This is a genomic window from Vreelandella rituensis (assembly GCF_003336665.1).
Classification (GTDB): domain Bacteria; phylum Pseudomonadota; class Gammaproteobacteria; order Pseudomonadales; family Halomonadaceae; genus Vreelandella; species Vreelandella rituensis.
Genome location: NZ_QPIJ01000011.1, coordinates 1 through 57,671, shown reverse-complemented (window position 1 = coordinate 57,671; position 57,671 = coordinate 1). Strand labels below are relative to the sequence as shown.

The 57,671-nt window shown below is 58.2% G+C and carries 48 protein-coding genes, 1 tRNA gene and 4 pseudogenes; 19 read left to right on the top strand and 34 right to left on the bottom strand.

Annotation, left to right across the window (positions count from 1 at the left end; genetic code table 11):
• Window positions 1-37: 37 nt before the first annotated feature.
• The 11 genes from nth to DU506_RS06950 form a co-directional block, all read right to left on the bottom strand.
• Entirely contained in the window at window positions 38-676 is a 639-nt protein-coding gene (gene nth, locus DU506_RS07000) for an endonuclease III (protein WP_114486224.1), read from the bottom strand.
• Between the two features lie 20 nt (window positions 677-696).
• Window positions 697-1,395 carry an electron transport complex subunit E gene (locus DU506_RS06995; RefSeq protein WP_114486223.1) on the bottom strand — a complete coding sequence of 233 codons (699 nt, stop codon included), beginning with the start codon at window positions 1,393-1,395 and terminating at the stop codon, window positions 697-699.
• Window positions 1,392-2,033 (bottom strand): electron transport complex subunit RsxG, encoded by a 642-nt coding sequence (rsxG, locus tag DU506_RS06990; protein WP_114486222.1) that lies wholly within the window; start codon window positions 2,031-2,033, stop codon window positions 1,392-1,394. Before rsxG ends, DU506_RS06995 begins: the two co-directional genes overlap by 4 nt.
• A complete protein-coding gene (locus tag DU506_RS06985) occupies window positions 2,030-3,100 on the bottom strand; it encodes an RnfABCDGE type electron transport complex subunit D (RefSeq protein WP_114486221.1) in 1,071 nt (356 codons plus the stop codon). The genes rsxG and DU506_RS06985 overlap by 4 nt, the downstream gene beginning before the upstream one ends.
• Complete coding sequence (gene rsxC, locus DU506_RS06980; protein WP_114486220.1) at window positions 3,097-4,770, bottom strand: electron transport complex subunit RsxC; 1,674 nt, start codon at window positions 4,768-4,770, stop codon at window positions 3,097-3,099. Before rsxC ends, DU506_RS06985 begins: the two co-directional genes overlap by 4 nt.
• Complete coding sequence (rsxB, locus tag DU506_RS06975; protein WP_114486219.1) at window positions 4,754-5,356, bottom strand: electron transport complex subunit RsxB; 603 nt, start codon at window positions 5,354-5,356, stop codon at window positions 4,754-4,756. The genes rsxC and rsxB overlap by 17 nt, the downstream gene beginning before the upstream one ends.
• A gap of 7 nt (window positions 5,357-5,363) precedes the next feature.
• Window positions 5,364-5,945 carry an electron transport complex subunit RsxA gene (gene rsxA, locus DU506_RS06970; protein ID WP_114486218.1) on the bottom strand — a complete coding sequence of 194 codons (582 nt, stop codon included), beginning with the start codon at window positions 5,943-5,945 and terminating at the stop codon, window positions 5,364-5,366.
• Between the two features lie 42 nt (window positions 5,946-5,987).
• The gene (gene metG / locus DU506_RS06965) at window positions 5,988-8,024 is read right to left on the bottom strand and encodes a methionine--tRNA ligase (RefSeq protein ID WP_114486217.1); all 2,037 of its coding nucleotides are present in this window, start codon (window positions 8,022-8,024) and stop codon (window positions 5,988-5,990) included.
• Between the two features lie 106 nt (window positions 8,025-8,130).
• A complete protein-coding gene (locus DU506_RS06960; protein WP_114486216.1) occupies window positions 8,131-8,415 on the bottom strand; it encodes a hypothetical protein in 285 nt (94 codons plus the stop codon).
• Window positions 8,416-8,535: 120 nt separating this feature from the next.
• Entirely contained in the window at window positions 8,536-9,717 is a 1,182-nt protein-coding gene (locus DU506_RS06955) for a 1-acyl-sn-glycerol-3-phosphate acyltransferase (RefSeq protein ID WP_114486215.1), read from the bottom strand.
• A 123-nt stretch (window positions 9,718-9,840) separates the two neighbouring features.
• Complete coding sequence (locus tag DU506_RS06950; RefSeq protein ID WP_114486214.1) at window positions 9,841-10,773, bottom strand: recombination-associated protein RdgC; 933 nt, start codon at window positions 10,771-10,773, stop codon at window positions 9,841-9,843.
• A 170-nt stretch (window positions 10,774-10,943) separates the two neighbouring features.
• On the opposite strand from DU506_RS06950, the gene DU506_RS06945 reads away from it, so the two are divergent.
• The 8 genes from DU506_RS06945 to DU506_RS06910 all read left to right on the top strand — a co-directional run bounded on the left by DU506_RS06945 (window position 10,944) and on the right by DU506_RS06910 (window position 22,184).
• Window positions 10,944-11,393, top strand: a complete 450-nt coding sequence (locus DU506_RS06945; RefSeq protein ID WP_114486213.1) for an acyl-CoA thioesterase — start codon at window positions 10,944-10,946, stop codon at window positions 11,391-11,393.
• Between the two features lie 161 nt (window positions 11,394-11,554).
• Window positions 11,555-14,308, top strand: coding sequence for a DNA gyrase subunit A (gene gyrA / locus DU506_RS06940; RefSeq protein ID WP_114486212.1), 2,754 nt, complete (start codon window positions 11,555-11,557; stop codon window positions 14,306-14,308).
• Window positions 14,292-15,395 carry a 3-phosphoserine/phosphohydroxythreonine transaminase gene (gene serC / locus DU506_RS06935; RefSeq protein ID WP_114486211.1) on the top strand — a complete coding sequence of 368 codons (1,104 nt, stop codon included), beginning with the start codon at window positions 14,292-14,294 and terminating at the stop codon, window positions 15,393-15,395. The genes gyrA and serC overlap by 17 nt, the downstream gene beginning before the upstream one ends.
• 5 nt (window positions 15,396-15,400) lie before the next feature.
• Window positions 15,401-16,525, top strand: a complete 1,125-nt coding sequence (pheA, locus tag DU506_RS06930; RefSeq protein ID WP_114486210.1) for a prephenate dehydratase — start codon at window positions 15,401-15,403, stop codon at window positions 16,523-16,525.
• Window positions 16,522-18,849 carry a bifunctional prephenate dehydrogenase/3-phosphoshikimate 1-carboxyvinyltransferase gene (locus DU506_RS06925; protein WP_235825468.1) on the top strand — a complete coding sequence of 776 codons (2,328 nt, stop codon included), beginning with the start codon at window positions 16,522-16,524 and terminating at the stop codon, window positions 18,847-18,849. The genes pheA and DU506_RS06925 overlap by 4 nt, the downstream gene beginning before the upstream one ends.
• Window positions 18,842-19,531 (top strand): (d)CMP kinase, encoded by a 690-nt coding sequence (gene cmk / locus DU506_RS06920; RefSeq protein ID WP_114486209.1) that lies wholly within the window; start codon window positions 18,842-18,844, stop codon window positions 19,529-19,531. The genes DU506_RS06925 and cmk overlap by 8 nt, the downstream gene beginning before the upstream one ends.
• Before the next feature lie 185 nt (window positions 19,532-19,716).
• A complete protein-coding gene (gene rpsA / locus DU506_RS06915) occupies window positions 19,717-21,393 on the top strand; it encodes a 30S ribosomal protein S1 (RefSeq protein WP_114486208.1) in 1,677 nt (558 codons plus the stop codon).
• Between the two features lie 413 nt (window positions 21,394-21,806).
• The gene (locus tag DU506_RS06910; protein ID WP_114486207.1) at window positions 21,807-22,184 is read left to right on the top strand and encodes a histone-like nucleoid-structuring protein, MvaT/MvaU family; all 378 of its coding nucleotides are present in this window, start codon (window positions 21,807-21,809) and stop codon (window positions 22,182-22,184) included.
• 136 nt (window positions 22,185-22,320) lie between these two features.
• Here the strand turns inward: DU506_RS06910 and DU506_RS06905 are convergent, their stop codons facing one another.
• A complete protein-coding gene (locus DU506_RS06905; protein WP_114486206.1) occupies window positions 22,321-23,223 on the bottom strand; it encodes a helix-turn-helix transcriptional regulator in 903 nt (300 codons plus the stop codon).
• A gap of 324 nt (window positions 23,224-23,547) precedes the next feature.
• Between DU506_RS06905 and DU506_RS06900 the strand changes: the two genes are divergently transcribed.
• Entirely contained in the window at window positions 23,548-23,868 is a 321-nt protein-coding gene (locus DU506_RS06900) for a hypothetical protein (protein ID WP_114486205.1), read from the top strand.
• 4 nt (window positions 23,869-23,872) lie between these two features.
• On the opposite strand, the gene DU506_RS06895 is transcribed toward DU506_RS06900, so the two are convergent.
• The 6 genes from DU506_RS06895 to pilB all read right to left on the bottom strand — a co-directional run bounded on the left by DU506_RS06895 (window position 23,873) and on the right by pilB (window position 29,623).
• On the bottom strand, window positions 23,873-24,757 hold the full coding sequence (locus DU506_RS06895; RefSeq protein ID WP_114486204.1) for a DNA replication terminus site-binding protein: 885 nt from the start codon (window positions 24,755-24,757) through the stop codon (window positions 23,873-23,875).
• A 29-nt stretch (window positions 24,758-24,786) separates the two neighbouring features.
• Window positions 24,787-25,020 carry a DNA gyrase inhibitor YacG gene (gene yacG / locus DU506_RS06890; protein ID WP_114486203.1) on the bottom strand — a complete coding sequence of 78 codons (234 nt, stop codon included), beginning with the start codon at window positions 25,018-25,020 and terminating at the stop codon, window positions 24,787-24,789.
• A 36-nt stretch (window positions 25,021-25,056) separates the two neighbouring features.
• Window positions 25,057-25,659 carry a dephospho-CoA kinase gene (gene coaE / locus DU506_RS06885; RefSeq protein WP_114486202.1) on the bottom strand — a complete coding sequence of 201 codons (603 nt, stop codon included), beginning with the start codon at window positions 25,657-25,659 and terminating at the stop codon, window positions 25,057-25,059.
• 79 nt (window positions 25,660-25,738) lie between these two features.
• A complete protein-coding gene (locus tag DU506_RS06880; RefSeq protein WP_114486201.1) occupies window positions 25,739-26,584 on the bottom strand; it encodes a prepilin peptidase in 846 nt (281 codons plus the stop codon).
• 54 nt (window positions 26,585-26,638) lie between these two features.
• Window positions 26,639-27,862 carry a type II secretion system F family protein gene (locus DU506_RS06875; RefSeq protein ID WP_114486200.1) on the bottom strand — a complete coding sequence of 408 codons (1,224 nt, stop codon included), beginning with the start codon at window positions 27,860-27,862 and terminating at the stop codon, window positions 26,639-26,641.
• Between the two features lie 3 nt (window positions 27,863-27,865).
• Window positions 27,866-29,623 carry a type IV-A pilus assembly ATPase PilB gene (gene pilB / locus DU506_RS06870; RefSeq protein ID WP_114486199.1) on the bottom strand — a complete coding sequence of 586 codons (1,758 nt, stop codon included), beginning with the start codon at window positions 29,621-29,623 and terminating at the stop codon, window positions 27,866-27,868.
• Window positions 29,624-29,878: 255 nt separating this feature from the next.
• Between pilB and DU506_RS22680 the strand changes: the two genes are divergently transcribed.
• Both DU506_RS22680 and DU506_RS06860 read left to right on the top strand, forming a co-directional pair.
• On the top strand, window positions 29,879-30,364 hold the full coding sequence (locus DU506_RS22680; RefSeq protein ID WP_114486198.1) for a pilin: 486 nt from the start codon (window positions 29,879-29,881) through the stop codon (window positions 30,362-30,364).
• Window positions 30,365-30,526: 162 nt separating this feature from the next.
• Window positions 30,527-31,024, top strand: a complete 498-nt coding sequence (locus tag DU506_RS06860; protein WP_220254310.1) for an anti-virulence regulator CigR family protein — start codon at window positions 30,527-30,529, stop codon at window positions 31,022-31,024.
• A 6-nt stretch (window positions 31,025-31,030) separates the two neighbouring features.
• On the opposite strand, the gene DU506_RS06855 is transcribed toward DU506_RS06860, so the two are convergent.
• Entirely contained in the window at window positions 31,031-31,807 is a 777-nt protein-coding gene (locus tag DU506_RS06855; RefSeq protein ID WP_114486197.1) for a dienelactone hydrolase family protein, read from the bottom strand.
• 209 nt (window positions 31,808-32,016) lie between these two features.
• Here DU506_RS06855 and DU506_RS06850 point away from each other — a divergent pair, with 209 nt between their 5' ends.
• Window positions 32,017-32,691 (top strand): TetR/AcrR family transcriptional regulator, encoded by a 675-nt coding sequence (locus tag DU506_RS06850; protein WP_114486196.1) that lies wholly within the window; start codon window positions 32,017-32,019, stop codon window positions 32,689-32,691.
• On the opposite strand, the gene arsJ is transcribed toward DU506_RS06850, so the two are convergent.
• Complete coding sequence (arsJ, locus tag DU506_RS06845) at window positions 32,639-33,877, bottom strand: organoarsenical effux MFS transporter ArsJ (RefSeq protein ID WP_114486195.1); 1,239 nt, start codon at window positions 33,875-33,877, stop codon at window positions 32,639-32,641. The genes DU506_RS06850 and arsJ overlap by 53 nt on opposite strands.
• 11 nt (window positions 33,878-33,888) lie before the next feature.
• Window positions 33,889-34,899 (bottom strand): ArsJ-associated glyceraldehyde-3-phosphate dehydrogenase, encoded by a 1,011-nt coding sequence (locus DU506_RS06840; RefSeq protein ID WP_114486194.1) that lies wholly within the window; start codon window positions 34,897-34,899, stop codon window positions 33,889-33,891.
• 82 nt (window positions 34,900-34,981) lie between these two features.
• On the opposite strand from DU506_RS06840, the gene hrpB reads away from it, so the two are divergent.
• Window positions 34,982-37,450 (top strand): ATP-dependent helicase HrpB, encoded by a 2,469-nt coding sequence (gene hrpB / locus DU506_RS06835; RefSeq protein ID WP_114486193.1) that lies wholly within the window; start codon window positions 34,982-34,984, stop codon window positions 37,448-37,450.
• On the opposite strand, the gene DU506_RS06830 is transcribed toward hrpB, so the two are convergent.
• From DU506_RS06830 to iscB, 6 genes are all read right to left on the bottom strand, one after another.
• The gene (locus DU506_RS06830) at window positions 37,445-40,282 is read right to left on the bottom strand and encodes an HAD-IC family P-type ATPase (RefSeq protein WP_114486192.1); all 2,838 of its coding nucleotides are present in this window, start codon (window positions 40,280-40,282) and stop codon (window positions 37,445-37,447) included. The two genes, hrpB and DU506_RS06830, sit on opposite strands and share 6 nt — an antisense overlap.
• A 134-nt stretch (window positions 40,283-40,416) precedes the next feature.
• Window positions 40,417-43,161 carry a cation-translocating P-type ATPase gene (locus DU506_RS06825; protein ID WP_114486191.1) on the bottom strand — a complete coding sequence of 915 codons (2,745 nt, stop codon included), beginning with the start codon at window positions 43,159-43,161 and terminating at the stop codon, window positions 40,417-40,419.
• A gap of 122 nt (window positions 43,162-43,283) precedes the next feature.
• Window positions 43,284-43,502: a hypothetical protein gene (locus DU506_RS06820; protein ID WP_235825467.1), complete on the bottom strand. Its 219-nt coding sequence runs from the start codon at window positions 43,500-43,502 to the stop codon at window positions 43,284-43,286.
• Window positions 43,503-43,573: 71 nt separating this feature from the next.
• Window positions 43,574-45,397 (bottom strand): ABC transporter ATP-binding protein, encoded by a 1,824-nt coding sequence (locus DU506_RS06815; protein WP_114486190.1) that lies wholly within the window; start codon window positions 45,395-45,397, stop codon window positions 43,574-43,576.
• 90 nt (window positions 45,398-45,487) lie between these two features.
• Complete coding sequence (locus DU506_RS22105) at window positions 45,488-45,916, bottom strand: hypothetical protein (RefSeq protein ID WP_235825466.1); 429 nt, start codon at window positions 45,914-45,916, stop codon at window positions 45,488-45,490.
• 23 nt (window positions 45,917-45,939) lie between these two features.
• Window positions 45,940-46,857 carry an RNA-guided endonuclease IscB gene (iscB, locus tag DU506_RS06810; RefSeq protein ID WP_235825465.1) on the bottom strand — a complete coding sequence of 306 codons (918 nt, stop codon included), beginning with the start codon at window positions 46,855-46,857 and terminating at the stop codon, window positions 45,940-45,942.
• Window positions 46,858-47,281: 424 nt separating this feature from the next.
• Between iscB and DU506_RS06805 the strand changes: the two genes are divergently transcribed.
• Window positions 47,282-48,100, top strand: a complete 819-nt coding sequence (locus DU506_RS06805) for an inositol monophosphatase family protein (RefSeq protein WP_114486189.1) — start codon at window positions 47,282-47,284, stop codon at window positions 48,098-48,100.
• A gap of 45 nt (window positions 48,101-48,145) precedes the next feature.
• Here the strand turns inward: DU506_RS06805 and DU506_RS06800 are convergent.
• Together DU506_RS06800 and DU506_RS06795 are read right to left on the bottom strand one after the other, a co-directional pair.
• Window positions 48,146-49,569, bottom strand: a pseudogene (locus tag DU506_RS06800) (BCCT family transporter).
• 220 nt (window positions 49,570-49,789) lie between these two features.
• Complete coding sequence (locus tag DU506_RS06795) at window positions 49,790-51,304, bottom strand: RNA-guided endonuclease InsQ/TnpB family protein (RefSeq protein WP_268877308.1); 1,515 nt, start codon at window positions 51,302-51,304, stop codon at window positions 49,790-49,792.
• Between the two features lie 68 nt (window positions 51,305-51,372).
• Between DU506_RS06795 and tnpA the strand changes: the two genes are divergently transcribed.
• The 4 genes and pseudogenes from tnpA (at window position 51,373) to nfsA (ending at window position 53,958) form a co-directional block, all read left to right on the top strand.
• Window positions 51,373-51,831, top strand: coding sequence for an IS200/IS605 family transposase (gene tnpA / locus DU506_RS06790; protein ID WP_114486187.1), 459 nt, complete (start codon window positions 51,373-51,375; stop codon window positions 51,829-51,831).
• A gap of 380 nt (window positions 51,832-52,211) precedes the next feature.
• A tRNA-Pro gene (locus tag DU506_RS06785) sits at window positions 52,212-52,288 on the top strand.
• 306 nt (window positions 52,289-52,594) lie between these two features.
• Window positions 52,595-53,196: pseudogene (locus tag DU506_RS22095) on the top strand (SOS response-associated peptidase).
• 30 nt (window positions 53,197-53,226) lie between these two features.
• Window positions 53,227-53,958, top strand: coding sequence for an oxygen-insensitive NADPH nitroreductase (gene nfsA, locus DU506_RS06775; protein ID WP_114486186.1), 732 nt, complete (start codon window positions 53,227-53,229; stop codon window positions 53,956-53,958).
• A gap of 609 nt (window positions 53,959-54,567) precedes the next feature.
• On the opposite strand, the gene DU506_RS06770 is transcribed toward nfsA, so the two are convergent.
• From DU506_RS06770 to DU506_RS06755, 4 genes are all read right to left on the bottom strand, one after another.
• Complete coding sequence (locus DU506_RS06770; protein WP_114486185.1) at window positions 54,568-55,020, bottom strand: hypothetical protein; 453 nt, start codon at window positions 55,018-55,020, stop codon at window positions 54,568-54,570.
• Window positions 55,021-55,319: 299 nt separating this feature from the next.
• Window positions 55,320-55,655 (bottom strand): type II toxin-antitoxin system HicB family antitoxin, encoded by a 336-nt coding sequence (locus DU506_RS06765; protein ID WP_114486184.1) that lies wholly within the window; start codon window positions 55,653-55,655, stop codon window positions 55,320-55,322.
• On the bottom strand, window positions 55,652-55,906 hold the full coding sequence (locus tag DU506_RS06760; protein ID WP_114486183.1) for a type II toxin-antitoxin system HicA family toxin: 255 nt from the start codon (window positions 55,904-55,906) through the stop codon (window positions 55,652-55,654). Before DU506_RS06760 ends, DU506_RS06765 begins: the two co-directional genes overlap by 4 nt.
• Window positions 55,907-55,995: 89 nt before the next feature.
• Entirely contained in the window at window positions 55,996-56,826 is an 831-nt protein-coding gene (locus tag DU506_RS06755; protein ID WP_114486182.1) for an ISAs1 family transposase, read from the bottom strand.
• Window positions 56,827-56,910: 84 nt separating this feature from the next.
• Here DU506_RS06755 and DU506_RS06750 point away from each other — a divergent pair.
• Window positions 56,911-57,330: pseudogene (locus DU506_RS06750) on the top strand (transposase); the annotation flags it as partial.
• 238 nt (window positions 57,331-57,568) lie between these two features.
• Here DU506_RS06750 and DU506_RS06745 read toward each other — a convergent pair.
• Window positions 57,569-57,671: pseudogene (locus tag DU506_RS06745) on the bottom strand (IS5/IS1182 family transposase); the annotation flags it as partial.

Genomic DNA, 57,671 nt, shown 5'->3' with positions numbered 1-57,671 from the left:
TTTCAGGATTTAAAAATAAGATTTCGGGGAGGGGCAATCAAGCCAGCTCGGTCTTTTCCGGGTACTCGCAGAGGTCTTCGATGATGCAGCTGCCGCAACGTGGTTTGCGTGCGACACAGGTATAACGGCCGTGCAGAATCAGCCAATGGTGAGCGTCGTGGAGAAATTTCCTGGGTACGTGACGCAACAGTTTCCGCTCCACTTCCGTCACGTTCTTGCCCTTGGCGATGCCGGTACGGTTGGCGACGCGAAAGATATGCGTATCCACCGCAATGGTGGGTTCACCGAAAGCGGTATTGAGAATCACATTGGCCGTCTTGCGGCCAACGCCGGGCAGGGCTTCGAGGTCCTCTCGGCGCCGGGGTACTTCGCCAGCGTGCTTTTCGAGCAGAAGATGGCAGGTTTTCATCAGGTTGTTGGCCTTGGTGTTGTAAAGGCCGATGGTCTTGATGTGCTCTTTCAGTCCGTCGAGGCCTAGATCGACAATGCCCTGGGGGGTATTGGCCACGGGAAACAACTTAACCATGGCCTTGTTGACGCCCACATCCGTGGCTTGCGCGGAAAGCAATACGGCGACCAGCAACTCGAACGGGCTTGTCCATTTTAGCTCGGTGGTCGGGTTGGGGTTTTCCGCTTTCAGGCGCGCGAAAATCTCGTAGCGTTTCTCGGCATTCATAGGCTGACTCTTTGTTGGCTCTATTTGATCGTGCCGGTGACCCGCACGCGACGATCGGAGCGTTTGCTGGGCACGGCTTGGCGTCGCTTACGACCACGCTCGTCCAGAAGGTTCTTCCCGGCAATCAAAAGGCCGGTGACGAAGAAGGCGCCTGGCGGCAGGACGAAAAACAGGAACTGATAATCGGCGATCAGGGTGAGCTCCCAGCCGGTGGCCATGGGGCCGAACAGTAACGGCATGCCGCTGAACAGGGTGCCCTGGCCGAGTACTTCGCGTAAGGCACCGAGCACGACCAATACCACAGCGAACCCCAGCCCCATCATCAGGCCGTCGGTGGCTGCGGGCAGTACTGGGTTACGTGAAGCAAATGCATCGGCGCGCCCGAGAATCGCGCAGTTGGTCACGATCAGCGGAATGAAGATGCCCAGGATCTGGTAAAGCGCGTAGGTGTACGCTGCCATCAGCAATTCGGCGCAGGTCACGAAGGCGGCGATGATCATCACGAAGGCGGGTAGCCGTACCGAGGCGGGAACCTGGTGGCGAATCAGGGAGACTGTGGTGCTGGCGCCCACCAGCACCAGAAGCGTGGCCAACCCCAGCCCCAGGGCATTGACCACGCTATTGGTGACCGCCAGCAACGGGCACAACCCCAGCAGTTGCACCAGCGCCGGGTTGTTTGACCACAAGCCATTGCGGGCCAGGTCATTGAACTGGCTCATGGCGAGCTCTCCTCAACTGTATCCAGCAACTGATGTTCCTCGACATAGAGCAGTGCCTGATGCACCGCTGACACCACCGCACGCGGGGTGATGGTGGCGCCACTGAAACTGTCGAAAGCGCCACCGTCCTTGTCCACCGCCCAGCCGGAAGGCGCCAGGCTTTCCAGAGACAATCCATCGAAGCGGGTAATCCAGTCGCTCTTGCGTCGCTCTATCTTGTCACCCAGGCCGGGCGTTTCCTTATGATATGTCACCCGCACCCCGCTGATACGAGCGTTTTGATCGAGTCCCACCAGCAGATGAATTGCTCCGCTGTAGCCTTGGCGACTCACCGCCGGCAAGATCAGCGCCTGGTGGTTGCCCTGATGAGCCCGCCAGCCTTCTACGGTCTCGGCTTCCTTATGGCCCAGGGAGCTAGCCTCCGGCAGCCGAAAAGCGCCATCGAGCAGGGTATGTCCTTCAAGCTGTGCCAAGGGTTCCGGCAGCACCTCACGCAGCTGTCGATGCTGGAACGCAAGCTGGTTGGCCTCGATACGTTCAGCGGTGAGGGCCCGGGTGAGGCCGACACTCCCGGCGGTAATCAAGGCAAAACAGCCGAGTGCCAGAGCGCCTCTGAGCATCGCTTGAGCGATTGTCATGAACGATCCTCCGGCGGTGGCTGATAACCGCGTACAGGTGCAGGGTGGCCCATAGGGCGAGGGTCGCTGTAGTAATCCAGCAAGGGGACCGCCAGGTTCATCAACAGCACTGAAAATGCCACGGCATCCGGATAGGCGCCGTAAGTCCGCAGCAGGATTACCAATAGCCCTATGGCCGCGCCGTATATCAGCTTGCCCTTGCGGCTGGTGGCGGCGGAAACTGGGTCGGTCGCGATAAAGAACGCCCCGAGCATGGCGCCGCTGGTAAGAAGATGAAACGAAGGTGAGCCGTGATGGCTGGGGTCGCCTGCATAAAGCAAGGTGGAAAGCGCCAGCATACTGCCGAGCATGGCCAATGGAATATGCCAGCTGATGATGCGCTTGTAGAGCAGCAGCATGCCCCCCGCCAGCCAGGCCAGGGCGACATGCTGCCAGGCAAGCAGCGTACCCGACGGCAACGGATTGGCCGCCCAGAATTCACTGGCCATGAGCGCTTCGCCCTTGTGCTTGAAGGCATCCAGGGGTGTCGCCCCGCTCAATGCATCCAGTTCGGCGGCTGACATCATTCCCATGAATTGTCGTAGGGCAGTGGAGAAGTCTTCCCCCATGCCGGTGGGAGGCGACCATAAGGTCATCTGGGTGGGAAAAGACACCAGCAGCAGGGCGTAGCCGACCATTGCCGGGTTGAAAGGGTTATGTCCCAGGCCCCCGTAAAGGTGCTTGGCAACCACGATGGCCGCGATCATACCCACGCCAATCAACCACCAGGGGCTGGCGGGAGGCAAGGAGACGCCCAGCAGCACGCCGCTCAGCAGGGCACTATGGTCGTTCAAGGTCGGGCGAATGCTGCGCTTTCTCAGGCGTAGCATCAACGCTTCAAGCCCCATGCCCAGCAAACCGGCAAGAAGGATGTTGGTCAGCACGCCGATACCGAAATGCAAGGTCATGACGCCAATGCCCGGTAGCATCGCCAGTAATACCCAGCGCATCAGCCGGGTGGTATCCGGCGGCGTGGTGCGGCTGGCAAGGCCGGTGTCGGCGTGAGATGAGGCATGCATCATGCTCATGAAGTGCCCTTGTCGGTCTGGGGGATATCTGGAGCGGTTTCGGCACGTGCCGACGCCAGACGGGCCTCGGCGGCTTCAAGATTTTCACGGGCGGTGGCGACCTGGGTTTCCAGATCGCTGAGATCCTGATGAGGGTCCTGTTGGGCGGTACGCATCAGGACTTTTTCGGCTTTCTTGACTGCTGCCTTGGCGGCCGCCTGGGCAATTCGCAAGCCCTGCAAGTCGGCTTGCCCGGCGCTTGTGGAAGACGCAGGCGTTGCGCGGCGACCGGTGTTGCGGCGCGCTTCGCGCCGGGCCTGCTTTTCGGCTTCCTCGCGGGCTAGTCGTGCCTGGCGGAATTCGAAGCGGTGGCGTGCATGTTCTGCCTTGGCCGTTTCGAGTTGCTGATAGCGGATGCGTTGCTTGGCGTTGCGGTAGTCTTCGACCAGCGGAATGTGACTGGGGCAGACGTAGCTGCAGGCACCACATTCAATGCAGTCGAATAGATGGTAGCGGGACAGGCGTTCGTCCTGTTCGGCTCGGGCGTACCAATGCAGCTGCTGGGGAAGCAGCGCTGCCGGGCAGACCTCTTCACAGGCACCGCAGCGGATGCAGGGCTGCTCGGGCGGCGATGGCGGAAGTTCTTCTTGAGTGGCGGCAATCAGGCAGTTGGTGGCCTTGGTGACCGGCAGTTCAAGGCTTTCCAGGGTTGTCCCCATCATCGGGCCACCCTGAATCAGGCGAAACAGGCGTTTTTCCTCCAGCCCGGCGGTCTGGAGCAATGCCCCAATCGAGGTGCCCAGCCGGGCGGTCACATTAGCCGGTCGCGCAAGCGCTTCTCCGGTCAAGGTCAGGATACGCGACACCAGAGGCGTGCCATCGCGCACCGCCTGCAAGGCGGCCAGCAAGGTGCCTGGATTATGGCAAAGTACCCCCACATCCGCCGGCAATCCGCCGCTGGGCACTTCTCTGTCGAGGAGTTTCTTGATCAACTGGCGCTCGCCGCCGCTGGGGTAGCGAGTGGCGATGACCTTGAGTTCCACCGGCAGGGGAGTGCTATGGTTTAGCGCCTGGTTCAAGACGGCGACGGCTTCAGGCTTGTTGTCTTCGATACCGATAAGGATGCGCTCGGCGCCCGCCAGATGCGCCATCAGCTGGGCGCCTTCCAGTACCTCCAGCGCAAAGCTGCGCAGCGTCATGTCGTCGGCGGTGATGTAGGGCTCACACTCCGCGGCATTGACGATCAAGGTATCCAGCGCATGACGCTCACGTACACGGGCTTTTATCTGAGTGGGAAAGCCCGCGCCACCCAACCCCACCACGCCGCTTTCATCCAGCCGTTCGAGCAGACTTCGGGAGTCGGTAGTGCGCCAGTCAAGGACGGGCATGAGCAGCCATTCATCACAGCCGTCACCCACTATGGTTATTTGTGTGTCCGTAAGCTCGGCTACATGGCCGCTGATGCTGGCATGCAGGTCGGCGGAAATCATGCCGTCACGCCGGGCGATGCATTCACCGGTGCGCACGTATTGGCCAGGCTCGACACAGGCAAGGGCGGCATTGCCGCTGTGCTGTTTCAGCGGCAACACCACCCGTGCCGGAAGCGAAGCGGCACTCAGCGGTGCCGAGGTGGACAATGTCTTGCGCTCGGGGGGATGAATGCCGCCGGCGAAATCAAAGGCGCGTGCCATGGTTGGCTCCTTCGTGTTCCAGCGGCAGAACAGCTTCATGTTCCAGAGGCAGAATAACCACCGGTTGCCAGGCATCCAGCCGGGGGAGCATGTCGATACAATCCACCGGGCAGGGCTCGATACATAGATCGCAGCCGGTGCATTCAGCGGCAATAACCGTATGCATTTGTTTGGCGGCCCCCAGAATGGCATCCACCGGGCAAGCCTGAATGCATTTGGTGCAGCCGATGCATTCCTCTTCGCGGATAAAAGCTACCTTGGGAGTGTCCTGGGCGACGCCGTCCAGGGGTGTAGGCTCACGCCCCAATAAATCAGCCAAGGCCTGGATGGTGTCTTCGCCACCGGGCGGGCACTTGTTGATGTCATCGCCGGCACTGATCGCTTCGGCGTAAGGGCGACAGCCCGGGTAGCCGCATTGGCCGCACTGGGTCTGAGGAAGCAAGGCATCGATCTTCTTGACGACCGGGTCGCCCTGTACCTTGAAGCGTTCACCGACAAAGCCCAGCACGGCACCGAAAATTACCGCCATGCCGACCAATACGCTAATCGCGCTGATAAGGGTATTGTCAGTCAACCATTGGATCATGAGGTTTTCAGCCTTGTGCGAGTCCGGAAAAGCCCAGAAACGCCAGCGACATGAGGCTGGCGGTCACCATGGCGATTGCCGCACCGCGAAACGGCTTGGGTATGTCGGCATCGGCCAGGCGTTCGCGCATAGCGGCGAACAGCACCAGTACCAGAGAAAACCCCATGGCCGCGCCCAGACCGTAAAGGGTGGTGTGCAAGAAACTCAATTGACGATTGAGCGACAAAAGCGCCACACCTAGAACCGCACAGTTGGTGGTAATCAACGGCAGAAAAATCCCCAGCACCTGGTGCAGCATGGGGCTCAGCTTGCGTACCATGACCTCGGTGAATTGCACCACGGCGGCAATCACCACGATAAAGGCAATGGTGCGCAGGTATTCGACACCCAAGGGCACCAGTAATGCATGATAGACCACGTAGCTTGCCGCCGAGGCCAGGGTCAGCACAAAGGTGGTCGCCAAGGACATGCCCATGGCGGGTTCCAGCTTGCTGGAAACCCCCATGAAGGGGCACAGCCCTAGAAACTGGACCAGCACGAAATTGTTGACCAACGCCGTGCCGATAAGAATCAATAACAGTTCATTCATCAGCAGAGACAGCGGCGATTTCTGTGGGTATGGACGACACGTTCAGGTAACACGTTGCCCCGGTTCGGCGCCTGCGTCCGGCGATAGCAGGTAGATACCTTCGTCGTTGGCTGAAGCCAGCACCATGCCTTCCGATATGCCGAAGCGCATCTTGCGCGGTGCCAGGTTGGCCACCATGATCGTCAGGCGTCCTTCCAGAGCTTCCGGGGCGTAGGCGGAGCGAATGCCCGAGAACACCGTACGTGTCTCGCCGCCAAGGTCGAGGGTCAGTTTAAGCAGCTTGTCGGCACCTTCGACGTATTCAGCCTTGGCGATCCGCACGATACGCAAGTCGACCTTGCTGAAATCTTCAAAGCCTATCTCGGGGGCAATCGGCTCTTCAGCCAGCGGCCCCTTGGGGGCTGCCTTGAGTTTTTGTTCCACCACCAGATCCTCCTTCGAGGCTTCGATCATGGCGTCAATCCTGTCACGTTCCACCCGCGTCATCAGCGGTTTGAACTTCTTGATTTCATGGGCGAACAAGACGTCATGTCGGCTATGCCAGTCGAGGGTTTCCAGGTTGAGAAACTCGCGTGCCTGTTCGGCCATGGCCGGGACCACAGGCGCTAGATAGACCATTAATTGGCGGAAAAGGTTGATGCCTACCGAACAGATTTCCAATACTTCCTGTTCGTGGCCTGGCTGTTTGGCCAGCACCCAGGGTTCCTTTTCGGCAATGTAGGTATTGGCTTCGTCGGCGAGCTCCATCACTTTACGCATGGCGCGTCCGAAATCGCGGCTTTCGAAATCCTCGGCGATGACATCGCCGGCGGCAATGAAACGTGCCAGCATATCCGGTTGGGTGCAATGCGCCGAAAGCGTGCTATCACCGAGCTTCTTGACGAAGCCTGCGCAGCGGCTGGCGATGTTGACTACCTTGCCCACCAGGTCTGAATTTACCCGGGCGGCAAAATCGCTGAGGTTCAAGTCGAGGTCATCGACACCCGAGGTCAATTTGGCGGCAAAGTAATAGCGCAGATATTCCGGATTCAGGTGGTCGGCATAGGTAGCCGCCTTGATGAACGTCCCGCGAGACTTGGACATCTTGGCACCGTCCACGGTCACGAAACCATGGCAATTGACCGCCGTGGGGGTGCGGAAATCGGCACCATGCAGCATGGCCGGCCAGAACAATGCGTGAAAGTACACGATGTCCTTGCCGATGAAATGATAGATCTCGGCATCGGAGTCCGGTGCCCAATAACTATCGAAATCGATGCCTTCGCGGTCACAGAGGTTCTTGAAACTGGCCAGATAACCGATAGGGGCGTCCAGCCATACATAGAAGTACTTGCCCGGCGCATCGGGAATTTCGAAGCCGAAATAAGGGGCGTCCCGGGAAATGTCCCATTCATTGAAGCCGGACTCGAACCACTCCATCAGCTTGTTTCTGATCTGTGGCTGAACATGGCCGGCGTCGATCCAGCGCTGCAGGAACTCGACGAAATCCGGTAGCTTGAAGAAGTAATGAGTCGAGCTTCTGATTTCCGGCGTGGCACCGGAAATGGCCGAGACCGGGTTGATCAATTCGGCCGGGGTATACGTCGCGCCGCACGCTTCGCAGTTGTCGCCGTATTGATCCTCGGTACGGCATTTGGGGCAGGTGCCCTTGATGAAGCGATCCGCCAGAAACAGGCCTTTCTGGGGGTCGTACATCTGTTCGATGTCGCGAGTGGCGATATGACCCTTGTCGCGTAGCCGCGTGTAAATCAATTCGCTGAAATAACGGTTTTCGTCTGAATGCGTGGAATGGTAGTTGTCGAATGCCACCCCGAAGCGGGCGAAGTCTTCCTGATGATCCCGTGAAACACGCTCGATCAAGGCTTGTGAGGTGATGCCTTCCTGTTCCGCACGCAGCATGATGGCGGTGCCATGGGCGTCGTCGGCGCACACATAATGGCATTGCTGGCCGCGGCTTTTCTGGAAACGCACCCAGATATCGGTCTGGATGTATTCCAGCAAATGGCCAAGGTGGATGGCGCCGTTGGCATAGGGCAGGGCGCTGGTGACCAGTATCTTGCGCGTGGCGGTATTCGACATGGTGATTGACACTTCCGTTGGCATCAGACGGTAACAAGAAAAGGGGGCGAAGATTGTAGCGATCTTCGCCCGTGGTTGCATCCAGCCCCTCAAACCCCGGGTCGGCTCAGTACAGGCCTTGTTCTTCCTGAACCACTTCTTTTAACAATTCGAGATAAAGCTTATCCGCATCCGAATGCTCGGCCGGGTCTTCAGGAATATGCACGCTGGTGGTATCGGAAATATCATTGGCGATACGCGCCATGACTTCGGCGCTGCTGCCTTCTTCCGCTAAATGCTTGCGCGCGATGTCGAGCGACTGATCCAAGATCTTGGGGTCTTGGAGTAATTTGCGCACAAAGTCGCGTAGCTCATTGATAATACGAGTTTTCTGAATTTCAGATGCAGACATGACAATCTCCTTGTGGTCGCGGCCGGCGGTGAGACAAGGCAATGCCGGTGAATTCGCTGACCATAGCATTTTTTCTCACGGCCGACATGGCGAGGTTGCGCCTTGCCTGGCACCGGCCACTCAGAGGGCCAGGCGTCCAGCTTTATGTTTTACCGGATTTGCGTATTGCGCCAGCCACCAGGGGCGTAATTCCTCCGGCACCTCTGCTAGGCGTTGCTTGAAGCGTTCACGGTCGGCGGGAGTAATGGCGTTGCGCGCCACCAGTTCGGGGGCATCTCCCAGCGCTTCGAGTGCCAGGTAATGGCTGGGAAACAAACGATAGCCACCGATCACCTGACGGTCGATTTCCGCCGCGGCTTCATCCGGGGTGGCGATGTCGGCCCCGATGGGGCTACCGAAACGCAGCTGCACGCGACCTTTCGCGCCGGTAATGCCGGTCACGATCGAGCTGATGTCCTCGAATTCGCCCTTGGCATACTCGCCCTGCGTATGAATGGCGTGTAACTCCTGCGCCTTCTGCATATCGCAGGGATCGTATTCGTAGCTGATCGAGACCGGTACCAGTTTGAGTTCCTTGACGGCTTCACCGAAATCGACGTTACGGTCGGCGGTGCGCCTGGCCATGGTCAGCATCTTGATGATGGCCGGGTCGGTGCGGTCGATGCCGTTTTTGGCACGACCTTCGCGCTGGGCCATCCATATCGAGTGATTGTCTTCGAGGATCGAATGGCGGATATAGGACGAAAGCGTCTGATAAGCCGCCAGCATGGCGCGCTTGCCCCTTGCACTACGTGGCACGATGAAGCTCTTGTTCAAGCGCATCAGGTCGGTAACGTAGGGTTTTTTCAAGAGGTTATCACCGATGGCAATACGTACCGTGTCGCGATCCGCCTGATACAACGCATAGTTGACGAATGCCGGATCGAGGGCAATATCGCGATGATTGCCGATGAACAGATAGGCACTGCCAGGGTCGAGCTTGTCCAGCCCTTCGACCTGAAAGGCATCGGTGGTAGTGCGAATCATGCGGTCCATGTAATGCGCGATACGCATTTGAAAATCGCGCACCGTGGTCACGCCCTTGACCTCACGGCGTATGGCAATGCCTGCCAAGGTGCGGGCCAGGGGCGGTGCCCAGCGTGCCAGGCGAGGCAAGCGAAATTGCGTCAACGCATCGAGCAGTTCGGCATCGTGTGACAGGCGTGTGAGTACCTCGGCAACTTCGTGATCCATGTAAGGACGGACATCGGCCCATGGGTCTTGGGTGTCGGCGGTAGAAAGGGCATCAGGGGTATGAGTCATGCGATCCGTAGGCTGGTGCCAAAATAAGAGTTAGCGAAAAGGGCGTACAAGAAAAATATCAGTAAAAACGCTTTGTGCAGGAAACGACTTATGTAGAAAACCAGTCATGCAGGAAACCTATCATCAAGTAAAGCTATCGCGGCCTGTCTCGGCTTCGCCGCCGAGCCATTCGATCAAGCGGGTGATGTCATCCGATAGCGCCTGTGCCATCAGGATGAAATCCGTTTCCAGGCGTACCAGGGCGTCGTCACCGTCTTCGGCATGATCGGCTTCTTCGATCAAGGCGTCGCTGAAGCGCAGCGACTTGAGCGCCAGGTCGTCATGCAGAATGAATCGTAGCCGACCCGCCAGACTTACCGCCAGTTTACTGGCTTGGCGACCGCTTGCCAGCAGCTGCTGAATTTCATCGCTGTCCAGATCCACCTGACGGGCACGCAGCACACCGTCGTCGCCCTTGGCCTTGAGTTCGACCTGATCACCGAGTTCCAGGTCGCTGGGGCGGCTTTCCGGGTCGCCCAGCCAGGTGGTCATGGCGCGAATCGGCAATGCCTGGGTGGCGAGAGGCGTGACCTTGAGGGTACCCAGCGTTTCACGCAACAGGTCGAGCACATCTTCGGCCCGCGTACGGCTGCTGGCGTTGATACCGATCAGGTTGCGCCTTGTGTCCCACCATAAATCGATTTTCTGGCTGCGTATGAAAGCCTGCGGTAGCAATGTTTCGGTTACCTGCTCCTTGATGGCGGTCTTTTCCTTGCGCGTAAGCTTGCGGCCTTCGCGAGATTCGATGTCGCTGACCTGTTCCTCGACTTCTTCGCGCACCACCGACGCAGGCAGCAAGCGCTCCTGGCGTAAGGCACTGAGGAGTCGGTGGCCTTGAAGTTCATGCAGGTAATGGCCGCTTCCCAGTCGTCCCGCCGGAGCGCACCAGCCCAATCGACGTGCTTGTGTGCCGCCTAATGGCTGGCTGGCTTGTTCGGCAAGGGCTTGTTCCAGCGCCTCTGAGGGCATCTCCGGGGCGCCGTGCAAGCGATAAAGGTGCAAGTGCTTGAACCACATGGAGCATATCCTGTGCAAAGGGCTGCTCATTATGTCGAAAGCCGGCGATACGTACCAGTGCTGCGAATCGGTCAAGCATTGTTGCAGCTGTTTCAAACTTATGTTTGATTAAGGCTTGCGTTATTATTTATTCAACTGACTTATTACACTGGCCCAGCCAAGGAGGTTTCATGACAGTGCCCGTTTTAAACAAAAAGACCCAGACCCAGCTACGCGTGCGCGGCTATCACCTGGATGGCTATGGGCATGTCAACAACGCCCGCTACCTGGAGTTCATGGAGGAGGGGCGCTGGGCGTTTTTTGACGATCACCCGGCGTTGGTGAAGCAGTTCAAGCAGCAAGCGGCGGCGTTTGTGGTGGTCAATATCAATATCGATTATCGCCAGGCCGCCGTGGAAGGCGACGACTTGATCATCACCACTGGGATTGTCGACGTGGGTAAACGAAGTGCTGTCTGCCATCAGAAGATTTTCCGCGCTGATGGCACTCTGGTCACCGAAGCCAGTTTCACTTTCGTGTTGCTGGATTTACGCGCCAATAAAGCCTGTGCGATAGAGGGTGAAATAGGCGCGGTGCTGGAGGCCTTGACTGTAGCCGAATCGGCGTTAACGCCCTTCTGAGCCGCTCAGAGCGTTTTTGGCTGTATTTGTGTAGGTATGCTGCGGCTGCCCTTGCCGCCTGTGCAGTGGTATGATGCTCGGGTAATTGCGCGCCGTGCCCCGGCATCTTGTTGCGCTTTCAACTCTCGCAATGCAAATGCAGTGCAAAGGATCTGACTTTCATGGGTGACATCGCCAGAGAAATCCTGCCCGTCAATATCGAAGACGAGCTTAAACAGTCGTATCTCGACTACGCGATGAGTGTCATTATCGGTCGCGCTCTTCCTGACGTGCGCGACGGCCTCAAGCCGGTTCATCGGCGTGTGCTGTTTGCCATGCATGAACTGAGTAATGACTGGAACAAACCGTACAAGAAATCGGCGCGTGTGGTCGGCGATGTCATCGGTAAATATCACCCCCATGGTGACAGTGCCGTTTATGACACCATCGTCCGCATGGCCCAGCATTTCTCGATGCGCCACGTTCTGGTCGACGGCCAAGGGAACTTCGGTTCGATAGACGGCGACAGTGCCGCCGCCATGCGTTACACCGAAGTGCGGATGTCCAAGTTGGCGCATGAACTACTCGCCGATCTGGAAAAAGATACCGTCGATTGGGTCGACAACTACGACGGTACCGAGCGTATCCCCGACGTCATGCCGACCAAAGTGCCCAATCTGTTGATTAACGGTTCTTCGGGGATCGCTGTGGGCATGGCGACCAATATTCCGCCGCACAATATGCGCGAAGTCATCGATGGCTGCCTGGCATTGATCGACGACTACACCTTGTCGATCGATGATTTGATGCATTACATCCCCGGCCCGGATTTTCCCACCGGCGCCATCATCAATGGTCGTGCGGGTATCATCGATGCCTACCACACCGGGCGTGGACGCATTTATGTGCGGGCCTGTCACACCATCGAGCACGACGATAAATCCGGCCGCGACCATATCATCATCAGCGAACTGCCTTATCAGGTGAACAAGGCGCGGTTGATCGAAAAGATCGCCGAACTGGTGAAAGACAAGAAAATCGAAGGCATTGCCGAATTGCGCGACGAATCCGACAAGGATGGCTTGCGCGTCGTGATCGAGGTCAAGCGCGGCGAGTCGGGCGAGGTCGTGGTCAATAACCTCTTCGCCCAGACCCAGCTGCAAAACGTGTTCGGCATCAATATGGTGGCGCTGGAAAACGGCCAGCCGCGCACGCTAAACCTCAAGCAGATGCTGGAAGCCTTTATTCGTCATCGCCGCGAGGTAGTGACCCGACGGACGCTGTTCGAACTCAGAAAAGCCCGTGAACGTGGCCATATCCTGGAAGGCCTGGCGGTGGCGATTTCCAATATCGACCAGGTCATCGAGCTGATCAAGGCATCGCCCAACGCCGCTGAAGCCCGTGAAAAGCTGCTGGCCAAGGATTGGCAGCCGGGGCAGGTTACCGGCATGCTGGAGCGCGCCGGGGCTACCTCCTGCAAGCCCGAAGAGCTGGAGGAAGGCTACGGCCTCAATCCTTCCGCGACGCAGTATCGGCTGTCTCAAGCCCAAGCCCAGGCGATTCTGGAATTACGCCTGCACCGTCTGACCGGGCTTGAAACCGAAAAGCTGCTGGATGAATACCTCTCCATCCTCGAGAAAATCGCCGAGCTGACGCTGATTCTGGCCTCGGCCGATCGTTTGATGGAAGTGATTCGCGAAGAGTTGCATGCGGTACGCGATCAGTTCGGTAACGATCGGCGCAGCGAGATCCAGTTCAGCCATCTGGACTTGAGCATGGAAGACCTGATTGCCGAGGAAGACATGGTGGTCACGGTGTCACGCTCGGGTTACGCCAAGACGCAGCCGATTTCCGACTATCAGGCCCAGCGCCGTGGCGGGCGCGGAAAATCCGCTACCGCCATGAAAGACGAGGACGTCATCGAACACCTGCTGGTGGCCTCGACGCATGACACCGTCCTGCTGTTTTCCAACCGTGGCAAGGTCTACTGGCTTAAGGTCTACGAGATGCCCAATGCCAGCCGTGGGTCACGCGGCAAGCCATTGGTCAATTTGCTGCCGCTGGATGAAGGCGAGGAGATCAACGCCATCCTGCCGGTGCGCGGCTACGACCCCGAGCATTACATCTTCTTCGCCACCGCCAAGGGTACCGTCAAGCGTACCAGCCTGGAGCAGTTCTCCCGGCCGCGTAGCGTGGGCCTGATCGCCATCGACCTGGAAGAAGACGATCGCCTGGTCGGCGCGGCGATCACCTCCGGTTCCGACCATGCCATGATGCTGTCTTCCAATGGCAAGGCGATTCGTTTCGAGGAAGGCAACGTTCGGGCCATGGGACGCACGGCGCGTGGCGTGAGGGGGATGCGCCTGGCCAAGGGCGCCGAGGTGATCAGCCTGATCATTCCCCAGAGCCAGCAGATCGATGTGGAAGAAGAGGCTGAAAGCGACACAGCCGTTGAATCCACAGGCGAAAGCAGCAATGCAGGTCAGATCTATATCCTGACTGCAAGCGAAAAAGGCTATGGCAAGCGCACCCGCCTGGAGGAATTTCCGCTGCGCGGACGCGGTGGCCAAGGCGTTATCGCGATGCAGACCAGCGAGCGCAACGGCCCATTGGTAGCGGCAATGCAGGTCTATCCCAGCGATGAAATGATGCTGATTACCGATCGTGGCACCCTGGTGCGCACCCGTGTGGAAGAGGTCTCGTCCACATCGCGTAATACTCAGGGTGTCATGCTGATTCGTCTGGGCGAAAACGAAAAGCTTGTGAAGACCGTGCGCATCGATGAACTGGAAGACGTGCCGCTGGAAACAGACGACGCCTTGGAAGCACCGCTAGTAGGGGAAGAACAGGTGCAAGAAGCGCCGCAGAGCCAAGAGCCGAACAGCGATTTACAGGACGATTCAGGGGAAGAGCAGTCTGATGACACGTCACTATAATTTCTGCGCCGGGCCGGCGGCGTTACCTCAGTCGGTACTCGAACGCGCCCAGAGCGAGCTGCTCGATTACCAGGGACGCGGACTTTCGGTAATGGAAATGAGCCATCGCAGTGATGAGTTCGTCGCCATTGCCGAAAAGACCGAGGCAGATCTGCGTGAATTGTTGCAGCTGCCTGATAACTATCGCGTTCTGTTCCTGCAAGGGGGTGCCAGCCTGCAATTTGCCATGTTGCCGATGAACCTCTTGGGGAATGGTGGCAGTGCCGATTTCATTCATACCGGCATCTGGGGCAAGAAGGCGATCGCCGAGGTCAAGCGACTGGGGTTCGATTACCATGTGGCCGCCAGCAGCGAGGCCAATGGCCAGACAGCCGTTCCTCGGCCTTCAGCGCTAAAATTAAGCGATCAGGCGGCTTATCTGCATTACACCGCCAATGAAACCATCGGTGGACTCGAATTCGATTACACCCCCGAGGCAGTTCGCCCGGACGGTGTCGAGGTGCCGCTGGTCTGTGACATGTCGTCGAGTATTCTTGCCGCTCCGCTGGATGTGTCGAAGTTCGGTATCATCTACGCCGGTGCACAGAAGAATATCGGCCCGGCGGGATTGACGCTGGTCATCGTGCGCGATGACCTGCTCGATCAAGCCTGCAAGGCCATTCCTTCCTTGTTCGACTACAAGGGGATGGCCGCAGGCGGTTCAATGGTCAATACGCCGCCTACCTATGCCTGGTACCTTGCCGGGCTAGTGTTCCAGTGGCTGAAAGACGATATCGGCGGGCTGGATGCCATGGGGGCTATCAATGCCCGCAAAGCCGCCAAGCTGTATGCCGCGATCGATACCAGCGGTCTTTATTCCAACCCCATCGTGGCGGCCAACCGCTCACGCATGAATATTCCGTTCGTGCTGGCGGACAGCCGTCTGGACGCGGATTTTCTGAGCGAAGCGAATGCTGCCGGGTTGCTGAACCTTAAAGGCCATCGCAGCGTGGGGGGGATGCGGGCCAGCTTGTACAATGCCGTGCCTGAAGACGCCGTGGATACGTTGACCGCCTTCATGGCGGATTTCGAACAAAGAAGGGGCTAACCACCATGTCTGACTCCCCCAATACTAATAACTCTCCCAGCACGGGCTCCCCCAGCAATCTTGACGAGTTGCGCGAGACGATCGACCAGCTGGATACGGATATTCTGCGCCTGATCAGTGAGCGAGCGGCCTGCGCCCAGCGTGTGGCCAAGGTGAAGCTGACCCACGACAAGGGCACGGTATTCTATCGTCCGGAACGTGAGGCCCAGGTACTCAGGCGGATCATGTCGCTGAACCCGGGGCCGCTGGACAGCGAGGAAATGGCACGTCTGTTCCGCGAAATCATGTCCGCCTGCCTGGCGTTGGAGCAGCCGATCAAGGTGTCTTATCTGGGGCCTGAAGGTACTTTTACCCAGCAGGCGGCGCTCAAGCACTTCGGGGAAAGTGCGGTCAGCCTGCCCATGGCGGCAATCGATGAAGTATTTCGTGAAGTCGAAGCCGGTGCGGTCAATTATGGCGTCGTGCCGGTCGAGAATTCCACGGAAGGGGTGGTGAATCACACCCTGGATTCGTTCATGGATTCCTCGATTCGCATCTGCGGCGAAGTCGTGCTGCGTATCCATCATCATCTGCTGGTGGCGGATACCACGCGCCGCGATAAAGTGTCGCGTATCTACTCGCACCCGCAGTCGTTTGCGCAATGTCGTAAATGGTTGGATGCCCACTTTCCCCATGCCGAGCGCGTGCCGGTTGCCTCCAATGCCGAAGCCGCCAAATTGGTCAAGACCGAATGGCACAGTGCCGCGATTGCCGGCGACATGGCCGCCAAGCTTTACGGCCTGACGCCATTGACGGAAAAGATTGAGGACCGCCCGGATAATTCCACGCGCTTCTTGATCATCGGTAACCAGGATGTGCCCCGTTCGGGTGACGACAAGACGTCTCTGGTCGTGGCCATGCGCAACCAGCCCGGTGCCCTGCATGACCTGCTTGAGCCTTTTCATCGCCATCAGATCGACTTGACGCGCCTTGAAACCCGCCCGTCGCGAAGCGGTGTCTGGAATTACGTCTTCTTCATCGACTTCAAAGGGCATCATGAAGATCCGCAAGTAGCGGCCATGCTCGAGGAAGTCAGGCTGCGGGCGGCCGAGGTCAAGGTGCTGGGTTCCTACCCTCAGGGTGTGCTGTGAGCCTGAAGGTAACTGAATCAAGGCTGTTGATTGTCGGCTTGGGCTTGATTGGAGGTTCGCTGGCTGCCGCGCTGCGTGAAGCGGGGTTCGGCCGCGAAGGCGCTCAGGGTGACGAAAGTACTCGGGGTGAAATAGTGGCCTGCGACCCGGATGCCGAGGAAATTGCCCGCGGTGTCGCCATGGGGCTGATCGATTCAGGCGATACCCGGCTCGGCCCGATGGTCAAGGATGCCTCCATGATCCTGTTGGCGGTCCCGGTATTGGCCATGGAAGGCGTGATGCGCGAACTGGCCGAGCATCTGGACAAGGCCGCGGCTGACGTGGTGATTACCGACGTGGGCAGCACCAAGGCGGCGATTCAGCAAGCCGCCGAGCGTGCTTTCGGCGGGCTGCCAAGCAATCTGGTGCTGGGCCATCCGATTGCCGGTTCGGAGAAAAGCGGCGTGGCAGCCTCCAATCCCCGGCTTTATCGAAACCACAAGGTCATCTTGACGCCTGCCGAGACCACGCGGCCCGATGCCGTGGCGCGGGTGCGGCGCTTGTGGGAAGCCTGTGGCGCCGATGTCCTGGAAATGGCCGTAGAGCGTCATGATCAGGTGCTGGCACGCACCAGCCATTTGCCGCATTTGCTGGCGTTCTCGCTGGTGGATAGTCTGGCGCGCCAAGACGAGCGCCTGGAAATCTTTCGTTACGCGGCGGGTGGTTTTCGAGACTTTACCCGTATCGCCGGCAGTGACCCGGTAATGTGGCGCGATATTTTCGTCGCCAACCGTGAGGCGGTATTGGCCTCGCTGGACGATTTCGAGGCAGGGTTGGCACGGCTGCGCCAGGCCGTGGAGAACTCGGATAGCGATGCCATGCTGGCGACGTTCGACCGGGCCAGCCACGCCCGGCATTATTTTGAATCGCTTTTGAACAAGACCAGTTATCAGGCGGAATACCACATGCAACCACAAGGCAAGCTGACCTATCGGGTAAGCCCCGGCGGGAATGCCCAGGGGCGTTTGCGCGTGCCCGGCGACAAGTCCATTTCACACCGCTCGATCATGCTCGGCGCTCTGGCCGAAGGGGTGACGGAGGTAAAAGGTTTTCTCGAAGGGGAGGATAGCCTGGCAACGCTCCAGGCATTCCGTGAGATGGGGGTGGCGATCGAAGGGCCCCACCAGGGCTGTGTGACTATTCATGGGGTGGGCATGCATGGTCTGAAAGCGCCTTCCGGGCCCTTGTACGTCGGTAACTCGGGTACCGCGATGCGCTTGTTTTCCGGCCTGTTGGCGGGCCAGGCATTCGATAGCGAGCTCACCGGGGACGACTCCCTGACCAAGCGGCCCATGAGCCGCGTGGCCGATCCGTTGCGCCTGATGGGCGCCCGGATTGAAACCGCCGAGGGCGGGCGTCCACCGCTCAAGATCAGCGGTGGCGCCAAGCTTGAAGGCATCGAATACGATATGCCCATGGCCAGTGCCCAGGTGAAATCCTGCCTGCTGCTGGCGGGGCTTTACGCCGAGGGCGAGACCCGCGTGCGCGAACCGGCGCCCACCCGCGATCACACCGAACGCATGCTCAACGGCTTCGGTTACCCCGTTTCGCGCCAGGGCGATACCTGCTGGCTCGAAGGCGGCAATAAACTGGTTGCCGGGCCGATCGACGTGCCTTCGGACATTTCCTCGGCGACCTTTTTCCTGGTGGCCGCGGCGATTACCCCAGGCTCGGATATCCTGCTGGAACATGTCGGCATCAACCCGACGCGTATCGGCGTGATCAATATTCTCAAGCTGATGGGCGCTGACCTGACCCTGGAGAATAGCCGTGAAGTGGGGGGAGAGCCGGTCGCCGAGATTCGTATCCGCTATGCACCGCTCAAGGGTATCGATATTCCGGTGGAGCAGGTGCCGCTGGCGATCGACGAATTTCCTGCACTGTTCATTGCCGCCGCCAATGCCGAGGGCACGACCCGCCTACGCGGTGCCGAAGAGCTGCGTGTCAAGGAATCGGACCGTATCCAGGCCATGGCTGACGGCCTTGCGGTGCTGGGGGTCGAGCACAGTGTGATGGAAGACGGCATTGATATCGTCGGCAACGGGGGCTCCGGCCCCAGCTATGGTGGCGGGCGCATCGACAGTCTGGGCGACCATCGTATCGCCATGGCCTTTTCCATCGCGGCGTTGCGCGCCAGTGAGGACATCGTGATCGATGACTGTGCCAATGTCGCTACGTCATTTCCCGGTTTCATCGCTCTGGCAGGCCGGATAGGCCTGAACGTGACGGAAGAAGGAGCCGTGGAGAAAGCAGCGGAGAAAACCGGGGAGACTGGCCATGAGTGACGCCGTCCCCGTGCTGACTGTCGACGGCCCAGGAGGCGCAGGCAAAGGCACCATCAGCGGTCTGGTCGCCGAACGTCTGGGTTGGCACCTGCTGGATAGCGGCGCCTTGTACCGTCTCACCGCCCAGGCAGCGACCAAGCATGATGTGGCGCTGGATGACGAACCGCAGCTCGAGCGCCTGGCGGCCGAGCTTGATGTGGCGTTTCCAGTAGAGAAGGGTCGCCCTCTGGTGCTCCTGGAAGGTGAAGACGTCACCCAAGTAATTCGCACGGAAGCGGTGGGGGAGCGCGCTTCTCAAATAGCGGCGCTGCCCGGGGTTCGCCAAGCCCTATTGCAGCGTCAGCGAGATTTTCGCAAGCCACCCGGCCTGGTGGCGGATGGGCGAGATATGGGAACGGTGGTGTTTCCCGAGGCTCCCCTGAAAATATTTTTGACCGCCAGTGCACAAGAACGTGCTCGGCGGCGGCATCTACAGTTGCAAGAATCCGGAGTGGGTGCTAGTCTTTCGAGTCTTTTAAAGGAGATTCAGGCGCGCGATGCACGCGACATGCAGCGCAGCGTGGCACCTCTCAAGCCGGCAGATGATGCCATTACGCTTGATACCACGCGCCTGAGTATACCGGAAGTGGTAGAACGGCTGACCGAACTGCTGGCCCAACGTGGCATTGCACAAGGCACCTGATTCTCCCTTGCGGCGCCTTTGGTGAGATGTCATGACGTGGCAGGGCACTACTATCACATCATCCGTGAGCCCGGTCAGGTCGAACCAGCGCTAACATCCCCGAAGGCAGAGCACATAGGCCCGCACTTGCTGGTGGTGCGGAGAAGGCATTAATGCCTCAACAACGTTGATCACGTAGGAACACCATGAGCGAAAGCTTTGCTGAACTGTTTGAACAGTCTCTTAACGACATCAACATGGAGCCGGGCGCCATCGTTTTGGCCCAGGTTGTGGACATTGACGGCGATTGGGTTACTGTCAATGCCGGTCTGAAATCCGAAGGCCAGATCCCCGCTTCACAATTCCGCGATGAAAATGGCGAGCTGAACATTGCCATCGGTGACGAAGTGCACGTTGCGCTGGAAGCCGTGGAAGATGGCTTCGGTGAAACGCGTTTGTCACGCGAAAAGGCCAAACGCGCCGAAGCGTGGAAGATTCTGGAAGCAGCCTTCGAGAAAGACGAAATCATCAAGGGCGTGATCAACGGCAAAGTCAAAGGTGGCTTTACTGTCGAAGTCGACTCTATTCGTGCTTTCCTGCCGGGCTCTCTGGTCGACGTGCGTCCGGTTCGCGACACTGCTCACCTGGAAAACAAAGAACTCGATTTCAAGGTCATCAAGCTCGATCCCAAGCGCAATAACGTGGTGGTTTCGCGTCGCGCCGTTCTCGAAGCAGAGAACAGTGCAGAACGTGAAGCGCTGCTGGCAACGCTTCAGGAAGGTCAGCAGATCAAGGGTATCGTCAAGAACCTCACCGACTACGGCGCGTTCGTGGATCTGGGTGGCGTTGACGGCCTGCTGCACATCACCGATATGGCCTGGAAGCGCATCAAGCATCCGTCCGAAATCGTGGCTGTCGGCGACGAGATCAATGTCAAGGTGCTCAAGTTCGATCGTGAACGCAATCGCGTATCACTGGGCTTGAAGCAGCTGGGCGAAGATCCGTGGGTCAACATCAAGGCACGTTACCCGGAAAGCACCAAGGTGCACGCCAAGGTCACCAATCTTACCGACTACGGCTGTTTCGCCGAGCTGGAAGAAGGTGTCGAAGGCTTGGTTCACGTCTCCGAGATGGACTGGACCAACAAGAACATCCATCCGTCGAAAGTCGTGCAAGTGGGCGATGATGTCGACGTCATGGTGTTGGATATCGACGAAGAGCGTCGTCGTATCTCCCTGGGTATCAAGCAGTGCACCGCTAATCCGTGGGAAACCTTCAACACCGATTACAACAAGGGCGACCGCGTTTCCGGTACCATCAAGTCGATCACCGACTTTGGTATCTTCATCGGTCTGGAAGGCGGTATCGACGGCCTGGTTCACCTGTCCGACATCTCCTGGACGGAAACCGGTGAAGAAGCCGTACGCCACTTCAAGAAGGGCGACGAAGCCGAAGCGGTTATCCTGTCCATCGATCCAGAGCGTGAGCGTATCTCTCTGGGTATCAAGCAGATGGACACAGACCCGGTTGCCGAATTCCTGGCAGTCAACGATAAAGGCAGTCTCGTGACTGGCCGTATCATTGAAGTTGATGCCAAGGAAGCGCAAGTGGAGCTGGCGACCGATGTCGTGGCGGTACTTAAGGCGTCTGAAATCAGTGCGGACCGTGTCGAAGACGCGCGTAACGTCCTGAACGAAGGCGACAGCGTTGAAGCCCGCATTATCGGAGTGGATCGTAAGAACCGTCAGATCAACCTGTCTATCAAGGCTAAAGATCAGGATGACACGCGTCAGAATCTGAAGAAGATGCGCGAGGAAGCACCGGAATCCGGTGGTCCGACCACTATCGGTGAGTTGATCAAGCAGCAGATGGGTCAAGATTGATTGGCTTGATTCGCCGCTGAGTCACTTGCTGTAGAAAGCGCCGCCTGAGAAGGCGGCGCTTTTTTTGCTGGGTCTGTTAACTGGGTTTTTAGGTTTTTTTCTTCTGAACTAGAGGCGATATGTCTATCTTGAATGAAGAAACATATTTTCGATTCCTGCATCCTCGCGTTGTATTTAAATAAACTATCAGCAAGTAAGAGAAAAACTTTTATTGAATTTAAGCTTAAGTGCTCATAAAAAATTAACTAGACTGTTGTCTATTGAAGCATTTACAGGAATAATAACAGCGCATCCACCGAGCTAAAGCATGTTTCTGAGTTTCCTGGCTGCTAGATAGTCGCTACTCCTATCTACCGACTGCTAGCCGCTGACTTATAAGCCCTGCTCCATTTTATCCAACTAAGGAACATTCTATGTCACTTTTGAATGAATATATCCAAAAAGAACAGCAACTAAAGCAGTTGCAGGAAGATCTTCAGCGCCTGGAAGGCGACCAGCGTCTGAAAGGCGAGCTCGAATTTAAAGATCGCCTCGAAGCGCTAATGGATGAGTTCGAGAAAAGTGCTGCTGACGTTATTGCGTTGCTGGACCCCAATGCTGAACGTACCGCTACCAAAGCGACTGGCGCTACCGGCACTGGTCGGCGTAAGCGTCGTCTCAAGATTTACAAGAATCCCCAGACCGGTGAAATCATTGAAACCCGCGGTGGTAATCACAAGGGGCTGCGCAGCTGGAAGGATCAATACGGTGATGAAACCGTGGAGTCCTGGTTGGTCCGCATGGAAGACTGAAAGCTGCTCTGCCTAGACACCCTACGCCAGTAAGGGTGTCGAGCCGGTGCCAAGGTATTTTTATGCCGGCGCAGTGGCTTGTTTTCAAGACCCATATTCCAGGTTCATGTTGACAGGTTCAGGCGCTTTGGCGTGTTCAGTCAATGCCGTCTAGTTTGTGTTCTTCCACCAAGGGAATTCTTAACTCAAGGTGGTTCGGGTACCAAAGAACCTGAGGTGGCTCCCCGCTGATTTGAAGAGGAGTCACCTTGCCCAGCACTAACTGGTAAATCACTTGATTAAGAACATGATGAAAATGCTCTATCTTCTGAAATACCGCTTTTGCGTAGTAATGTGAAACCAGATCAAGACGACGAAAAGGGATAGGTAAGGCCACGTCGGAAGCTGTTTGATCGCTGTTCAAGTACAAGCCGACATCTGTACGTGCAGCGGGGTTAGGGTAAGCACTGCCCATTAAGCCTTCCAGTTCGCCTACCTTGGCAGCCAGTGCATCCGGTAGAGCCACAATCGGTGTAGCAGTGGCGAGGCGAGACGTGAGGCACTCCAGATTGTCCGCATGTCGAGCGCTATTGCCGAGACCTTCTATTTGCTCCAAGGGTTGGTAGAAACGCATCATGACCGCTTGTCTTGCCGCGCACTTTTCGATTGAAGTGATCGCCTCAATAGGTGGTGTGTAGCCAATTGACGTGGCGGGTGCATAAAGCTCCTGGCTCAAGTTGCTTCGTAAAGCCTGGCGGAAAATGCGTGGGCTTACGCCGTACTGGCGATGAAATGCCCGGGAAAAAGACGAATGATTGGAGTAGCCGCAATAATGTGCAATTTGCGCTATATTTTTCTGAGTAAAGGCCAGCAGAACAGTAGCACGTTCAAGACGGCGCTTTTCCCGATAGGCGTTAGGTGATGTATGGAAGCATTGCCGAAACTGACGGCGCACCTGTGAGGGGGAATACCCTAGGTGTTCCGCTAATACGTCAATCCCCAGTGGCTTATCCAGAGTCTCTTGCAGCCAGATTTCAGCTCTTACCATGGCGTTGAACATTATCTAGCCTTCTTGTGCTGAGTCGTGCAGGCGAGGTGTGACACAAGCCTGCAGGGCACCTTCCCGGTGCCATTGATGCAATGCGTAGCTAAATCTCATCCAATGATGCGGCGGATGAACTCGGCGTGTTTTTCGTCAATTAATGTAGTGTTATGTTGTTAAGCTGCTTGCAAGCGGTTGAAAAATACGGTTTCCTTTCAAATAAAGAAATATACTGCCTTTATGCTGGTAATAAAGAATGAAGGCAAGTTTAGTTAGGCTGTATAAGCGTTTGAGCACAGTTTTGTTTTAATGGTCTTACGACAGGGTATTAATTAGACGTCAATGAAATATCAAAAAGCCCACAAAGTGCTGGATGAGCGCGACAAGCTGCGCCGATTTCGCGAACTCGATGATGCGTTCGGGGAAGCGCTACGCCAGCTCGACGATCCCAATAATTCGTTTAATATCCCGACCGGCCCCCCGGTGAGATCGCTCCAGTCGTTGGAGGATGACGATAAACAGCTAGAGGTCGAGAATCTTCAGGTGCAACGCGAAGCGCAGTTTCAGCAGCGTCTGGAGGCCTTGATGAGCGAATATCAACAGTCTGAAGAAAGCGTCAAGCAGTTGCTTGATACGTTGATTCGCTTCGGCTTATGGAAATGAAGGGCTATATGCTTGCTTGCCGGTAGCGATAAGCACGTAGGCTGGGCAGGAAGGCGTCGTCTTCGAGTTTTTCGTCACGACGACGGGCGCGGGTGCGCTGGGTCGGTGGATGAGCTGGAGGAGTGTTGTAATCCGGCAGGCGTTGTTCCGGCGCAGGTAGAAATAAAGGAAGTGCTACATTGAGTGCCCGACGGGTGTGACCGTCTTCCAGGGGCTCCACATAGAAGAGGTTGGCCCGCATCAACGGTGCCTGGGCCTGTACTTGGGCCAGTATTTCCTGGCTGGGTATCCCGGCAAGTTTACGCAACTGAATCTGTACATGAGGGGCTTGCGTATCCAGCTGAAGCAGCTTTGCCTCGGCTTCTTGAACGCTCAAGCGCTTGATGGAACGTCCGCTGGAATACCAGGCGAGCCTTACGCGGGCGACCGGGGCCTGGGCCACCGGCAACTGTCTCCAGCATTGCTTGAGATGCAGCTTGGCAAGCCCGCCACGGCGCAGCAGGGCATTAACGTGAGGATGACGCTGAGGTAACAGTGCCTTGGCTTCACTCAAGGCGTGTGGCGTCGTTTGCTTGATTTGCTGCAAGAGGTGACTGATTCTGGCTTTGGCCTGGTTAGCTTTGACGACTTCCTCGATCAATGGCGTATCTGCCGCTATCAAACCGATGTAATTGCGCGTTTCCCTGCCATCCTGGCCTTCTTCATGCCACATGTCCATCAATGCCCGCCTGAGCCAAGCGGCATCCGCAACGGGTTCGGCAAACGCCCAGGCGGGGCAGCCACTGCGCTCGAAGGTGGTGACCACTTGCTCCAGCTGCGCGAGTAACGCATCAAACGCCGCTTCCAGGTCGGCCAGAAGGCGGTAGCTGGCGGGATGCATCTCAGGCATGGGCGTGGCGCCTCGCTCAGTCGGTGGGTTCAGGACAGCGGTGCATCGCGGTCAGCCTGAGCCAGAAGTGTCTCGATATCCGCTTCATCCATGGCTGATTCGCCACCGATACGGTGGGACTCCTCCGCCCAGGCACCCAGATCCAACAGCTGGCAACGCTTGCTGCAAAAGGGCCGGTAGAGACTTTCCGCCTGCCAGGCAACTTTCTTGCCACACTCAGGACAGGCGACTTCAAAGGGTGTGTCGTTGGCGGGAATGGACATCAAGACTCCGGTGAAAAAACAAGCAAGTGAAATAATTCAGGGCCGGGACAGATTTCGGTAGCGCTGGTCGAGCTGAGCTACCTGTTCACGCATTTCTGTCTCACTGCCACTATTGTCGATCACATCGTCGGCTCTGGAAAGACGTTCCTGGCGCGATAGTTGTGCGGCAAGAATCGCCCGAACCTGAGACTCGCTGACATCATCGCGAGCCAGGGTGCGTTGCAGCTGTATTTCCTCGGGCACATCCACCACCACACTGCGATCCACCAAGGCATCCTGGCCGGACTCGAACAACAAGGGAGAGACCAGCATTACGTAAGCTGGCTGCGAGGCTTGAAGCCTCTCCAGGTGTTCCAGCAAGCGCTTGCGTACCTGGGGATGGGTGACCGACTCGAGCCACAGGCGCTGCTTGGGGTCGTTGAAGATGATTTCGCGCAGTTTGCGGCGATCGAGGCTGCCGTCTTCCTGTAGCACGGCTGTCCCGAAGCGCTCGGCAATCGATGCGAGTGCCGGCTCACCCGGCTGAACCACTTCCCGGGCGACGTCATCGGCATCCACCCAAGGCACCCCCAGCGATTCAAAGGCGCGTACCACGGTGGACTTTCCCGAGGCGATACCGCCTGTCAAACCGATAATCATCGAGCACTCCTGACTGTTTTTATCAGCGTCGTCCTTATCAGAGTCGTTCTTATCAACATCGTTCGCGTCAGCGCCGTCCTCAATTCAGTACTCCGACATAAACCGCCATCAACTCTTCACCGACCAGTAAAGCCACCCAGCCGGCCAAGGCCAGATAAGGGCCGAAGGGCATGGGTGCGCCACGCAAGCGGGGCAAGGCCAGTTGAACGATGATGCCGATGAGCGCGCCCAGGCCCGCCGAGAGCACCAATATCAGCGGCAGATAGGACCAGCCCAGCCAGGCACCCAGTGCCGCGAGCAACTTGAAGTCGCCATAGCCCATCCCTTCCTTGTCGGTAACCAGCTTGAACAGCCAGTAGAAGCTCCACAGCGCTAGATAGCCCGCGATGGCACCGATGACCGCCGAGCTCAGCATGAACGGCTGAAACGCTAACTGGTAGATGAACCCGGCCCACAGCAGGGGCAGGGTGAGAATGTCCGGCAGCAACTGAGTGCGAAAATCGATCACCGCCAGCACCAGTAACGTCATGCAGGCGGCATAGATGAACCCGCTTTCAAGCGTCACGCCGTGCAGCGCCACCACGGCAAGCGCCAGGAGGGCTCCGGCCAGCTCGACCAGCGGATACTGGATGCTGATCGGGGTGTTGCACTGGGCGCAGCGTCCTCGTCGTTTCAGCCAGCCCAGCAGGGGGATATTGTCGTGCCAGGCGATGGGTGCTTCGCAGCGCGGGCACATGGATTCCGGTGTCGCCAGATTGAAGGTGGCCTGTGGTTCCTCCTCGAGTGCCAAGGCGTCACGGGCCTGGGCGCGCCAATCCTTCATCAGCATGACCGGCAGGCGGGTTATCACCACATTTAAAAAGCTACCGAAACACAGGCCAAGCACCAGCACCAGGGGCCATAAAACAAGCGGAGGGTAATCCATCCATACGCCTTTTATGAGAAGTTCATTAGTTTATGAGAGATTCAATAGTGAAGCTTACATGACCGAGCCCATCTCGAAGATCGGCAGGTACATCGACACCACCACGCCGCCGACCAAGACGCCCAGCACCACGATGATCACTGGCTCCATCAGGGAGGTCAGGGCATCGACCTTGTTGTCGACTTCTTCTTCGTAGTAATCCGCCACCCGGTTGAGCATCGCGTCCAGCGAACCGGCTTCCTCGCCGATACTCACCATCTGTACCGCCAGGGCGGGGAACTGATTGGTCATGCGCATGGAGAAATGCAGCTGCTGGCCGGTGGCCACGTCATTGCGTATCTGCTGGACCGCGCGCTCATACACCTTGTTGCCGGTCGCGCCTGCCGAGGTGTCCAGGCCTTCCACCAGGGGCACGCCGGCGGCAAAGGTGGTCGCCAGGGTGCGCGAGAAGCGCGCAACGGCCGACTTGTCCAATATATCGCCGACCACCGGCAGGTGCAGCAATAGAAAGTGCATTCGGTATGCCAGGTTGGGTGAGCGCTTGACACCTTCGCGCAGCAACATTATCGCGGCGAACAGCGTGCCGAAGGCATGCAGCCAATAGGCTTGCGCCATCTCGGAAAGGTTGACCGTCATTTGCGTCAAGGCCGGCAACTCTGCCCCGAAGCTGGTGAACATGCTCTCGAATTCTGGCACCACCTTGATCAACAGCAACATGGTGACGCCGATGCCGATACTCATTACCGCCGTAGGGTACCAGAGCGCTTTCTTGACCCTGGACTTGAGCGACTCGACCTTTTCCTTATAGGTGGCCACGCGGTCGAGCATCTGGTCCAGCGCACCGGCCTGTTCGCCGGCCTCGACCAGATTGACGAACAAGCGGTCGAAATGTTTTGGATGACGGCGCAAGGCATCCGAAAAGCTCGACCCGCCGGAAACCTCGGTCATCATCTGCTGCACCAATGATGCCATGGCGGGTTTTTTCAGGCTTTCCGCGACCACTTCAAAGGCTTGCAGCAAAGGGATGCCCGCCCGAATCATGGTGGCCATCTGGCGGGCGAATACCATGACATCCTTGGGGTTGATGCTTCCACCGCCCCCCAGGCTGCCTTTCTTGCTTAGCTTGCGTACCGCGATGTTCTGGTTCTTGAGCTCGGCGCCGACTTCCGCCTTGGTACGCCCGATCATGACGCCGCTCAGCATGCGATTGGTCGGGCCCATGCCCGACCACTTCCAGCGATACAGCTTGATGGGTGCCGCGCGTTTGCGTTTGGCCATGGGTTACTCCTTGCTGACCCGATTGACTTCTTCCAGGCTGGTGATGCCCTGCATGACCTTCAAGAGCCCACTGCGGCGCAGGCTGGGGTAGCCTTCCTTGCGCGCCTGGGCGTCGATCTCCAGGGAGTTGGCATCTCGCATGACCAGTTGGCGCATGCTGTCGCTGATCGGCACCACTTCGTAAATCCCCACGCGGCCCTTGTAGCCCTGGGTGCATTGCTTGCAGCCCACCGCCTTGTAGATGGTGGCACTGGCAGTTTCCTTAGGGGTAAAGCCCTGTTTTTCCAAGGCTTCATGGGGAATTTCAATCGGCTCCTTGCAGTGCTTGCAGAGCTTGCGCGCCAGGCGCTGGGCGATGATCAAGCTCACCGCACTGGCGATATTGAACGAAGAAACCCCCATATTGGCCAGGCGTGTCAGGGTTTCCGCCGCCGAATTGGTGTGGACGGTGGACAGCACCAGGTGGCCGGTCTGGGCCGCCTTGACCGCAATCTCGGCGGTTTCGAGATCGCGAATTTCCCCCACCATGACCACATCCGGGTCCTGGCGTAGAAAGGCGCGCAGGGCGCTGGCGAAATCGAGCCCGATCTTGGGCAGCACATTGACCTGATTGACCCCGGTCACCTTGATCTCCACCGGGTCTTCCGCGGTACAGATGTTGCGCTCTATCTGGTTGAGGATATTGATGCCGGTATACAGCGAAACGGTCTTGCCGCTCCCCGTCGGGCCGGTGACCAGAATCATGCCCTGGGGTTGCTTGAGCGCGGTTTCGTAATAGCCACGCTGGGCATCGGTAAACCCCAGTTGCTCGATACCCAGCTGAGCGGCGGTGGGGTCGAGAATCCGCAATACCAGCTTTTCGCCATACACCGTGGGCAGGGAGTTGACGCGAAAATCCAGCGAACGGGTGCGGGAAAGCTTGAGCTTGATCGCGCCATCCTGAGGGAGGCGGCGTTCGGAAATATCCAGCCGCGCCATGATTTTCAGGCGCGCCGCAATCCGGTTGCGCATGGCGAAGGGCGGCCGGGCGACTTCGATCAACATGCCGTCTACCCGAAACCGCACCCGGTAATAGGTTTCGTAGGGCTCGAAATGAATGTCCGAGGCGCCCCGGCGGATGGCGTCCAGCAGGATCTTGTTGACGAACTTGACAATAGGGGCGTCGTCGTTGCCTTGCTGGGTTTCGTCCAGCGGCACTTCGCTGCCATCGGCATTTTGCACCACGTTCAGGGAGCTGACGGCGTCGTCCACGTCTTCCAGCTCGTCAAGCATATTGCGTTCATTCTGAGCCAGGTAGCTTTCCAGCGCCGTGGCCAACTGGTCCACCGGCGCCAGCACGCCTTCCACACTCAGGCCGGTGGCGAACTGAAGCTCATCCAGGTGGGTTAGCGTGGCCGGATACGGCACGGCCACGGTCAGGCGGTGCCCATGGCGCGCCAGCGGCAACACATTCAGGCTCTGTAATACCTTGGTGGGGTAATCCGCGGCGGGGGGCAGGGCGTCCAGGCGCACCGCGTTCAGGTCGATGACCGGCAGGCCGTACTCCCAGCCCGCCGCCACCGCCGCCGCAGCGGGGGCCACCTTGCCGCTTTCGATCAGGTACTGCAGCAGGGAGATATCCTGCTCGAGGGCGGCGGCTTCCGCCGTGACTGCCTGGGCATCGGTGAGCAACTCATGCTGGACCAGGCGCTGGGCAATACCGCGTAACCCGCCGCGCGCCGCCGCATGGCTGAGAGTGGATTCGTAGGAAGGATGGCTCATTCGGACCCTTGAAACACGTAAGCGTTTTGTGGGTATCTTGTACCACATTCAAGGGTGTCTCGACATTACGTAAGTGGTTTCTTGGCTTTACCAAAGACTGATTCGCGTCAGTCTGAAAGTATTAATCAATAGTAGTAGAAATGCTTGAGTATTGATAATGGGTAAGCTACTGTAACTCCCATGAATCTAATGTTGCATACGTCTGTCGCACAAGTCATGCAGCCTTGATTGTTTCCCCGCTCCAGGAGCTTTGCCATGCAGAACACGCAAACCAGAAAAACACGCTACAGCCGCCAGGGCGGTTTCACCCTGATCGAATTGCTAGTAGTAATCGCCATTATCGGGATTTTGGCGTCTGTTGCTGTGCCGCAGTATCAAAACTATACCCAGCGTGCTGAAGTATCTACAGCATACTCTACCCTTCAAGCTCTTCGTGGGGGGTACGATGTCGCTATCGTTGATGGTGTTCTTGGTACTGACACTGCCGCCGGCGAAGTCAATAACGCCGGAGCATTTTATACCTACCTTGGTTTTAATGAGGATGATCTAAAAGGAGCTGAACTGACCACGAGCGGCGCAGGCGCTTTCAGAGATCCTCAGACAGAAACATTTTTCCAAATAGAGTTTGAGAACTTTGATGGAGCGATTAAGCTAACGCGAGGTCAGTCAGACGGTTATTGGACGTGTTCTGCCGAAGATAGATTGAAACAGTCCCTGCTGCCTCGTGGATGTCGTGAATAAATATTTAAATTAGCAATTCTGTGGACAATTAAGGAGGCTATTGATGCCTCCTTTTTTATATTTTAGGTGAAAATCTAGGTATATTTGCTTATTCCTGTTTCCTCACTCTCTGCACAATAGCGGCTTATACTCAACGCTTCTGCAGCATTCAAGGAACCAGTGATGAAAATTAAAACCATCTTGATGAGTGGGGTCGTGTTTTCCGCCCTGGTGCTGAGTGCCTCTGTCACTGCTCAGCCGCCGGAACATGCCCAGGCCCATGGGGCGCGTGACAAGGGCAATGCTGGCGCTTCTGGTCATGAGCGTCATGAACAGGGCCCATCTGACGCTCGTTCTTCCGAGCGCTATTATTCCGAGTCCCGCACCTCAGCTCATGAAAGCGCTCATGAAAGCCGCCCGTATATCGATGAGCGCGAAGTACGCCGTATCCTCCAGCGGAATGACGTTCACCAAATGGACGGCTTGCCCCCGGGGATTCGCAAGAATCTGGAACGTGGCAAGCCGCTGCCGCCGGGCATCGCCAAGCGCTTTGATGGTAGGGTGGCGGAAGAATTACCCCAGTATCCCGGTTATGAATGGGAGCACGTCGGCACCGATGTGATCTTGATCGATGCCGCGACGCGGGTGGTGGTGGATATCCTCGCCAACGTCTTGCGCTGAACGAGGCTATTGACTGCTTTCTACCAGGAAGTCGTTTAGAAATACCATAAAGGTGTCCCAGGAACGCTGGTCGGCGCGTTCGTGATAGGCGTCGCTGCCGAAGACGCTGAAGGCGTGCGGCGCACCTGAGTAGACGCCGATCTCGTAGGTCACGTCCGCCGCTTCAAGTTCGTTGGCCAGCTGTGCCACGTCCTGCATGCTTATCATGCTGTCGGCACCGCCATGGGCAATCAGGATGGGCGGTGTGTCGCTTGCGTATTGCTGGCCCTCCGGGGTATCCAGCCCCCCGTGAAAGCTGGCGTAGCCCTGAATCCCTTCCGCTTCAACCCAGCGCGCGAATTCCAGCGCGGCGCTGCCGCCAAAGCAGTAGCCGATCACCACCGTGGCGTCATGCGCGCCCTGTGCACGCGCTTCTTCAAGCCCGGCGAGGATCAGCTGGCGCATGCGCTCACGGTCTTCGTACAGGCGGTTGGTGGCCGCCTGCTTGTCTTCCAGGGCTTGGGGGCGGTTGCCCTGGCCGAAAAGATCCACCGCAAAGGCATCGAAGCCCTGCTGGGCAAGCATGTCGGCACGCAAACGCTCGTAATCGTCGAGCCCATCCCAGTCGTGAATGATCAGCACACTGCCGCGGGAGTCACCTTCGGCCGGGGCGAAGTAGCCGGCGAATGTCTCCTCCTCGACGCTATAAGTGGTGTCTTCTCGGGTCGGTTCATATGCCTGGGCGGTGCCCACCAGAAAGAAGGCGGCGGCGAGTGGCGTCAAAAGTAGACGTGTGCTGTTCATGGGTATCTCCGTAAGTAGGGCTAATTCACGAAATCCGCATGCATTCCCGGTGCGAGCCGCCCGGTTAGTCGTTATCGTTTGAGATTGGGACAGAAAATCGCCCCTTGCAAGTATTTGCAAGGGGCACTGGCGTGGGGCAAGCTTGGGTGTTTTGCCACCGGATAAGGCAAAATACTAACCCGAGTGAACAACAGGGCAAGGAACCTCTGATGGCAGCATCACCCTCCGCGTTGGAAAGCAACAGCCGTGAACGTATCGAACAGCGTATTCTGACGTCCGCCGAGCAGGTGTTCGCACGGCATGGTTACCGGGGCGCCAGCCTTCAGGCTATCGCCGATGCCGTCGGGCTACCCAAGGCCAACGTCCTGTATTACATGGGTAGCAAGCAGGCCTTATACGTGCGGCTGTTGAATCGCATGATGAAGCGCTGGAATGCGGTGCTTGAGGATATCACCCCGGAAAGCGACCCCGGGGAGGTGTTGAGCCACTTCATTCGCACCAAGATGGTGCTCGGGCAGCGCTACCCGGAAGGCTCGAAACTGTTTGCCGCGGAAATTCTCGGCGGCGCGCCCTTTCTGGAAGACTACCTGAGCGGTGAGCTGAGAGACTGGGTGGAAAGCCGCGCCGCCATCATTCGCCAATGGGCCGAGCGCGGCAAGATGGATGCGGTGGAGCCGCGCTGGCTGATTTTCCTGATCTGGTCGGCCACCCAGCACTACACCGATTACAGCGCTCAAGTGCAGGGCATCACCGGTCGCAGCGCGCTATCCCAGCAGGATATCGATGAGATCACCGGCTTTCTGGTCCAGGTGATTCTCAAGGGTTGCGGGATCACGCCGCCGTCGGGTCAGGCTTTGATGATGTTTTCGGCAAGGCCAGGCTGATCAGCACCGTTGCCATGAGCATGGCGCTGGAAACCCAGAGTGTGGCGCCAAGCCCGGCGCTCATGTAGAGCCAGCCCGAGAGCAGCGTGCCGATCAGGCGGCCCATGGCGTTGGCCATGTAATAAAAGCCGACATCCATCGAGACGCCGTCGCTGCGCGCCAGCTTGACGATCAGAAAGCTGTGCAGGCTGGAATTGACCGCAAACACCGCCCCGAACAGCAACAGCCCGCCCAGCAGCACCGGCTGGGGTTGCCACTCCAGGCCGAGGGCGATCAGCGCCGGAATGGCAGCAAGTGCCGAGGCCCAGCCAATCGCCGCGCCGCGCCCGGCATGGCGGCCGGTAATGCGCGGGGCCAGGGCCTGCACCGCGCCGTAACCGATTACCCAGAGCGCCAAAAAGCCCCCCACCTGCCAATGTTCCCAGCCGAACTGCGTGGCCAGAAACACCGGCAGGGCGACCACGAACCACACATCCCGGGCGCCGAACAGAAACATCCGCGCGGCGGAAAGAATGTTGATTGCGCGGCTCTTGGAAAGTATCTCGCGAAACTTCGGCTTGGCCTTGGCACGCCCCAGATCGCCCTTGAGCTTGCTCAGGGAAAGCCCGAGTACCAGGATAAGCATGGCCGCCATGAGCGCAATCGCGCCTTGAAACCCCACCAGGGTGAGCAGCAAGCCACCCATGAAGAAGCCCACGCCTTTCAGGGCGTTCTTCGAGCCGGTGAGCACGGCAATCCAGCGATACAGCGCCTGATGACCTGCTTCGCCTTGCGGCACCAAGGTCTTGATGGCGCTCTTGGCGCTCATCTTGTTGAGGTCCTTGGCGATCCCCGAAAGCGCCTGGGCGGCCATTACCCAGGCCACGGTGAGCCAGGCCGCCGGCACCAGCAGCATGGCCAGGGCCAGGATCTGCATGCCCAGCCCCAGGTTCATGGTGCGGTTGAGCCCCAGCCGCGCCCCCAGCCAACCGCCCACCAGGTTGGTCACCACCCCGAAAAACTCGTAGAACACAAACAGCAACGCCACTTCCAGCGCCGAATAGCCCAGGCCGTAGAAATACAGCACCACCAGCATGCGCAGGGCGCCGTCGGTGAGCGTGAAGGCCCAGTAATTGCCGGTCACCACCAGGTATTGGCGGACTTCCTCGGGCAAATTGGCGAGACGCGCGGTGAGCGAGCCCTTCATCAACCCTCTCATCAGCAAAGGCCTACCTTGACCGCCAGTTCCAGGGTGCGACAGGCGTAGCCATATTCGTTGTCATACCAGGCGTAGAGCTTGACCTGCGTGCCGGCCACCACCATGGTCGAGAGGGCATCGATGATCGAGCTGCGCGTATCGGAGCGGTAATCGATCGAGACCAGCGGGCGCTCTTCATAACCCAGAATGCCGCGAAGCTCACCCTCGGCGGCCTCTTTCAACAGCGCATTGACTTCCTCTTCGCTGGTTTCGCGTTTGACTTCAAATACCATGTCGGTAAGCGAGGCATTGGCCAGGGGGGCGCGTACCGCATGCCCGTTGAGCTTGCCTTCAAGCTCGGGGAAGATGGCGGTGATCGCCTTGGCCGACCCGGTGGTGGTGGGAATCAGGCTCATGCCGCATGCCCGGGCCCGGCGCAAGTCCTTGTGCGGCGCATCGAGGATGGTCTGGGTATTGGTGATGTCATGAATGGTGGTCATGGAACCGTGGCGAATGCCGAGTTTTTCGTGGATTACCTTGACCACCGGTGCCAGGCAGTTGGTGGTGCAGCTGGCGGCGGTGACGATGCGATGCCGCTGGGGGTCGAACAGCCGATCGTTGACGCCCATCACCACATTGAGCACGCTGGCATCCTTCACCGGCGCACTGACCACCACGCGTTTTACCCCTTGATCCAAGTAGGCTTGCAGCTTGTCGGTGGTCTTCATCTTGCCGGAGGCTTCGATCACCACATCGCACCGCGACCAGTCGGTCTCGGCAATCTCGCGGTTGCCACTGAAGGCAATGCGCTTGCCGGCCACGTTCAGGGCGCTCTCGCTCGCCGTGATATCATCGCCGCCGCCAGTCCAGTGGCCGTGTACCGAGTCGAACTGCAGCAAGTGAGCGAACGTCGCGGCATCGCCACCGGGGTCGTTGATCTGAACGAACTCGATTTCCGGGTGGTTCCAGCCGGCGCGAAGCACCAGCCGCCCAATGCGACCAAACCCATTGATGCCGATGTTGATGGCCATGCTTGGCTCCTTGTCGTCGATGTGGTGAAGCTATATATGAGTTAGCGTATATGTGTAGAGGTGACATTATGATGACAGCTTCATGAGTTGTGAATTGCCAGCCACCGAGCTACCTATCGAATCACGCCTCGAGGCCGTCTGTGACGCCCTGGTCCGGCACAACCGCGCCTTGCTGGTGGCACAACCCGGTGCGGGCAAGACCACCCGGGTGCCGCTGGCACTATTGCAGCAATCCTGGTGCCAGGGTAGCAAGCTCCTGTTGCTGGAACCACGCCGGGTGGCCGCGCGCCTGGCCGCCGGGTTCATGGCCGACATGCTCGGGGAAGCGCTCGGTGAAACCGTGGGCTATCGCATGCGCGGTGAAAGCCGAGTGGGGCCGAACACCCGCCTGGAGGTGGTCACCCAAGGTGTGCTGACGCGGATGCTGCAGGATGACCCCATGCTCGAAGGTGTGGCGGGCATCCTGTTCGATGAATTTCACGAACGCAGCCTGGAAGCGGACCTGGGCCTGGCGCTGACGCTGGATGTGCAGCAAGGCCTGCGCGAGGATCTGCGCTTGCTGGTGATGTCGGCGACCCTGGATGTCGAGGCGCTACGCCAGGTGCTGGGGGCGGATACCCCGCTGATCGATTGCCCGGGGCGCCAGTACCCGGTGAGTACGCATTACCGCCCGCTGAATCAGCGCAAGGAGCTAGCCGCCCAGCAAGCGGAGGTGGTGGAGGAAGCCTTGGCCACCAGCGGCGGCGATGTCCTGGTGATTCTGCCGGGCGTTGCGGAAATCCATCGTCTGGAACGTGAACTTCACCGCCGCCGAGCTGACTTGCCTATCAAGCCGCTGCACGGCCGTTTGCCCTTGAGTGAACAGCATGACGCCCTGGTGCCGATGGCCGGGCAGCGGGTGGTGCTGGCTACCGCCATTGCCGAGTCCAGCGTGACGGTAAACGGCGTGAAAGCGGTGGTCGATGCGGGCCTTGAGCGAGTGCCGGTATTCCAGGCGCGTACCGGGCTTACACGCCTGGAAACACGCCGGGTCAATCGTGCCAGTGCCGACCAGCGCCGAGGGCGTGCCGGTCGCCAGGGGCCGGGATGGTGCTTTCGGCTGTGGGCGGAAGAGCAGCCCTTGGTGGCTCACGCCGAGCCGGAAATGCGCCAGAGCGACCTTGCGCCGCTGGCATTCGAGCTGGCGCGCTGGGGCGTTGCACAACCTGAACAGCTCAGCTGGGTCACGCCGCCCGCCAAGGGCGTGCTGGATGCCGGGCGCGACTTGCTCAAGCGCCTGGGAGTGCTCGACCACAAGCATCAGCTTACCCCGCTGGGTCGCCAATGCGCTCGCTGGCCGGTGCATCCGCGACTGGCGGTAATGCTGGAGCGAGCCGTGCAGTTCGATGCCCAGCCCCTGGCCTGCGCCCTGGCTGCCTTGCTTGAAAGCGGTGACCGGCAGCGCGAACCCGATCTGGCGAAGGCACTGCAACAACGCCTGAACGAGCCGCGTGTCTATCAATGGCAAAGTGAGTATCGCCAGTGGCAGCGTGAAGCCAAGCGCTTGGCCAAGCTGGCGGGCTGTTCGCTTGAAGTGAAAGGTTACACGGCGATGGGCTCGCTGTTGGCACTGGCTTACCCCGAGCGTATCGCCCAGCGCCTCGAACCGGGGCGTTTTCGCCTGGCCGCTGGCGGTTTGGCGACCATGGCGGTGGAGCATCCGCTGGCGCATGCCGCTTTTCTGGTGGCGGTGGAGCTGGATGGCGACCCCAGGCAGGCACGCATCTTCAAGGCCGTAGCGCTTGAGCGGCAAGGCCTGGAAGCGCTGTATCCCGAAACGCGCCACTGGCAAACAAGGCTGGAATGGTCGGCTACCCAGGGGCGTTTGCTCGGCGAGGAGGTTCAGGCGCTGGGGGCGGTGATACTGGCGCGTCGGCCGCTAACCCAGTTGCCTGCGCAGGCGGTTCGCACTGCATTGCTCGAAGCGCTGCGGCGGCGTGGCACCCTGGTGCTGGATGAAAGGAGCCAACAGCTATTGGGGCGCATGGCACTGTTGCGCCGCGAGCAGGGTGACGAATGGCCGGACTGGTCGCAGGCGGCGCTGCTTGAAACGCTGGAAGAGTGGCTGAGCCCGAGGCTTGACGGCATCACTCGGCTGGACGCTGTGGACCGGCTGCCGTTGGCAACCTTTCTTCTGGAAAGCTTGCCCTGGCCGCTTCGCGCCCGGATGGACGAACGGGTTCCCGAGCGTTTGACGGTACCCAGCGGCTCTCAGGTCCGCGTCGATTACAGCGCTTGTTCGGAAGGCGGCGAGCCGGTGCTGGCGGTCAAACTGCAGGAGGTGTTCGGCTGGCAGTCATCGCCTGCCGTGGTGCAGGGCCGGGTAGCGGTGGTGTTGCATCTGTTATCCCCCGCCCAGCGACCGCTGCAAGTGACTCGGGATTTGGCCAGCTTCTGGTCCAATGGCTATGTGGAAGTGCGCAAGGAAATGCGCGGCCGCTACCCCAAGCACCCCTGGCCGGAAGATCCGCTCAACGCTCCGGCCAGTGCCCGGACCAAGCGCCGTTCATGAGCTTTCATGAGCGGCGGTTTCATGCTGCCGCCGGGGTGAAGATTCGCTGCCGACCAGATTCCAGTGGCGTAGCACCCATTTCTCAAACTCGACAATCAGGAAAAGCGCGAGGCCGGCAGCAACGATGATCGCCCAATGGAAAAGGCTGATTGCCTCGCTTTCGAAAATCACCTGCATGAAGGGCAGGTAGGTCCAGCCGAGCTGGATGGCCACCACCAACCCGATGGCGATCCACACCGGGCGGCTACCGAAGAGTCCGGCCATGCTCAGGGAATTATTGATCAGGAAGCGGCTGTTGATCAGGTAGACGATTTCCCCGGCCACCAGCATGTTCACCGCTCCGGAGCGCGCCAGTTCAATGCTGTTGCCTTGGCCATGATAAAGCCAGAAGAACATGCCGAAGACCGCAGCCACCAGCAGTAACGAGACAAAGATCACCCGCCATAGCATGAACAGATTAAGCAAGGGGGCATCCGGGTCGCGTGGCTCACGGCGCATCACGTTGGCTTCGGCTGACTCGAATACCAGGGCCATGCCCAGGGTGACGGCGGTGACCATGTTGACCCACAGGATCTGGAGTCCGGTTATCGGCAGCATCAGCCCCCCGAGCATGGCAAACAGCACGGCGAGACTTTCCGCCCCGTTGGTCGGGAGCAGGAAGGTGATGGTCTTGCGGATATTATCGTAGACCTTGCGGCCTTCCTCGATGGCATTGACGATCGTGGCGAAATTATCGTCGGCCAATACCATTTCCGAGGCTTCCTTGGCGGCCTCGGTGCCTTGAATCCCCATGGCCACGCCGACATCGGAGCGCTTGAGGGCCGGGCCGTCGTTGACACCGTCGCCGGTCATGGCGCAGATGCCGCCCTTGGCCTGCATGGCCTTCACCAGGCGTAGCTTGTGCTCCGGCGCGGCGCGGGCGTAAACGTCCACTTTACTGATATTGTCTTCCAGCTCCGCATCCGACATGTCTTCCACGTCGCGGCCGGTAAGGGCCTTGTCGGTATGGGCGAAACCCAGCTGTTCGGCGATGGCCCGCGCCGTTACGGGATGATCTCCTGTGACCATCACCGGGCGAACCCCCGCTCTCAGGCAATGCTTTACCGCCTCGACAGCGGCCTTGCGGGGCGGGTCGAGCAGGCCCACCATGCCCAGCAGTACCAGGCCGTTCTCGACGGCCTCGGGGCTGAGTTCATCAAGGCCTTGATCGGCTTGTTTCTCGGCTACCGCCAGCACGCGCAAGCCGCGGGCGGAAAGGGTCTGGATGCGTTCTTCCCATTCCTCACGATCCAGTTCCACGTCGTCGTCACCGCTGCGCATCCGGTCGCACATTTCCAACAGCCGATCCGGGGCTCCCTTGACCAGGATATAATTCGTGCCCTCGATCTCGTTGAGCGTCGCCATGTAGCGATTTTCGGATTCGAAGGGAATGCTGTCCCGACGCGGGTGCTCATCGCGCAGCTTAGCGACCTGCATGCCGGCTTTTGCCGCAGCAACCACCAGGGCACCTTCGGTCGGGTCGCCGTGAATGACCCAGCGCTGCTTTTGCTGGTCCTGGTCGTCGTCATCCTGCTGCTTTGCGTTTGGCGCCTGCTGGCCAAGTTCCGCTTCGTTGCACAACACGCCAGCGAGCAGAAAGTGTTTCAGCGCCGGATTATCGTCCAACGAAAGTTCCTCGCCCGGTTCATCACTTTCGGGGTCTTGCGGTGCCTCGAGCAGCTTGCCTTCGGGCGAGAAACCCACCCCTGACAGCCGGACTTCCTTTTCGGTGAGCCAGATGGCCCGAGCCGTCATCTCGTTACGCGTCAGGGTGCCGGTCTTGTCGCTGAAAATGGTCGATATCGACCCCAGGGTTTCCACAGCGGGCAAGCGGCGCACAATGGCATTGCGCTTGGCCATGGCCTGAACACCCAGCGCCAGGCCGATCGTCACGATAGCGGGGAGTCCTTGCGGAATGGCGGCCACCGCCAATGCCACTGCGGCCATGAACATCTCGCTGGGTGGTTGGTCGTGAATGAACACGCCGAGAAAGGCGGAGATTGTCGCGGCGCTGACGATGAAGATGGCCAGGATGTTGCCGGCACGATCGAGCTGCGCAAGCAGGGGGGTCTTGAGCTTTTCCACACCACGCAGCATTTCGGAAATCTTGCCGATCTCGCTATGGCGACCGGTTTCCACCACCAGCCCCGTGGCCGTGCCTTGAACGACCAGGGTGCCGGCATACGCCATGGCGCTCCGTTCAGCCAGGGGGGTGTCTTCGTCAACGGGGTCGGTACCCTTGTCGACCGGTTCGGATTCCCCGGTCAAGGGGGCTTCCTGGCTGCGAAAACGCCGCGTCTTGATAAGACGAATATCGGCGGGGATACGGTCACCGCTTTTGAGCTGCACGATATCCCCCGGTACCAGCGCCTCGGCATCGATGGTGTTGCGCCGACCATCGCGCAGTACCTTCGCCTTGGGCGAGAGCATTGTGCGGATACTGTCCAGTGCCCGTTCGGCCTTGCCCTCCTGAAAGAAGCCGATCAGCGCAATGATGATCACCACCGCCAGAATGACCACGGCGTCCAGCGTATGGCCGAGAAACTGGCTGGCTATCGCGGCGACAATCAGAATCAGCATCAGGACGTTGTTGAACTGGTCGAGCAGCCGCTTGTACCAGGGGCGGCCTTGCTGTTGCTCCAGCTTGTTGGGGCCATGCTTATCTAGGCGGGCTTTTGCTTCGCTTTCCGAGAGTCCTTGCTCATTGCTTTCCAATTTATCCAGGGCTTCATCGCTGGCAAGGCTGTGCCAAGCGATATGATGAGGAGCGTCCTGGTTATTTTGGTCGGCCATCCGTTACCTCCAACTCAAGCAAACATGACGTTTAACCAATAGCACACATTTGATTTTCCACACGTAGGGGGGGTGTCGGGGGGCGAGCCTTGACGATGAAGTGAACGATATCGTCAAGGCAAGGGTCGGCGCTATCAATGCCCGGCTGATGAAGCCTTGCGCCGCCGCCAAACTGCTTTTTCCAGCTCGATCAGCAAGTAGATGACAATGCTGCCAGCAAGGATTACCAGCCAGTGCCCCAGCCCCAGTGCCGCGCTGCCGAAGATTAGCTGCATGAAGGGCAGGTAAGTGAACGCCAGTTGCAGCAGCATGATCAGGCCGATGGAGATCCATACCGGGCGGCTGCCGAAGAAACCTTCCAGGGAAAGGGTGCTGTTGACCAGAAAGCGGCTGTTGATCAGGTAGGCCGCGCTGCCGGTGACCAGCATGTTCACCGCTCCTGCCCGGGCCAGGGCTTCACTGCCGCCATGGGACAGAATCCAGCTGAACATGCCGAACACGCCCGCCAGCAGCAGCATGGAAACGAAGATCACCCGCCAGAGTAGAAACATGTCCAGCAAGGGGGCGTCGGGGTTGCGTGGCTGACGCTGCATCAGGTCTTTTTCGCCTTCTTCGAACGCCAGTGCCAGGCCCAGAGTCACGGCGACCACCATGTTGACCCATAGCGCCTGCAGCGGCGTGATCGGCAGTATGGAACCGGCCAGTACGGCAAGCATGATCGCCAAGCCCTGGGCGCCGTTGGTTGGCAGAATGAAGGTGACCGTCTTGCAGATATTGTCGTAGACCTTGCGGCCTTCTCGAATGGCATTGACGATACTGGCGAAGTTGTCATCGGCGAGCACCATTTCCGATGCGTCCTTGGCCGCTTCGGTACCTTGGATGCCCATGGCCACACCCACATCGGCACGCTTGAGCGCAGGGCCGTCGTTGACGCCGTCGCCGGTCATCGAGCAGACCCCGCCACGGGCCTGCATGGCCTTGACCAGGCGTAACTTGTGTTCCGGCGAGGCGCGCGCGTAGACATCGATTTCCAGGATGACGTCTTCGAGCTCCGCGTCGGACATGGCTTCGATCTCACGTCCGGTCAACACTTTTTCAGTGTGAGAAAAGCCCAACTGTTTGGCGATGGCGAGCGCTGTGGAGGCATGGTCGCCGGTGATCATCACCGGACGAATCCCCGCCTGGAGACATACCTTTACCGCCTCGATGGCTTCGTCCCGAGGAGGGTCGAGTAGGCCGACGATACCCAGCAGGGTGCTGCCTTCCTGAACGTGGTCATGCTCCAGCGTATCGATTCCATCAGCGGATTTTTCGGCGATCGCCAGCACGCGCAAGCCCCGCGAGGAGAGCTCATGAATGCGGGTTTCCCACTTGTCGACATCCAGGTCGACAATGCCGTCACGGGTACGAACGTAGCGGCACATTTCCAGCAACCGGTCCGGGGCTCCCTTGAACAGTAAACGGCGCTCATCATCCATATGAGTGACGATAGCCATGTACTTGTGCTCGGATTCGAAGGGAATCGCATCCTGACGTTCGTGGGCCTTGCGCAGGGCATGGTGGTCGATACCCGCTTTGGCGGCGGCAACCACCAGCGCGCCTTCGGTGGGGTCGCCAAGGATATGATAGCGATTGGTTTCCTTGTCTTGGGCGAAATCGGCATCGTTGCACAGCACTCCCACCTTCAGAAAAAATTCAAGCTCGGGGTGCTTGCCGAGGTCGATTGCCTCGCCTGATTCGCCATCATGCGCCGTACGCAACTTGCCTTCGGGTGCGAAGCCCACTCCATCGATGCGATATTCCTGGTCGCCGAGCCAGATGGCTTGCGCGGTCATCTGGTTGCGCGTCAAGGTGCCGGTCTTGTCGGAAAAGATGGTGGAAATCGAGCCGAGCGTTTCCACTGCCGGCAGGCGGCGGATAATGGCATTGCGCTTGGCCATGCTCTGAACGCCCAGTGCCAGACCGATCGTCACGATGGCGGGCAACCCTTCGGGAATGGCGGCGACCGCCAAACCAACCGCGGCCATGAACATCTCACCCAGCGGCTGGTCGTGAATCAGCGCGCCAAGTAGGGCGGTAATGGCGGCGGCTCCCACGATGAATATCGCCAGCACTCGCCCGGCGCGGTCGAGTTGTTCCAGAAGCGGGGTCTTGAGCTGTTCCACACTGCGCAACATTTCCGAAATCTTGCCGATTTCAGTGCGGCTTCCGGTCTCGACGACCAGCCCCTTGGCGGTACCCTGGACCACGATGGTGCCGGCGTAAGCCATGGAAGCGCGCTCGGCAAGGTCGGCATCTTGCTGTACGGCCTGGGTGATCTTGTCCACCGGCTCGGATTCGCCGGTCAGTGGTGCTTCATCGGTACGAAAGCGGCGAGCTTCAATAAGGCGTAAATCGGCGGGCACGCGGTCACCGCTTTCCACCAGCACGATGTCGCCGGGCACCACTGTTTCCGCAGCAACGGTGGCGCGCTTGCCATCGCGCAATACATTGGCCTGGGGAGACAGCATGTTGCGGATGCCTTCCAGCGCCTGTTCCGCCTTGCCCTCTTGAAAGAAACCAATCAGGGCAATGATGACCACTACCCCGACAATGGCCCCGGCATCCAGGCTGTGGCCGAGCAACAAGCTTGCCACTGCCGCCACGAGCAGGATCAGCATCAGGATATTGTTGAACTGATCCAGCAAGCGCCTGTACCAGGGGCGAGCCTGTTCCCTGCGCAACTTGTTGGGGCCGTATTCATCAAGGCGTGTTTCGGCTTCGATACCCGAAAGTCCGTTCTGGGTACTTTGCTGCCGAGTCAGGGCGTCATCGCAGGATAGGCTATGCCAGGCGACGCCTTCAGGACTTCGTTGACCACTTGACCGTTGTTCGGTCATCCCTTACCTCCAGGCTTTGAGAACATGACAAGAAAATAATCCTTATCATGCTGCACCGCAGTGATCCAGCGCAAGGAAGGCAGTTAATTCAAGCGTTAACCTGAAAGAAACGCGCGATGGCGTTAGTCGGCGTTGGGTTCCGGCACTTCCCCGGGGATGCGATAACGTACGCCTTCGGGTTGCCGCTCTTCTTCGTAGCGGCGATTTTCCTCTTCTGCAGGAACGCCGAGCACGGTTTCCTGAGAACCATCTGGCCAGGTATAAGTGGTACAGCCGCCAAGGCCGCCTACCAGCAGGGTGAGAAGTAAGGCAGTGGTCTTGGGCATGGCTAAGTTGGGCATGATGACTCTCCAGAAAGTGAAAAATACATAAAGACAGTAAAGTAAAGTGGCTGACAGCGCCGCAAAGCAGCCTAACGATAGCCTTCGGCCTGCAGCCTGAACAGGCTTGCATAACGGCCATCGGCGGCAAGCAGGGCGTCATGGCTGCCTTGCTCGATGATACGTCCGTTCTGCATGACCAGGATGTGATCCGCCGCGCGTACCGTCGAGAAACGATGTGAAATCAGTATGGTCATCTTGTCGCGACGATGCTCACGAAAATCGGCATAAACGGCGGCTTCCGCAGCGGCGTCCATGGCGGCGGTGGGCTCGTCGAGTACCACGATGTCGGCACTTTCACGCATATAGGCTCGGGAAAGGGCGATTTTCTGCCATTGGCCACCGGAAAGCTCCTGTCCGCCCTTGAACCACCGCCCCAGCTGGGTGTGATAACCCCCGGGCATCTCATTGATGAATTCATCGGCCAAGCCGCGTCGCGCAGCTTCCTGCCAGCGGGCTTCTTCATTGAAGGCGACAACGTCTCCTGCCCCTAGGTTCTCGCCGACCTTGAGCTGATAACGCACGAAATCCTGAAAGATCACCCCGATACGTCGGCGCAAGGTGGCGACATCCCAGTCTCGCAAGTCGCTGCCATCCAGCAGGATGCGTCCTTCGCTGGGGCTGTAAAGCCGGGTGAGCAGCTTGATCAAGGTGGTCTTGCCCGAGCCATTCTGACCCACTAGGGCCAGGCTTTCCCCGGGCCGTACATGCAATGAAATATCCGAAAGGGCGGGGGTCTCGGCGTCGGGGTAGGAGAAGCTTACGTTTTCAAAGCGAATGCCGTCGCCGGGGTGGGCGCCCTGGGTCAAGCTGCCCTGTTCCGACGCCACCGGCTGTTCCAGGTATTCATAGAGGTTCGACAGGTAGAGATTGTCCTCGTACATGCCGCTGATCGAGGTCAGGCTGGCGGAAAGGGCGCTCTGGCCTTGCTTGAATACCAGCAGGTACATGGTCATCTGGCCGAGGGTCAATTGGCCGACAACGGTTTCGACGACCACCCAGGCGTAGGCGCCGTAGAATGCCAGGGTGCCTAGTAACCCGAGCACGAATCCCCAGCTTTCGCGGCGTAAGGTGAGCCTGCGATCTTCCCCGTACAGGGTGTGGAAAATGTCGCGGTAACGGGAAAGCAGCAAAGGCTCCAGGCCGAATAGCTTGACCTCCTTGATGCTGTCCTCACGCGCCAGCACGGTTTCCAGGTACATCTGCATGCGGGTATGCGGCGAGCGTCTGCGAAACAGTTGAAAGGCATCGCCGGAGAACTTGGCTTCGGAGAAGAATGCCGGCAGGGCGCCGACCAGCAGCACCAGCAGTGCCCAAGGTGAAAACTGGATCAGCAGCACGCCGAAACTCAGCAGTGAAATGGCGTTCTGCAACAAGGAAAATGTCTTGTTGACCAGCCCCAGCGGGCGTGTCGAGGCTTCGCGCCGAGCACGGGTGAGCTTGTCGTAGAATTCCGAATCCTCGAACTGGGTCAGCGACAGGGTGCCGGCCTTTTCCAGAATCATGACGTTGACCTTCTGGCCGAGCAAGGCGCGCAACAGCGACTGTTGAGCCGAAAGGCCGCGCTGAGCCAGGGCGATGCCGGCGATCACACCGGCTTCCGCCAATACATAGCGCATCACCGGCCACAGGGTCTGCCAGGTGGCGGGGGCATCGGTTTCGCGGTGATAGGCCATGGCGTCGACTACCGAGTCGACGATCAATTGACCCAGCCAGGCGGCGACCGCAGGCAGAACGCCGGCAACCAGAGTGCATATCGCCAGGCCGATGGTCAGGGCGCGGGAGGTCTGCCATACCAGCGACAAAGCACGGCCGCTGTAGCGGAAAACGCCGAAAAACCGTCTGATGATATTCATCGTTTTGCGCGGGAAACCCGGTTGCTTTAGCGCCGGGAGGGATAGCGCGTCGTGCGCAGCACGACTCGGGGTTCCCTGTCCGCGCCTCCTTTAGTGTTGAATGGTGGGTAGTAGGTGGTAGCCGTAGCCATCACCGCGTTGCAGCAGGGTGCAGTGGCGCCAGGAAATCCCCTGGACCGCGCCTTGTTCTGTCTGAATATTGAAACTGCCAGTCTTGCGAATCGCCACGCGCCCCGTGTGGCTGCCGGTCTTCTTGCCGGCCGGGACAATCGCCCTGACCCTATCGCCGGTCTGAAAGCCCTTCACTTGCTTTTGGCGCATCAGGTAGCCACGCGGAAAGCCGAACTTGTCGAGCCGGGTGCGCTGATAACTGCCGCGCCCCATGGCCTTGATGACCTGGGTGGGTACCCGCCAGCCTTTCAGGGTGTCGAACTTGCCGACGCAGGCCGCATCCAGGGCATGAGTCTTGGGAATACCCAGCCGCTGTCGGTTGTACTTGGTGCGACCACCACTGCCCACGGCGACCGGCAGGCCGGTGGTTTTCAGGGAACATACAGCGCCCAGCGGGTGGCGTTGACGGCAGCGGCATCCCGCAGCGGTAATTTGAGCTGGCGCTGGACGCGCTCAAGACGGACGTCTGCCGACAAGCCATTGGCTTTGAGGCGTTTCTTGAGTCCCTTGTTGGTGGCAAAGAAATCAGCAAGCCACTGGCTGTCCTTGGCCTGGTTGCAGTCGTGACAGGCGATGGTCAGGTTGGCCACCCGGCTAGAGCCGTTCCGAGATTTCGCTACCACATGCTCGATCTCCAGCGGTGTATCACCGGGGCCGCAATAGGCACACTCACGCCCCCATTTTTCGAGCAGGTATTCACGCACCTCATAGCCCAGGAGCGTGCCTTGTTGATACTCAATGCCGGAAATCTCCGGGTTTTCCATCTTTTGTAAATCGAAGCGCACCAGCTCCATGTTCAGGTGAGTCACGGGTGCCCAACGGCACAGCTTGTTCACCCAGGCCATGGTCGTATCGACTCGATGTTGCAGGCTGGGTGGTAGCCAGCCCTTCTTGCGCGTGCGGTTATCAAAACGCGACTGACGATAACGCAGATTCTTGCTGCGACGACGGCTGCGAAAGCCTCGCCGCTGCGCCAGCGCCTGACGAATCTGGAAGCCCCGATGCACCAACTGAAACAGGCAAAGCACATGGCGGGTTGCCGGGGCTTGCTCGTCCGTCGCGTTGTCTTCCAGCCGCATCAGCGCCAGGCCGGTTTCCTTGCTGCCCGGATCAATGCCCAGCAACGTCGGCTGCAAGGTGCAGTCACTCAGGCAGCGATCACGCAGGCGGATCACAAAAGGCGTCAGGTTCACCACCACCGCCCGACCACGCTCCAGCAATAGCCGTGCGCGTTTTTCGCTACACGGCATCAACGGCTGCTTGTTCTTTCCCAATACGAACACCGCCATGCGATCTCCTTCTTAAATAGAACCCTTACGGGCCTGGTGACGCAGGTCTTCCAACCTGTCTCCCCTCGGGAATGTCTGCAACCGGCTCCTACCTTGCGGTAGCGACCAGATCCTTCAGCGCTTTACCTTTCGCCAGCATGATCCTGATCTTCCAGCGCGCCGAACTGAGCGAAGCATTCGGCGGTGGGTCTTGACGACCTATTGCAAACGTAGCGGGTTGGCTACCGCTTTCCCTGGTCAACCGGGCTTGCTTTCACAAGCCTCGTCCTTTAGGGCGAGGTAGTTGACAAATCTCCTGGCTGGATCGAAGTTTGTTGCCAAGCAAGAATGCGCTAACGTGAATACGCCCTGTCTGGCTGATCGATAATAGTTGGCTGACCCACAGGGACCAAACCCACTTGCTCTACCGTGAAGAGGATACCCTATGTCGGCACTCTCCCTGGCTGAACGTCTTGACCTAACGGTGGCTATCGCCCGTGAGGCGGGGCGAATGATCGTTACCGCGCGTGAACAACAAGGGTTCGGTCATCGCTACAAATTGGGCGATGAGCTGGTCACCGATGTCGATGTTCAAGTGGATACCTTCATCAAACAGCGCCTGAATGCCGCTTTTCCCGATGACGCCATCCTGAGCGAAGAACTGTCTCCGCAAGCTGATGGGCTGGCGGAAGCCGAGGCGCTTTGGGTGGTGGACCCGATAGACGGCACCGTCAACTTTGCCCATGGGTTGCGCCACGTGGCGGTCTCCATCGCCTGGGCGGTGAAAGGCGAAACCCAACTGGGTGTGGTGCATGCGCCGTTTCTGGAAGAAACCTTCACCGGCATGCTCGGCCAGGGGGCTTTCTGCAACCAGCAACCGATCCGCGCCAGCCAGGCCTCCGAGCTTTCTCGCGCCTTGGTGGCCACGGGGTTCCCGCATCGTCGCAGTGAACGTGCCGCCTTGATCCAGCGGCTGACTGCAACGCTGAACCATTGCCAGGACGTAAGGCGTAATGGCTCGGCGGCGCTGGATCTGTGTGATGTTGCCTGTGGGCGCCTGGACGCCTATTACGAAAGCGTTTCGCCCTGGGATTCCGCCGCCGGTTGGTTGATCGCCCGGGAGGCGGGAGCCACCGTTTCACACCGTTACCCCTGCCCGAAAGACGTGCCGCCGGACCTTTATAGCAAGCATCTTCTGGTCACCGCCCCCGACATTCATCAGGCGCTTGAGCAATTGCTGCGCGAGGCTGACGGAGCCGCTTGAACGAGGCTTTGTCAGCAGAGCCCCGTCAGCAAAGCCCTGTCAGCGTCAATTTTTCTTGTAGCGTTCATCACTGGAAACCGGCGTCGGGCCGGTACCCGCATCGCCCAGGTCGGCCCAGGGCTCGCGCGGCGCCTCGGCACGTTCGCCGGTACGCGCTGCGTAGCGTTCGCGATGCAGTGCTTTCAGCAGCCCCACCATCATCAATATGACGATAACCGAAAAGGGTAAGGCGGCCATGATGACGGCGGACTGCAATGTCTCCAGACCCCCGGCAAGCAACAGCACGGCGGTGAGCAAGCCCAGCACCGCGCCCCAGATGATCCGGTGAACGGTGGGGGTTCCGGGTCGCCACCCGAGAGAATCGTATTAATGACCAGAGTGCCGGCATTGGCCGAGGTAATCAGATAAGTGGCGATCAACACCACCAGTGCCGCGGAAACCCCGGTGCCGACTATTCCCATATCCATGGCGTTGATGGTCGCGAACAGGGCCGTGGCGACTTCTTCATCCACCGCCTGAATGATGCCTCCGGCACCGAACAGCTCATGATATAGCGCGGTGCCGCCAAACAGGCCGATCCAGATGATGGTAATGATGGTGGGCACCAGCAGTACCCCCATGACGAATTCGCGGAAGGTGCGTCCGCGTGACACCCGAGCGATAAACATGCCGACGAACGGCGACTAGGCCAACCACCAACCCCAGAAGAACACCGTCCATTCCGCCTGCCAGCCATCCTCTATGGTGGCGTTGGTATGAAAGGTCATGCTCATCAGGTTCTGAATGTAGTCACCGGCGGATTCGATGGTGATGGCGATCAGGTATTGCGTGGGACCGAAAAGTAGCAGAAAAAGCACCACCGCAATGCTTAGCCAGAAATTGGCTTCCGAAAGCAGCCGCACCCCACGCTTGACCCCAGAGACAACCGATAGGGTGGCCACGCTCATGATGATGGCGGTGATGATGACCTGTAACGTGGTGGAGGTGGGTAAGCCAAACACGGCATTCAGCCCCGCATTCATTTGCTGAACGCCCAGCCCCTGGGTGGTGGCGATACCGAATACCGTGCCGAATACCGCGAGCAGATCCACCAGATCACCCAGAAAGCCATGGTTGCGTTTGCCGAGTACCGGCTCTAACCCTGAGCGAATCGTCAACGGCAATTGTCGCCGATAAGTGAAATAGGCCAGCACGATGGCGACGAACGAAAAGATCGCCCAACCATTCAAACCCCAATGGAAATAGCTCAGCCGCATGGCCACCCGAGCGGCATCCGGCGTCATGCCTTCATCAATGAAGGGATTACCCTGAAACTGCAGGATGGGTTGGGCTACCGCCCAAAACAAGATGCCTACCCCGGTGCCGGCGGCAAACAGCATGGAAATCCATGAAAAATAAGTGAACTCGGGCTGCTCGTAATCCCCGCCCAAGCGCACGTTCTTGTAGCGACCCGTGCCCAGCCATATCATGAAAAACAGCAGAACCGCGACCAGCAGGACATAGTACCCAGGGCTATCGCAGTTGACAGATGGGTGCTCGAATCTATTGTTCAGGCTATAGCCAAGTATTTGATGTCAGGTATGATGCCAAGACCTTAGAAAGCGATTATTTCTAACTGCGATAGCCCTGACATAGTACCTTCAAGAAAAGGGATGAACTACCTCCAGCTAAAGCAAGGAGGTTTCCAGTCTACCCTGACGGGTCGACCTTTGTTGTAGAAAGCGTCGCTGCCTCAGCGTGAGACAAATGAAGACTGCCCGAGGTCTCGGGGCTTATTCCAGACGTCTCGACCATCGAGACGTGGGAGGCTGCCAAACTGGCCAGACCGTCCTCTCGGCGTTCTGATTTTTTACCTGATGGCCGTTCGCCCACCAGGGGAAGATCACTCTCCAGGTGCTTCTTACGTCGTCTTGCAATGGTCTTGCGCGGTTTTGCCTTAGCAGCAAACGCTCCGCTCTTGATGTCTCTGACGCCTCGCTTGGCGCTATTGCGGGCGGCATTCTCGTCCGCATTGGCCTTGAGGCCGCACGCCAGGCAATGAAACCCGGCTTGAGTGGGCCGCGCGGTGTTGCGGCTGCCACAGGCATGACACTCCTGCGAGGTGTACGCCGGATTGATCTTGAGAAAGCCCTTGTTCCGGGCATTGGCCTTGTATTTGATCAGTGTGTATATCTGCCCCAGGCCGACATTGCTCAGGCTGCGGTTAAGCCCGGACTTGGCCCTTGCCCCATTTTTAAGAGTCTGGCGGCCTTGGGTTTTCTTCTTTGCCCGCCTGGTCATCGCCTTGAGTTTGAGGTCTTCCACACAGATGATCTCGCCTGACGTTTCCACGACGTTCCGCGACACGCGATGCGCGAAATTCCGGCGCAGTCGACGAATCTTGCCATGCAGGGTGGCTATCTGGTTGGCGAGATGACGCTGATTGTTCGACTCGCAGCGCCGGGACTTATTGCCGTTGCGACGCTTCTTGCCACTGAGGGCTGCCTGGAGCCGCTTGATCCGGTCGTTATGCCGCCGAAGCTGGCGCTTTTCTTCCGGGGTGTAGTCGAAGATCGTGCCATTGCAGGCCTGAAGGGGGCGGGCAACACCGCCGTCCAGGCCGGTGATATAACCCAGCAGCTTGTCGTCATCAAGGTACGCAACGTCGTTGAGTAGCGCCTCGTTGTCAGGGTAGGTCTGACCATCATCCAGTGAGCCGGAGAACGAGAAGCTACGCCCCTGACGGCTGATGATGAACTGCTTGCTCAGTGACGCAGACGAATAAGGCAGCGTGATAGAAAACAGCTTTGTGCGCTTCCGGGTTGCCGAGTCATAGATCGTCACCTGAGTCTTGTCGTTTGCGACAGGCTGAAGATCAAACAACTCCTGGGTGATGATACAGCTACGTTTCTTGTTTCGGCCTTTGACCTTGGGAAACCTGGAAACCCCTTTTCGGGCGGCTTCCGCATCGGTATAGGCCGAGCTGGCGGCGTTACGCAGGATTTGAACGGGGATGTCTTTCAGGAAGGCAACGTCAGGGTCTTGCTTGATCGGGGCGTACGCCTGGTTGATCTCGGCCCCTCGGCCTTGCGCCAGCAAGTCACGATACTCACGCACCTTATAATTACGCAGCACATTCGCGCCACCTATCCATTGAGCAAAGGCGGTCGCCTGTCGTGAAGACAGGCGATCCGAAATGCTTAATGAAAAACCGCGCTGTGCCATAAGGGACCTGGTTGCATAAACAGGACAATGATTCCAGGCTAGCGCCATCCCCCTAATGAGTCAAGGCCATGAGTGACGAGTACCCCTGGAGAACTGGCAGGTCATGCGTTTACCGACTTCACTACCACCTTGTCTTTGTCCCGAAATATCGGCGTGATGTCTTCACCGAGTCGATGCTGATCCGTTTGGACGCGGTGTTGCGCGAAACCTGTGAGCAAATGCAGGGCGAATTGATCGAGTTTAACGGCGAGGCCGACCATCTCCACCTGCTGGTCATCTGCCCGCCGCAGAAAGCCCTATCTCACTTTATCGGCAAGCTCAAAGGCAAGAGTGCTTACGTGATACGCAAGGCGTTTGCACAAGACATCGCCGACAAACGCTGGGGCAGCCAGTTCTGGTCACCGTCCTACTGCGCCGTCAGTTGCGGGGGCGCACCGCTGGATATCGTGACGCAGTACATCACCGACCAGCAACGCCCCACCTCCGAGCAAGGTGAACAACAATCACGGCGGCTACGCCGCCGATAGCGGCCTTCCCTGGCCGAGCCGGCTTGACTCGAATAAAGCAACCGAGATTGCGCCGGGGTTGGTTCAAGAATGTGCGGGCCATACCCAGAACCAACGCTAGACGCTCGGTAAAAAAGACACCATAAACCAGTGTGATGGCGATCATGGCAATCGCCATCATCGTGACTCGCGCATTCATTCCTTTGAAAAGCCCTGATGCCGACTGGCGATACATACGGGTTCCTTTTATTTAAGTCGAACTCGCCGATGGTAACATTGCCCCTCGATGTCAAGGCAAGATGCTGAAAAGAAAGCGCAAAAAGGGCTTTGCATTTGGCGTTCAAAAAGCTAGTATACGCACCGTCTTGAGGCGCAAGTGATGCGCTGAAAAACAAGGCATTCGGAGCGTGGCGCAGCTTGGTAGCGCGTTGCAATGGGGTTGCAAAGGTCGCAGGTTCGAATCCTGTCGCTCCGACCAAAAACATCAGTAAAAACGGCCACTTAGCTAACTAGCGAGGTGGTCGTTTTTCGTTGGGTATCGTTCTAGGTAGCAAATAGGTTCCAATCGTCGGCAACAAACAGAGCCGGTCAGCAACAAACCCCGGCTTCTCTTTCACCGCCTATACTTCACCATCCTTCCTCCAATGTATGGCTTTCTCTTCTATACTTTCGGCATGTGTGGACGATTTGCGTTTTTCTCTACGTTTTCAAAGCTCGCTGCCAAAGTTGGCGCCTCAGTCGCTGGCTACGACCCTGTGCCTCGCTACAACATCCCGTCCGGCACATGGATCACAGCTGTGCTACGCAAGACGTTGACGCGCCGCCGGTGCTGGACGAGGTGTGGTGGGGTTACAAGCCGCACTGGGCAGGCGAGAAGGCGCCGCAACCGATCAATGCCACGGTCGAGAAAGTGGCGACTTCGGGTTACTACAAGCAAGCGTTCGCTCGTGGTCGGTGCCTTGTTTCCACTGATGGATGGTACGAGTGGGGCAAGAGCGCCAAGCCAAAGCGCCCGCATTTCATTTGCCGAGTGTCGAGAGGGTCGGGAGCCTATCTGGTTGGCGGCTATACTGGGCCGAGCGCGCCGATGGGAGGCCGGGCTGTGCGATCATCACCGAGCCTGCCCGGGGTCCCGCGAAAGCGATACACGACCGGATGCCGCTGATCCTCGATGACGATAGCCTTGAAGCCTGGCTCGACCCTGACCTGACGGATCGCGAGAAGATCCGTAATATTGTGCGGCACATCGATGCCGAGCTGATCGAGCATTGGCCGGTAAGCACCGCAGTCACAAACCGGCAGAGGGTTCCTCCCTCGGCCAAAAATATGGCCAGCTTCATCAACGGCATAAGCTCCAGGCTGCTCGGAATCTGGGGTATTCTGTGAAAACTTTAGCTTCCCATCAAATGAGGCCTCATGAATCCTGTTATTGATTTGCTCAAATCCCACCGTTCCATCCGCAAGTTCACTGATCAGCCTGTGTCCAAGGAGTTACTGAAAGAGCTAATCCGTGCTGGCCAGGGGGCAGCCACCTCCAGTCACGTTCAGGCCTATAGCGTCATCCACGTAAAGAACTCTGAGAATCGTCAGAAGGTCGCCGAGCTGGCTGGCGGTCAGGCCTACGTGTCTACCTGCGGCGCTTTCCTTGTTTTCTGTGCTGATATGAAGCGGCCCACCGACGCTGCGGAGCATACCGGTGCCCAGGTGGTGCGCGGCATGACCGAACAGCTGCTGGTGGCTACCGTGGATACCGCTCTAATGGCCCAGAACGTGGCCATTGCCGCCGAATCTATAGGGCTGGGTATCTGCTACATCGGGGGCATCCGCAATAATCCCCAACAGATTAGTGACCTGTTTAGCCTGCCAGATCATGTCTACCCGGTGTTTGGCATGTGCTTGGGCTATCCGGCCGACCAACCAGACGTTAAGCCGCGACTGCCGGTGGAGGCAATTCTCAAAGAAGATACCTACCAAGACGACCGTGATCAGGTGGCTGCCTTCGATGAAACAATGCATGCTTACTACCAAACTCGGTCTAGTGGACATAAAGACAGCACTTGGTCTAAAAACCTCACCCCGCTATTTAGTACTAAATTGCGTTCTCATATGCGCAATTTTTTGGTCAAGCGCGGCTTCGAATTGAAGTGACAATGGAAGCAACCAGCGAGCATTTCATTTACGTATAAGCTGAAGATTCCTTAGCTTAAAATCTTCGATGAGGTCAGCAAAATGGGTTAAGCCTAGCCAGGAAACGTTTGTTGTCTGGCGTCAACTATCTTGTCCGACCGGTCACCCTAATTGTCGCCGAACAGTTTGTTCCTGGCGGGGCATCGCCTAAGCGGTCTTGGTAGCCATCCAGACGAGTGGCCGCGGTCATCTAAAAGATTACGTCGCGTGGTACGCTCTGTCCTATAACATTCAACGGTCGAGAAGGGCTCTTTCAGTATCAGTAAAATCCGCTCTTGATGACATGGGCGGAAACTGACGTTTCAGTATGGTCCGCCAAGATATTCTCCGGATATGACGCAGCAGAGCCTAATATAGTCGCCAGGCGGCACAGCGGGATGTGATCGACTATATCGAGATGAAGTACAACAGCTGCCGGCTCCACGCGACTTTTGACTAGCAGGTGCCGAGGGAGATCGAGCTGGCGGCTGCGGCTTGAAACGTGTCCGCTCTGACTTGGCCAGAACACTGCTTGATGGTCCAGTTCATGCATTCGCATCAAGACCGGGAGCCTTCAGGTTCTCGTAAGGTTCAGATGCCGCATTGTTCTTTGAAGGCCAGGCGTGCAGCGCCGGTGCCGATCATATCGCCTTCGAGGAAGTCGACCCCTGCAGAAGGAGCATCAAGCTGAAACCTCTGGGCATTTTGAAAGAAACCGAGGTTGAAGTCCGACACATGGAGAGTTCCTATCAGTGATAGGCCGTTTCGCGTGACTCTAACCGGCCAACGATCGGTGCGACCATCAGGGACCGTAATCCACATCATAAGGTTATGGATGCCGTCGAGTTGATCGCCGCTGGAGGACATATCCTCAAGCGTAAGTTTCAGTTGGCTGCTGCGGGTGCAGCTGATCGTAAGTAGGTAGACCTCTCCAGTGTAGCTCGCCTGGGCAACACCGTCGGATTGTTGTGTTTGCCATGCCGCAAGCGCGGGGACTGCTGTCGAAAGAAGAAGTATTGTGAAAATTGTAAATCGAATATTCATGTAACCTCCTTTTCAGGAAGCGAAGCCGCTCGCCGGTCCAAGCACCCTTCATTAACGTTGTATTTGGGACTTGAAACCCTCATGACGCCTCAGTCCCCGGGTGTCTTCCACAGCCTCGTATGTCGAGTTCGACATATACGACTACAGCGAGCTACGTCATAGGCCTTGTTTAGTAGCAGCTTCAGGGGGGCGTGACGGGAACGGTCAAGCCTCCTCTACACTGGCGTCACAGCTTCTAGCAGAGCAGTCAGTGGAACACTATTGGGCATGTTTGAGTTGCCAGCAAACGATGCAGTGCTCTACGTTGTCAGCTCATGCTGAATAGCATGAGCCACAAACTGGTTCAGGCTCTCGCCACGCGCCCGAGCCGCATCCACTGCATCTCGATGCAGATCCTCCGGTAAGCGTACCTGAAACTTCCCTGAGTATTCCTTGGTGGGCTCGATCCCCTTTTCCTGACATACCTCCAGGAAGATACGCAGCGAGGTTTTTCCCTCTTCCCGTAACGCCTCTACGCTGTCCGCGTAGAAGTCCGCACTACCATTCAGGCCGGAAAATTCACCCCGAAACATCTCAATTTCGGGATCGTACTGAATGATGGCCCGGTAGCCATCAATGACCATCACGTTGTTCATGGCTTAACTCCATTATTGTCCAACCACTTGCGGACACTCATAACGGCCCCCTTGTCCGTATCGGGCGAAGGATGAGGGCGATGGAAAACTCGCACCTCACCAAACAACACCACTGCGACTCGAGAACCTTCTCGCTCCTCGACCTCAGCGCCCAGCGCCTTGAACAGCGCCTCGATATCCCCCCAGGCGATGGTCCCAGAGACCGGTCGGCTGAAAATCGCTGCGAGTGTTCGTTCGTGCTTGCGTTTCATGTTAGTACCATATTTTGGTATCAAAATAGCATGGAATATATGCTTTGTCCTAGTTGTTCATCCTTGCCAAGAACGCTCCTTGTGAGCGGCTATGATATGGCGTCACTCAGCAAGTAATACGCGGTTTCTTCTGTTGTTTTATTGACCAGTTCTCGACGCCGCGTAATGCGCCCAACCGCTCCCAGACCGGGCCACTGATGGCCTTCCTGCAGCCAGTTCAGGTCTGACACGACGGTGGCCGAACGCGTTTCGATGCGCCCGTGGCCGCTATCCGTAACGACGGTTGTATCCGCCTCATGCTCCATCATGAAACGGATGTCATCGAAAAGCGTCTTCTGGTTTCCTTTGACGGCCAATACGTACTGGCCGTTAGCCTCTGTGATCTGCTTGGAGAGCGAACGTTGGCAATGCATCGCATCGGCCGTGATCGTCACATCCGTTAACGACAACCACTCGAGTATGTCGGGGACGGCCTGGATCTCGTTGGATTTTTCATCGACCAGAAGCTGTCCCAATACCAGGCGTTGCTCCACTGCCCTGACATTGACAAGATGTAGCGGTGATTGTCCATCTACATGGTCATAAGCGCGTCTAAGGGACTTACCATCCACGGCGACGACGCCTTTCAGCTGCGCTGCAAAATCTGACATGAACGTCAAAAACTGCTCATGAAAAGCCTTCGGATCCAGATACCGAAAGACGCAGCTGAACGTATCGTGACTTGGCGTTCCATGCGGCAGTGAGAGAAATCGACCGAGAAAATCAGCTTTCGAGCGTGCGAACAGCGCCATATCGGAACAGTCCTCGGCGCCGCTGATGACGGCGCACAGGGCAATGAACAGGACGTCGTTTAATGGATAACGGGCATTGCTGCCTCTGGGATCAGGAAGGTTATCAAAGCATGACGTCTCGATAGGCATGATATCTCTCTGATGAAGCAAATGATGATGCCCTCAGGGTGATTGATCACGAAGCAATATGTCTAATCCATCTGCGATAGCCCTGGCGATAACCCCCGCTTCGTTGTCACCTCCCTGGAAGAGCCGGCCCCGGAGATGCTGTACGCCGAGCTGTATTGCGCCCGGGGCCAGGACGAGAATTTCATCAAGATGATGAAAAACGATCTGGCCAGCGACCGCACCTCGGATTGCCGCTTTGCGGCTAACCACATGCGCCTGTTTTTGTCCTGCGCCGCCTACGTGCTGCATCACGCCTTGCGCGCCGAACTGTTGCAAGGCACTGAGCTGTCCCGGGCCCAGCCCTCGACGGTCATCATCAAGCTGTGCAAGCTGGCCGTACGAGTAGTGCAGTATAAAGACCGTATCAAGCTCCACCTGCCAAGTAGCTGCCCGGTCAAAGCCCTCCTACACACGGTCACCAAACGGTTATATCGCCTGCCTCGGCCCAAGTTAAACACCAGCTGAGCCGCCGTCGGCGCTCACGGCCATCACAATCCCAGGCTCGGGAGGCTTTCGCACGCCTGAGCACTGGAATTGCTCAAATATTAAGCGGTTCGTGCGGATAATTTATGGGCCCGGAGGTGAATCCGGACCCCTTAATAAGAACACCTATCATGTTCGGGTAAGGTGGGCATTCTGATTGCGGTATTGGATGGTTATTTGGAGCGTTTATGAAAGATCCGGGTTAGGGCCTGTTGACCTTTCACATGGGTAGCCATAAAAAACCGCAGGCCAAGGCCACCATGCTTTCGTAGTTTCGTTTGAGTTTGTCATACCGCATCGCTATCGCGCGATACGGCTTCAAT

Bases quoted from the DNA above. Each gene is read 5' to 3' on its own strand.
- nth (WP_114486224.1), bottom strand. From the start codon at position 676: ATGAATGCCGAGAAACGCTACGAGATTTTCGCGCGCCTGAAAGCGGAA.
- DU506_RS06995 (WP_114486223.1), bottom strand. From the start codon at position 1,395: ATGAGCCAGTTCAATGACCTGGCCCGCAATGGCTTGTGGTCAAACAAC.
- rsxG (WP_114486222.1), bottom strand. From the start codon at position 2,033: ATGACAATCGCTCAAGCGATGCTCAGAGGCGCTCTGGCACTCGGCTGT.
- DU506_RS06985 (WP_114486221.1), bottom strand. From the start codon at position 3,100: ATGAGCATGATGCATGCCTCATCTCACGCCGACACCGGCCTTGCCAGC.
- rsxC (WP_114486220.1), bottom strand. From the start codon at position 4,770: ATGGCACGCGCCTTTGATTTCGCCGGCGGCATTCATCCCCCCGAGCGC.
- rsxB (WP_114486219.1), bottom strand. From the start codon at position 5,356: ATGATCCAATGGTTGACTGACAATACCCTTATCAGCGCGATTAGCGTA.
- rsxA (WP_114486218.1), bottom strand. From the start codon at position 5,945: ATGAATGAACTGTTATTGATTCTTATCGGCACGGCGTTGGTCAACAAT.
- metG (WP_114486217.1), bottom strand. From the start codon at position 8,024: ATGTCGAATACCGCCACGCGCAAGATACTGGTCACCAGCGCCCTGCCC.
- DU506_RS06960 (WP_114486216.1), bottom strand. From the start codon at position 8,415: ATGTCTGCATCTGAAATTCAGAAAACTCGTATTATCAATGAGCTACGC.
- DU506_RS06955 (WP_114486215.1), bottom strand. From the start codon at position 9,717: ATGACTCATACCCCTGATGCCCTTTCTACCGCCGACACCCAAGACCCA.
- DU506_RS06950 (WP_114486214.1), bottom strand. From the start codon at position 10,773: ATGTGGTTCAAGCACTTGCACCTTTATCGCTTGCACGGCGCCCCGGAG.
- DU506_RS06945 (WP_114486213.1), top strand. From the start codon at position 10,944: ATGACAGTGCCCGTTTTAAACAAAAAGACCCAGACCCAGCTACGCGTG.
- gyrA (WP_114486212.1), top strand. From the start codon at position 11,555: ATGGGTGACATCGCCAGAGAAATCCTGCCCGTCAATATCGAAGACGAG.
- serC (WP_114486211.1), top strand. From the start codon at position 14,292: ATGACACGTCACTATAATTTCTGCGCCGGGCCGGCGGCGTTACCTCAG.
- pheA (WP_114486210.1), top strand. From the start codon at position 15,401: ATGTCTGACTCCCCCAATACTAATAACTCTCCCAGCACGGGCTCCCCC.
- cmk (WP_114486209.1), top strand. From the start codon at position 18,842: ATGAGTGACGCCGTCCCCGTGCTGACTGTCGACGGCCCAGGAGGCGCA.
- rpsA (WP_114486208.1), top strand. From the start codon at position 19,717: ATGAGCGAAAGCTTTGCTGAACTGTTTGAACAGTCTCTTAACGACATC.
- DU506_RS06910 (WP_114486207.1), top strand. From the start codon at position 21,807: ATGTCACTTTTGAATGAATATATCCAAAAAGAACAGCAACTAAAGCAG.
- DU506_RS06905 (WP_114486206.1), bottom strand. From the start codon at position 23,223: ATGTTCAACGCCATGGTAAGAGCTGAAATCTGGCTGCAAGAGACTCTG.
- DU506_RS06900 (WP_114486205.1), top strand. From the start codon at position 23,548: ATGAAATATCAAAAAGCCCACAAAGTGCTGGATGAGCGCGACAAGCTG.
- DU506_RS06895 (WP_114486204.1), bottom strand. From the start codon at position 24,757: ATGCCTGAGATGCATCCCGCCAGCTACCGCCTTCTGGCCGACCTGGAA.
- yacG (WP_114486203.1), bottom strand. From the start codon at position 25,020: ATGTCCATTCCCGCCAACGACACACCCTTTGAAGTCGCCTGTCCTGAG.
- coaE (WP_114486202.1), bottom strand. From the start codon at position 25,659: ATGATTATCGGTTTGACAGGCGGTATCGCCTCGGGAAAGTCCACCGTG.
- DU506_RS06880 (WP_114486201.1), bottom strand. From the start codon at position 26,584: ATGGATTACCCTCCGCTTGTTTTATGGCCCCTGGTGCTGGTGCTTGGC.
- DU506_RS06875 (WP_114486200.1), bottom strand. From the start codon at position 27,862: ATGGCCAAACGCAAACGCGCGGCACCCATCAAGCTGTATCGCTGGAAG.
- pilB (WP_114486199.1), bottom strand. From the start codon at position 29,623: ATGAGCCATCCTTCCTACGAATCCACTCTCAGCCATGCGGCGGCGCGC.
- DU506_RS22680 (WP_114486198.1), top strand. From the start codon at position 29,879: ATGCAGAACACGCAAACCAGAAAAACACGCTACAGCCGCCAGGGCGGT.
- DU506_RS06860 (WP_220254310.1), top strand. From the start codon at position 30,527: ATGAAAATTAAAACCATCTTGATGAGTGGGGTCGTGTTTTCCGCCCTG.
- DU506_RS06855 (WP_114486197.1), bottom strand. From the start codon at position 31,807: ATGAACAGCACACGTCTACTTTTGACGCCACTCGCCGCCGCCTTCTTT.
- DU506_RS06850 (WP_114486196.1), top strand. From the start codon at position 32,017: ATGGCAGCATCACCCTCCGCGTTGGAAAGCAACAGCCGTGAACGTATC.
- arsJ (WP_114486195.1), bottom strand. From the start codon at position 33,877: ATGAAGGGCTCGCTCACCGCGCGTCTCGCCAATTTGCCCGAGGAAGTC.
- DU506_RS06840 (WP_114486194.1), bottom strand. From the start codon at position 34,899: ATGGCCATCAACATCGGCATCAATGGGTTTGGTCGCATTGGGCGGCTG.
- hrpB (WP_114486193.1), top strand. From the start codon at position 34,982: ATGAGTTGTGAATTGCCAGCCACCGAGCTACCTATCGAATCACGCCTC.
- DU506_RS06830 (WP_114486192.1), bottom strand. From the start codon at position 40,282: ATGGCCGACCAAAATAACCAGGACGCTCCTCATCATATCGCTTGGCAC.
- DU506_RS06825 (WP_114486191.1), bottom strand. From the start codon at position 43,161: ATGACCGAACAACGGTCAAGTGGTCAACGAAGTCCTGAAGGCGTCGCC.
- DU506_RS06820 (WP_235825467.1), bottom strand. From the start codon at position 43,502: ATGCCCAACTTAGCCATGCCCAAGACCACTGCCTTACTTCTCACCCTG.
- DU506_RS06815 (WP_114486190.1), bottom strand. From the start codon at position 45,397: ATGAATATCATCAGACGGTTTTTCGGCGTTTTCCGCTACAGCGGCCGT.
- iscB (WP_235825465.1), bottom strand. From the start codon at position 46,857: ATGGCGGTGTTCGTATTGGGAAAGAACAAGCAGCCGTTGATGCCGTGT.
- DU506_RS06805 (WP_114486189.1), top strand. From the start codon at position 47,282: ATGTCGGCACTCTCCCTGGCTGAACGTCTTGACCTAACGGTGGCTATC.
- DU506_RS06795 (WP_268877308.1), bottom strand. From the start codon at position 51,304: ATGGCACAGCGCGGTTTTTCATTAAGCATTTCGGATCGCCTGTCTTCA.
- tnpA (WP_114486187.1), top strand. From the start codon at position 51,373: ATGAGTGACGAGTACCCCTGGAGAACTGGCAGGTCATGCGTTTACCGA.
- nfsA (WP_114486186.1), top strand. From the start codon at position 53,227: ATGAATCCTGTTATTGATTTGCTCAAATCCCACCGTTCCATCCGCAAG.
- DU506_RS06770 (WP_114486185.1), bottom strand. From the start codon at position 55,020: ATGAATATTCGATTTACAATTTTCACAATACTTCTTCTTTCGACAGCA.
- DU506_RS06765 (WP_114486184.1), bottom strand. From the start codon at position 55,655: ATGAACAACGTGATGGTCATTGATGGCTACCGGGCCATCATTCAGTAC.
- DU506_RS06760 (WP_114486183.1), bottom strand. From the start codon at position 55,906: ATGAAACGCAAGCACGAACGAACACTCGCAGCGATTTTCAGCCGACCG.
- DU506_RS06755 (WP_114486182.1), bottom strand. From the start codon at position 56,826: ATGCCTATCGAGACGTCATGCTTTGATAACCTTCCTGATCCCAGAGGC.